This window comes from Hydrogenophaga pseudoflava, from assembly GCF_004353865.1.
GTDB classification, from domain to species: domain Bacteria; phylum Pseudomonadota; class Gammaproteobacteria; order Burkholderiales; family Burkholderiaceae_C; genus Hydrogenophaga; species Hydrogenophaga pseudoflava.
Genome location: NZ_CP037867.1, coordinates 1998899 through 2053951 on the forward strand (window position 1 = coordinate 1998899; position 55053 = coordinate 2053951).

General features: G+C 64.9%; 56 protein-coding genes (2 of these 56 only partly in view). 31 read left to right on the plus strand and 25 right to left on the minus strand.

The window, feature by feature from the left end:
- The 8 genes from HPF_RS09700 to HPF_RS09740 all read right to left on the minus strand — a co-directional run.
- Positions 1-187 carry the 5' end (the start) of a hypothetical protein gene (locus HPF_RS09700; protein WP_207959348.1) on the minus strand. The gene continues 542 nt to the left of window position 1, outside the view, so the window shows 187 of its 729 coding nt (coding positions 1-187); the start codon lies at positions 185-187; the stop codon falls past the left edge of the window.
- Positions 165-542 (minus strand): hypothetical protein, encoded by a 378-nt coding sequence (locus HPF_RS09705; RefSeq protein ID WP_133156483.1) that lies wholly within the window; start codon positions 540-542, stop codon positions 165-167. Before HPF_RS09705 ends, HPF_RS09700 begins: the two co-directional genes overlap by 23 nt.
- 419 nt (positions 543-961) lie before the next feature.
- Positions 962-1603 carry a helix-turn-helix domain-containing protein gene (locus tag HPF_RS09715; protein WP_133156485.1) on the minus strand — a complete coding sequence of 214 codons (642 nt, stop codon included), beginning with the start codon at positions 1601-1603 and terminating at the stop codon, positions 962-964.
- Positions 1604-1749: 146 nt separating this feature from the next.
- Positions 1750-2142: a hypothetical protein gene (locus tag HPF_RS09720; protein ID WP_133156486.1), complete on the minus strand. Its 393-nt coding sequence runs from the start codon at positions 2140-2142 to the stop codon at positions 1750-1752.
- Positions 2139-2429 (minus strand): hypothetical protein, encoded by a 291-nt coding sequence (locus HPF_RS09725; RefSeq protein ID WP_133156487.1) that lies wholly within the window; start codon positions 2427-2429, stop codon positions 2139-2141. The genes HPF_RS09720 and HPF_RS09725 overlap by 4 nt, the downstream gene beginning before the upstream one ends.
- Positions 2430-2534: 105 nt before the next feature.
- Entirely contained in the window at positions 2535-2762 is a 228-nt protein-coding gene (locus HPF_RS09730) for a hypothetical protein (RefSeq protein ID WP_133156488.1), read from the minus strand.
- Positions 2763-3045: 283 nt separating this feature from the next.
- Positions 3046-4494 (minus strand): tyrosine-type recombinase/integrase, encoded by a 1449-nt coding sequence (locus tag HPF_RS09735; RefSeq protein ID WP_133156489.1) that lies wholly within the window; start codon positions 4492-4494, stop codon positions 3046-3048.
- Between the two features lie 302 nt (positions 4495-4796).
- Positions 4797-5783, minus strand: a complete 987-nt coding sequence (locus HPF_RS09740; RefSeq protein ID WP_133156490.1) for an NADPH:quinone oxidoreductase family protein — start codon at positions 5781-5783, stop codon at positions 4797-4799.
- Positions 5784-5903: 120 nt separating this feature from the next.
- Here HPF_RS09740 and surE point away from each other — a divergent pair, with 120 nt between their 5' ends.
- The 5 genes from surE to rlmD all read left to right on the plus strand — a co-directional run bounded on the left by surE (position 5904) and on the right by rlmD (position 10744).
- Positions 5904-6689, plus strand: coding sequence for a 5'/3'-nucleotidase SurE (surE, locus tag HPF_RS09745; protein WP_133156491.1), 786 nt, complete (start codon positions 5904-5906; stop codon positions 6687-6689).
- 158 nt (positions 6690-6847) lie between these two features.
- Positions 6848-7522 (plus strand): protein-L-isoaspartate(D-aspartate) O-methyltransferase, encoded by a 675-nt coding sequence (locus HPF_RS09750; RefSeq protein WP_243721716.1) that lies wholly within the window; start codon positions 6848-6850, stop codon positions 7520-7522.
- A gap of 87 nt (positions 7523-7609) precedes the next feature.
- Positions 7610-8509 carry a peptidoglycan DD-metalloendopeptidase family protein gene (locus tag HPF_RS09755; protein ID WP_084397231.1) on the plus strand — a complete coding sequence of 300 codons (900 nt, stop codon included), beginning with the start codon at positions 7610-7612 and terminating at the stop codon, positions 8507-8509.
- A 12-nt stretch (positions 8510-8521) separates the two neighbouring features.
- Positions 8522-9307 (plus strand): 3'-5' exonuclease, encoded by a 786-nt coding sequence (locus HPF_RS09760; RefSeq protein ID WP_133156493.1) that lies wholly within the window; start codon positions 8522-8524, stop codon positions 9305-9307.
- A 12-nt stretch (positions 9308-9319) separates the two neighbouring features.
- Complete coding sequence (gene rlmD, locus HPF_RS09765) at positions 9320-10744, plus strand: 23S rRNA (uracil(1939)-C(5))-methyltransferase RlmD (RefSeq protein WP_207959350.1); 1425 nt, start codon at positions 9320-9322, stop codon at positions 10742-10744.
- Positions 10745-10776: 32 nt separating this feature from the next.
- On the opposite strand, the gene HPF_RS09770 is transcribed toward rlmD, so the two are convergent.
- Together HPF_RS09770 and HPF_RS09775 are read right to left on the minus strand one after the other, a co-directional pair.
- The gene (locus HPF_RS09770; RefSeq protein WP_133156494.1) at positions 10777-11199 is read right to left on the minus strand and encodes a hypothetical protein; all 423 of its coding nucleotides are present in this window, start codon (positions 11197-11199) and stop codon (positions 10777-10779) included.
- 117 nt (positions 11200-11316) lie between these two features.
- The gene (locus HPF_RS09775; protein ID WP_066154648.1) at positions 11317-12000 is read right to left on the minus strand and encodes a Bax inhibitor-1 family protein; all 684 of its coding nucleotides are present in this window, start codon (positions 11998-12000) and stop codon (positions 11317-11319) included.
- A gap of 173 nt (positions 12001-12173) precedes the next feature.
- On the opposite strand from HPF_RS09775, the gene HPF_RS09780 reads away from it, so the two are divergent.
- Positions 12174-12581 carry a GlcG/HbpS family heme-binding protein gene (locus tag HPF_RS09780; RefSeq protein ID WP_066154645.1) on the plus strand — a complete coding sequence of 136 codons (408 nt, stop codon included), beginning with the start codon at positions 12174-12176 and terminating at the stop codon, positions 12579-12581.
- A gap of 120 nt (positions 12582-12701) precedes the next feature.
- Here the strand turns inward: HPF_RS09780 and HPF_RS09785 are convergent, their stop codons facing one another.
- The 7 genes from HPF_RS09785 to HPF_RS09815 all read right to left on the minus strand — a co-directional run bounded on the left by HPF_RS09785 (position 12702) and on the right by HPF_RS09815 (position 19216).
- The gene (locus HPF_RS09785) at positions 12702-12899 is read right to left on the minus strand and encodes a hemin uptake protein HemP (RefSeq protein WP_066154642.1); all 198 of its coding nucleotides are present in this window, start codon (positions 12897-12899) and stop codon (positions 12702-12704) included.
- Positions 12896-13309, minus strand: a complete 414-nt coding sequence (locus HPF_RS09790) for an ExbD/TolR family protein (protein WP_066154639.1) — start codon at positions 13307-13309, stop codon at positions 12896-12898. Before HPF_RS09790 ends, HPF_RS09785 begins: the two co-directional genes overlap by 4 nt.
- A gap of 13 nt (positions 13310-13322) precedes the next feature.
- Positions 13323-14057, minus strand: a complete 735-nt coding sequence (locus tag HPF_RS09795; protein ID WP_066154636.1) for a MotA/TolQ/ExbB proton channel family protein — start codon at positions 14055-14057, stop codon at positions 13323-13325.
- A 34-nt stretch (positions 14058-14091) separates the two neighbouring features.
- Complete coding sequence (locus HPF_RS09800) at positions 14092-14745, minus strand: energy transducer TonB (RefSeq protein ID WP_079366085.1); 654 nt, start codon at positions 14743-14745, stop codon at positions 14092-14094.
- A gap of 291 nt (positions 14746-15036) precedes the next feature.
- Positions 15037-16113, minus strand: a complete 1077-nt coding sequence (locus tag HPF_RS09805; protein ID WP_133156495.1) for an alpha-hydroxy acid oxidase — start codon at positions 16111-16113, stop codon at positions 15037-15039.
- Positions 16110-16799 carry a Fe2+-dependent dioxygenase gene (locus HPF_RS09810; RefSeq protein WP_133156496.1) on the minus strand — a complete coding sequence of 230 codons (690 nt, stop codon included), beginning with the start codon at positions 16797-16799 and terminating at the stop codon, positions 16110-16112. The genes HPF_RS09805 and HPF_RS09810 overlap by 4 nt, the downstream gene beginning before the upstream one ends.
- A gap of 77 nt (positions 16800-16876) precedes the next feature.
- Positions 16877-19216: a TonB-dependent receptor gene (locus HPF_RS09815; protein ID WP_243721717.1), complete on the minus strand. Its 2340-nt coding sequence runs from the start codon at positions 19214-19216 to the stop codon at positions 16877-16879.
- Here HPF_RS09815 and HPF_RS09820 point away from each other — a divergent pair.
- The 3 genes from HPF_RS09820 to ahpF all read left to right on the plus strand — a co-directional run bounded on the left by HPF_RS09820 (position 19215) and on the right by ahpF (position 21810).
- Positions 19215-19469, plus strand: a complete 255-nt coding sequence (locus tag HPF_RS09820) for a hypothetical protein (protein ID WP_127806237.1) — start codon at positions 19215-19217, stop codon at positions 19467-19469. The genes HPF_RS09815 and HPF_RS09820 overlap by 2 nt on opposite strands.
- An 85-nt stretch (positions 19470-19554) precedes the next feature.
- On the plus strand, positions 19555-20130 hold the full coding sequence (ahpC, locus tag HPF_RS09825; RefSeq protein WP_066154756.1) for an alkyl hydroperoxide reductase subunit C: 576 nt from the start codon (positions 19555-19557) through the stop codon (positions 20128-20130).
- A 99-nt stretch (positions 20131-20229) separates the two neighbouring features.
- Positions 20230-21810, plus strand: coding sequence for an alkyl hydroperoxide reductase subunit F (ahpF, locus tag HPF_RS09830; protein WP_133156497.1), 1581 nt, complete (start codon positions 20230-20232; stop codon positions 21808-21810).
- 81 nt (positions 21811-21891) lie between these two features.
- Here ahpF and HPF_RS09835 read toward each other — a convergent pair whose 3' ends face one another.
- The 3 genes from HPF_RS09835 to HPF_RS09845 form a co-directional block, all read right to left on the minus strand.
- The gene (locus HPF_RS09835; protein WP_066154620.1) at positions 21892-23616 is read right to left on the minus strand and encodes a cation acetate symporter; all 1725 of its coding nucleotides are present in this window, start codon (positions 23614-23616) and stop codon (positions 21892-21894) included.
- On the minus strand, positions 23613-23921 hold the full coding sequence (locus tag HPF_RS09840) for a DUF485 domain-containing protein (protein ID WP_066154617.1): 309 nt from the start codon (positions 23919-23921) through the stop codon (positions 23613-23615). Before HPF_RS09840 ends, HPF_RS09835 begins: the two co-directional genes overlap by 4 nt.
- A gap of 424 nt (positions 23922-24345) precedes the next feature.
- Positions 24346-25794: an IS1182 family transposase gene (locus HPF_RS09845; protein ID WP_133156498.1), complete on the minus strand. Its 1449-nt coding sequence runs from the start codon at positions 25792-25794 to the stop codon at positions 24346-24348.
- Here HPF_RS09845 and HPF_RS09850 point away from each other — a divergent pair.
- From HPF_RS09850 to HPF_RS09860, 3 genes are all read left to right on the plus strand, one after another.
- Entirely contained in the window at positions 25759-26091 is a 333-nt protein-coding gene (locus HPF_RS09850; RefSeq protein ID WP_243721718.1) for a DUF4212 domain-containing protein, read from the plus strand. The two genes, HPF_RS09845 and HPF_RS09850, sit on opposite strands and share 36 nt — an antisense overlap.
- Before the next feature lie 18 nt (positions 26092-26109).
- Positions 26110-27963, plus strand: a complete 1854-nt coding sequence (locus HPF_RS09855) for a sodium:solute symporter family protein (RefSeq protein ID WP_066154609.1) — start codon at positions 26110-26112, stop codon at positions 27961-27963.
- Between the two features lie 131 nt (positions 27964-28094).
- The gene (locus HPF_RS09860) at positions 28095-28478 is read left to right on the plus strand and encodes a hypothetical protein (RefSeq protein ID WP_066154606.1); all 384 of its coding nucleotides are present in this window, start codon (positions 28095-28097) and stop codon (positions 28476-28478) included.
- A 43-nt stretch (positions 28479-28521) separates the two neighbouring features.
- Here the strand turns inward: HPF_RS09860 and ppsR are convergent, their stop codons facing one another.
- Positions 28522-29343, minus strand: a complete 822-nt coding sequence (gene ppsR / locus HPF_RS09865) for a posphoenolpyruvate synthetase regulatory kinase/phosphorylase PpsR (protein ID WP_066154603.1) — start codon at positions 29341-29343, stop codon at positions 28522-28524.
- 213 nt (positions 29344-29556) lie between these two features.
- On the opposite strand from ppsR, the gene ppsA reads away from it, so the two are divergent.
- From ppsA to HPF_RS09890, 5 genes are all read left to right on the plus strand, one after another.
- Entirely contained in the window at positions 29557-31956 is a 2400-nt protein-coding gene (ppsA, locus tag HPF_RS09870; protein ID WP_133156499.1) for a phosphoenolpyruvate synthase, read from the plus strand.
- Between the two features lie 143 nt (positions 31957-32099).
- Positions 32100-32321, plus strand: a complete 222-nt coding sequence (locus tag HPF_RS09875) for a hypothetical protein (protein WP_133156500.1) — start codon at positions 32100-32102, stop codon at positions 32319-32321.
- A gap of 3 nt (positions 32322-32324) precedes the next feature.
- Positions 32325-35087 (plus strand): ATP-binding protein, encoded by a 2763-nt coding sequence (locus tag HPF_RS09880; RefSeq protein ID WP_133156501.1) that lies wholly within the window; start codon positions 32325-32327, stop codon positions 35085-35087.
- A complete protein-coding gene (locus HPF_RS09885; protein ID WP_066154590.1) occupies positions 35084-35458 on the plus strand; it encodes a response regulator transcription factor in 375 nt (124 codons plus the stop codon). Before HPF_RS09880 ends, HPF_RS09885 begins: the two co-directional genes overlap by 4 nt.
- A complete protein-coding gene (locus HPF_RS09890) occupies positions 35455-37650 on the plus strand; it encodes a 3'-5' exonuclease (protein WP_079366092.1) in 2196 nt (731 codons plus the stop codon). The genes HPF_RS09885 and HPF_RS09890 overlap by 4 nt, the downstream gene beginning before the upstream one ends.
- A gap of 21 nt (positions 37651-37671) precedes the next feature.
- On the opposite strand, the gene HPF_RS09895 is transcribed toward HPF_RS09890, so the two are convergent.
- Complete coding sequence (locus HPF_RS09895; protein WP_207959352.1) at positions 37672-39537, minus strand: putative nucleotidyltransferase substrate binding domain-containing protein; 1866 nt, start codon at positions 39535-39537, stop codon at positions 37672-37674.
- Positions 39538-39701: 164 nt separating this feature from the next.
- On the opposite strand from HPF_RS09895, the gene HPF_RS09900 reads away from it, so the two are divergent.
- From HPF_RS09900 to dnaB, 9 genes are all read left to right on the plus strand, one after another.
- Positions 39702-39995: a hypothetical protein gene (locus tag HPF_RS09900; RefSeq protein ID WP_066154750.1), complete on the plus strand. Its 294-nt coding sequence runs from the start codon at positions 39702-39704 to the stop codon at positions 39993-39995.
- Positions 39995-40570, plus strand: a complete 576-nt coding sequence (locus tag HPF_RS09905; protein WP_066154584.1) for a tetratricopeptide repeat protein — start codon at positions 39995-39997, stop codon at positions 40568-40570. Before HPF_RS09900 ends, HPF_RS09905 begins: the two co-directional genes overlap by 1 nt.
- 152 nt (positions 40571-40722) lie before the next feature.
- The gene (locus tag HPF_RS09910; RefSeq protein ID WP_066154581.1) at positions 40723-40983 is read left to right on the plus strand and encodes a DUF4212 domain-containing protein; all 261 of its coding nucleotides are present in this window, start codon (positions 40723-40725) and stop codon (positions 40981-40983) included.
- A gap of 3 nt (positions 40984-40986) precedes the next feature.
- Positions 40987-43098, plus strand: a complete 2112-nt coding sequence (locus HPF_RS09915) for a sodium:solute symporter family protein (RefSeq protein WP_133156502.1) — start codon at positions 40987-40989, stop codon at positions 43096-43098.
- 152 nt (positions 43099-43250) lie between these two features.
- Entirely contained in the window at positions 43251-43640 is a 390-nt protein-coding gene (gene rpsF / locus HPF_RS09920) for a 30S ribosomal protein S6 (protein WP_066154575.1), read from the plus strand.
- Between the two features lie 9 nt (positions 43641-43649).
- Complete coding sequence (gene priB, locus HPF_RS09925) at positions 43650-43955, plus strand: primosomal replication protein N (protein WP_243721719.1); 306 nt, start codon at positions 43650-43652, stop codon at positions 43953-43955.
- A 12-nt stretch (positions 43956-43967) separates the two neighbouring features.
- Positions 43968-44249 (plus strand): 30S ribosomal protein S18, encoded by a 282-nt coding sequence (gene rpsR, locus HPF_RS09930; protein ID WP_066154570.1) that lies wholly within the window; start codon positions 43968-43970, stop codon positions 44247-44249.
- 13 nt (positions 44250-44262) lie between these two features.
- The gene (gene rplI / locus HPF_RS09935) at positions 44263-44715 is read left to right on the plus strand and encodes a 50S ribosomal protein L9 (RefSeq protein WP_066154565.1); all 453 of its coding nucleotides are present in this window, start codon (positions 44263-44265) and stop codon (positions 44713-44715) included.
- Positions 44716-44889: 174 nt separating this feature from the next.
- Complete coding sequence (gene dnaB / locus HPF_RS09940; RefSeq protein WP_207959354.1) at positions 44890-46332, plus strand: replicative DNA helicase; 1443 nt, start codon at positions 44890-44892, stop codon at positions 46330-46332.
- A 71-nt stretch (positions 46333-46403) separates the two neighbouring features.
- Here the strand turns inward: dnaB and HPF_RS09945 are convergent, their stop codons facing one another.
- The 3 genes from HPF_RS09945 to HPF_RS09955 all read right to left on the minus strand — a co-directional run bounded on the left by HPF_RS09945 (position 46404) and on the right by HPF_RS09955 (position 49401).
- Entirely contained in the window at positions 46404-48143 is a 1740-nt protein-coding gene (locus tag HPF_RS09945; protein ID WP_079366094.1) for a PhoH family protein, read from the minus strand.
- A gap of 159 nt (positions 48144-48302) precedes the next feature.
- A complete protein-coding gene (locus HPF_RS09950; protein WP_066154557.1) occupies positions 48303-48779 on the minus strand; it encodes a peroxiredoxin in 477 nt (158 codons plus the stop codon).
- A 130-nt stretch (positions 48780-48909) separates the two neighbouring features.
- Positions 48910-49401: an Mth938-like domain-containing protein gene (locus tag HPF_RS09955; RefSeq protein ID WP_307173601.1), complete on the minus strand. Its 492-nt coding sequence runs from the start codon at positions 49399-49401 to the stop codon at positions 48910-48912.
- A 27-nt stretch (positions 49402-49428) separates the two neighbouring features.
- Between HPF_RS09955 and HPF_RS09960 the strand changes: the two genes are divergently transcribed.
- The 5 genes from HPF_RS09960 to HPF_RS09980 form a co-directional block, all read left to right on the plus strand.
- Positions 49429-50661, plus strand: coding sequence for a pyridoxal phosphate-dependent aminotransferase (locus tag HPF_RS09960; protein ID WP_133156503.1), 1233 nt, complete (start codon positions 49429-49431; stop codon positions 50659-50661).
- Positions 50662-50762: 101 nt separating this feature from the next.
- The gene (locus HPF_RS09965) at positions 50763-52085 is read left to right on the plus strand and encodes a homoserine dehydrogenase (protein ID WP_066154551.1); all 1323 of its coding nucleotides are present in this window, start codon (positions 50763-50765) and stop codon (positions 52083-52085) included.
- Between the two features lies 1 nt (position 52086).
- Positions 52087-53517, plus strand: coding sequence for a threonine synthase (thrC, locus tag HPF_RS09970; protein WP_133156504.1), 1431 nt, complete (start codon positions 52087-52089; stop codon positions 53515-53517).
- Between the two features lie 20 nt (positions 53518-53537).
- Positions 53538-54071, plus strand: coding sequence for a molybdopterin-guanine dinucleotide biosynthesis protein B (gene mobB, locus HPF_RS09975; protein WP_133156505.1), 534 nt, complete (start codon positions 53538-53540; stop codon positions 54069-54071).
- 46 nt (positions 54072-54117) lie between these two features.
- Positions 54118-55053: the 5' portion of a molybdopterin molybdotransferase MoeA gene (locus HPF_RS09980; RefSeq protein WP_133156506.1), read on the plus strand. Its footprint extends 354 nt past the window's final position; only the first 936 of its 1290 coding nucleotides appear in the window; its start codon is at positions 54118-54120; its stop codon lies beyond the right edge, outside the window.

Sequence of the window (55053 nt, forward strand, 5' to 3'; positions counted from 1 at the left end):
GCAGAAGCTGGCCGTTGTTGTCCTTCACGTACTGCCGTGCAATCTCCAGCAGGAGCGAGCGGGCGGGGTGGCTCAGGCGGCGGTAAGCCGGTGAATCGAGGACGGCCCACGGCAAAGCCACGAAACCATCCCCGTCTCGCTTGGGATCGACCTTGCGGCCCTTGTTACGCCCGTTGGCCATCTGCATCGTCTCCCAGCAGCAGACCGGCCAGCACCGCAAGACGCCGGCCCTCGGTAGTCATTCGGTACCGGCCGAACTCGACCGCCTGGCCGTCCCGGTCCTGGCCCTTCACCATCTGCATTTCGATGCCGTCGCGGCCGGTGACTCGGCGGCGCAACTGGGCCACCACGTCCGGGCCGTTGGATGCCCCGGCGATGCGGTCCACGTCCTCGCGTCTGATCCAGCCACCGGGCGCCAGCGCTTCGGCAAGGCGGCGCTGCCGTGGCGTGAAGCGTGTAGACTTTCCGGCGCGATTCCCGGTTTCCTTTCCAAAGCCCTCAGCCTGGCCGCTGGGGGCTTTCTCGTTTGAGGGCTCGTTCATCGTGCGGCCCTCCATGCTCGGACCCTGAGCACCAGGTAGAACACGGCGGCCATCATTGCGCCACCCCGAGAACGCGCTTCAGGTCAGCGACCGGCCACGCGAGGCGGCCAGCTACGCGCAGTGGGCGGATTGGTCCGTCGCCCCTCATGGACCACAGACGCAAGGTCTGTTGCGCCCTGTTCAGGTGAAATGCCGCCTCGGGTGTGGGCAGCGTGGCGCGGGTCTCTTGCGCCAGTGAAACGGGTTGAATGGTCTTTGCGGCCATGTCTCTAACCTCTCGGTTGGTTGAACATGGCCGTTACCATCGATATGCACCCCGGAGTGCAGTCAACGTGCACCCCCGTGCAATTTGCGGGAAGCCTTATTTCATGCGGGTTCCGGCCGCATGGTGGCACCCCCTATGCACCCCCAGGTGCCGGCTATTTTTTGATGCCAGCGGCTCTCAGCGCTCGGTCAATGACGTTTCTGGAAACCCCGAATTCGATGGCCATAGACCTAACTGATTCTCCGCGTCCTCTGTCGTATCGGCGCACGACTTCGGCCTTCTGGTCATCGGATAGGGATGGCCGTGTGCCCATGCTTTGTGCCACAGCAGGTGCTGCGTCTTGGTGATGTTGGGGCTCGGTCGCGGCCGGCTGATCCTGCTGGGGCTTCTGCTGGTCTTGCTGCGCCATCAGCGCCTCTGGGGCATCCGCGAATCTCCACGCCATCTCTGCGTGGTTGGGCTCCAAGTAGCGAAGCAGGCCGCGCACGTGGCGGGCGCAGCGTTCGGCGCGCATCTCTGGTGGTGTGGTCGAGTAGGGATCGAGCCATGGCTGTCTGCGCACCTTGAACAACCTTTCAAGGCTCGCCAGCGCGAGCATGCCAACATGCTCCCTTTCGGTCAGCATGGGCACATCCTTGCCGGCCTCCTTCTCCATGGCCCTGGCCAGCGGATCATCTGAGTAGGCCAGCAGCCCGCCCGGGTCAGTCCTGAAAGCCGCCTCAAGCAGCGCGCATCGCTCGCCAACCACCCCGCGCGCCAACGCATATAGCTCTTCCTCGCCGAGTTCCTTGTCCATCGCCGCCCTTCATGGCGACCTTCAGAAGGGGAGCCCCAGCAGGCGGGTGAAGGTGTCCCGCTCTTCGGTTCGCGGGCCTAGCTGGGGCTCAATCTCGCATGGTGCCTTACCTGCCGGCACCTTCATTCATCGTCGGGGCGCTGCTCCTACCGGGCTGACCACTCCACCATCTCCCCAAGCACTCGAAAGGACTCTGGGAAACATCTGAGGTGGTTCTTGAAGATGCAGTCGCGGTGAAACGCTTTGTCGGCCAGCGACACCACGGAATACACCTGCCACCAGGACCGGAAGAATTCGTCTTCCGTCAGGTCCTCGATCCCCGAGAGTCGCGCCAGCTCCCTGCTGGCCAGCGCAATCGAAAAATCGGCGTCGCTGTCGTCGTCATCCCAATCGGTATCAGCAAGCCTCACCGCTTCCATGGTTTTCATCACCGAGGTGGTCATCTTCAAGGCCATGTTCACGGCCTGACGGAACGAGGGGAGGGCCTCTGCGCTGGTGGTGTCTGGCGTGACTCTCTGGACGGTTGCTTCGCCGCTCATGGTGCCACCTCGCCAGCGGCATCGAACGACGGCCCAAAAAGGGCACACTCGCGGCCCTCGATGAACTCGCCGGAAGCGTCATCCGTTATCGCGGCGGCATCCTTGGCCAGGTGGTACGCAGCGCCAAGCAGGGTCGCCAGAAGCTGCTTCTTGTCGAGCGATTCCTGTGCCGTCACGATGACGTCGGCCAGTGCGTAGCACCGGGACGCCACCGACCCGAGAATCATCCGGTATTGCTCAGCGGTGTACGTTGGTGGGACCCGCTGGGGTACAGTCTTGGTAGCCATCTTCAAAGCTTCCTTCTTTGGTGGTGGTCAGACGGGGGCAGGTGTCACTACCACCTGCCCCCGTCGTCTTTTGTGCCCTGGGGAAACCGCGCCAGGGCTTCGCGGTTATTCGTCGTCGGCCGCCGACTTAGGGCCGGGCGGGTGCAGGTAGGCCGCCTCCATGCGCTTGAGGTCCAGCAGCAGGGCCAGGTGCTGAGGCACCCACCGCGGGATCGGCACTCCCTGGGTGCGCCAGCCGCTGGGCGTGTTGCGGTGCAGGCCGGTCGCCCTGCAAAAGTCGGCTGTCTTCCAGCCCAAGGCCGTCAGCGCCGCGTCGAACTCTTCAATCGTCATGGGTTGCGCCCGTTGTCGTGTTGGTTGATGATATCCGGTTTTCCTTTTTATGTGCTGTTTTTGATAGATACGGCATATTTACTTTACATAACGCCCGATGTGGAATATGCGTGATTGAACAACTTTCGCACATCAAAGGGAATACTCTATGCAAATCAACAGCTTGCCGACTTGTCCACACTGCCCGCTTTTTGAGCAAATACGTGTGCCGTCGCATCGTTGAAGTTATCCACACCCACCGAGCGGCGCGCCGTGTCCGCTGTGGTCGGTGCATGGAAGTGGCTCATGCAACAGCCGCGAGCGGTGGCCGGCCGGCCTGGGGCGCCTGGGCGTCGAACTTCACACCGGCCTGCTCAAGAATCCACGCCTCGATGCGCTCATGGTGCAGGCGCAGCAGGTCCAGCGGCCGGCGCTTGTAGTGCTTCTCGGCGGTGGCACTGGGCTTGTGCCCCTGAATCTGCGCCACCACGCCGGCCGGGATTTCCAGCCACTCGGTCAGGCTGGCGTAGGACCGGCGCAGGCCGTGAAGCGTCAGCCCCTGAAGACCTGCAGCCGCACAGGCGCGCGCGTGGGGCGTGTTGGGCTCACTCAGGCGGCCGTCCGCGCTGCGGTTCTTCACTGCGGCGCCGTCGGCTGGGGCTTTGCCCTCGGCTGCAGCCTTCGCGGCGCGGCGCCTGATGTTCTCGGGGCTCATGTCCAGGGCGTAGGTGCTGGAAAACACCCACTCATTGCGGCGGGGCAGGGCGGCCAGCAGTGCCGACACGTAGGGGGTCAGCGGAATCTCCCGGATGCCCTCCACCTTGTCCCGAATGCTGATCCCCTTCCACTGGGTGTTCACGTCGTCCCAACGCATCGCCAGCACTTCGCCGGGGCGTGCGCCGGTCAACAGCAGCACCTGCAGGTATGCGGCCGTGCACGGGTTCGGGATCTGGCGCACCTGGGCAAACCACGCCGCCAACTGCTCGCGCGTCAGCACATCCGACTTGACCCCGGGTCGGCCCAGCGATTCCCGGGCCTTGCGGCTCTTGGCCGGGTTCTGCGCCGGCAGGATGGCGCGGTACTGGGGCTGTTCTGCGCACCACGTCAGAAACACGGCCAGCAGGCGCCATGCCAGGCGGGCGGACGATGGACGGGCCCTGCCTTCGGTTGCGGCCCATTGCTCGATGGTCGGCGTGTCCAGCGTGCTCAGGCGCAGCGGCATCAGGCTGGCCAGCGGTCCCGGCTGCGTCTTGCGGTCGGTCTGCCCCCGGCGCTTGGATGGCTCACCCCCGGGGGATGCCTTGATGATGTGGTCGCGGTAGTGCAGCTCGCCCCAGTGCGGCCGGCGCTCTGCAAGGTAGACCGCCCATGCTTCGCCCACCGTCACGGCTCGCGCTGATTCGTCCGCAGCAGTCGCCGCCTTCTGCTCCTGCTGCTGGCGCTCAAGCTCGCGCGGGTCCTGCCCGTTGTCCAGCACCACGGCCAGGCGCCGGGCTTCGGCGCGCGCCTGGGGGATGGTCCATGACCGCACATCGCCGATGGTGCGGCGGATGGTCTGGCGGTTCAGCTTGGCCTCGAACACGAACGACTTTGCCCCCGCGGCGGTCACGCGCACGCGAAGGCCCGGGGCTTCGGTGTCGCGCATGAACGCCTGCAGCTTGCCGGCCGGGCAGGTCAGGCGCTCGATGGCGCCCTCGGTCAGTGTCACCCGTTCGGAGAGGTCCGGCGCGTCGCTTTTCTTCGGTCTGGCCATGCTGGGCGCTCCTGTCTTGGTGGCCGGACCGGGGTCCATGTAGCCACCATGTAGCCAAATCAGCCCAGTTTTCCCGAATCTGAATCAACGAAAGAACTGTTTTTCTGTCCATGTTGACCGGTCTAAACTGTTGATTTGTATGGATTCTAGCAACGCGCCTCAACAATGCCAAATACGAATTTCACAGGATTGTGATTCCTGTTGTCGTGGGTTCGAGTCCCATCAGCCACCCCAAAAATATATGAACAAAGCCCGGTGTTTGCCGGGCTTTGTCGTTTCAGGCTCCTGGTGGACCCGCTGGGTCAGTTCACCAGCACCAGCTTTCCTTTGACCGAACGCGAACCCATGATGGCGTAGGCCTTGGGCAGGTCCTTCATCGGCAGCGTCTGGTCGATCACCGGCTTGATCTGGCCCTTCATGTACATCGTGGCCAGCGTCTGCATCATCTGGGCGTTGGCCTTGGGTTCGCGCTTGGCAAAGTCGCCCCAGAACACGCCCACAATGCTCGCGCCCTTGAGCAGCGACAGGTTCAGCGGCAGGCTCGGGATCGGGCCGCTGGCAAAGCCCACCACCAGATAGCGGCCGCGCCAAGCGATGGAGCGGAAGGCCGGCTCGGCGAAGTCGCCGCCGACGGGGTCGTAGATCACGTCGGGCCCTTTGCCTCCGGTCAGCCGCTTGATTTCGTCGCGCAGCGTGGTCTGCGGTGTGTGCACGCTGTAGTTGATGGTTTCGTCGGCCCCCAGCTGCCTGCACAGGGCGCACTTGTCGTCGCTCGACGCGGCGGCGATCACCCGTGCCCCGGCGGCTTTGGCGAGCTGGATTGCGGCCGTGCCGACGCCTCCCGCGGCACCCAGCACCAGCACCGTTTCTCCGGCCTTGAGCTGGGCGCGATCCACCAGCGCATGCTGCGAGGTGGCGTAGATCATGATGAAGGCAGCGGCATCCACCGGAGGGAAGCCCGGTGGCAGAGGCATGCACAGCCCCGCGGGCGCAAGCGTGTGGGTGCTAAAGCCGCCGGTGCCGCTCAGGCAGGCGACGTTCTGGCCCACTTGCAGGTGCGTCACGCCTTCGCCGACCGCGCGAACCACTCCGGCGTACTCCGAGCCAGGCACGAAGGGCAGCGGTGGCTTCATCTGGTACTTGTTCTGGACGATCAGCAGATCGGGAAAGTTCAGGCTCGCTGCCTGGATCTCGATCAGCACCTCGCCCGCTCCGGGTTCGGGGGTGGGCAGTTCTTTCCAGCTCAGGGCGTCCACGCCCACGGGGTTTTCGCAAAGCCAGGCTTGCATCGGTCGTCTCCGGTATTGTCAGGGTCGATGCATGATAGGCAGGGCCACGCACGATGGGCGTCACCTGTGCGGCCCCATGTCCCGGGCGTGACCCGGGGCGGGCCGCCTAAAATCCTGCCAATGAAAATTCTCATCTCCAACGACGATGGTTACCAGGCGCCCGGCATCGTGGCCCTGTACGAGGCGCTCAAGGGCCTGGCCGACGTGGAGGTGGTGGCGCCGGAGCACAACAACAGTGCCAAGTCCAACGCGCTGACCCTGCACTCGCCGCTGTACGTGCACCGCGCGTCCAACGGTTTCCGCTATGTGAACGGCACCCCTGCCGACTGCGTGCACATCGCGCTGACCGGGCTGCTGGGCTACCGGCCCGATCTGGTGGTGTCCGGCATCAACAACGGCGCTAACATGGGGGACGACACCATTTACTCTGGCACCGTCGGAGCGGCCATGGAGGGCTACCTGTTCGGCATCCCTGCCATCGCGTTCTCCCAGACGGAGCGCGGCTGGGCACATCTGGACGTGGCTGGACAGAAGGCCGCCGAGCTGGTCAGACACCTGCTGCCGACGCTGCCGTCCGGGGACGACGCGGGTCGGCGACAGGCTCCGTGGCTGCTGAACGTCAACATTCCTTGCCGCCCGGCCGAGCAGATCCGGGGCTTCAAGGTCGCCCGGCTCGGGCGCCGCCACGCGGCCGAGCAGGTGATCACGCAGACCAACCCCCGCGGTGAAACCATGTATTGGATCGGCAGCGCCGGTCCGGCCAAGGACGATGCCGAAGGCACCGACTTTCACGCCACGGCGCAGGGCTTCGCCAGCATCACGCCGCTGCAGGTGGACCTGACCGACCACGAGCGCCTCTCTTATTGGGTTCCGACGGCGGCCGCCTTGGGCGCTGGGACGCCATGAAACGGACAGTTCCAACTTCGCCGGCCACGAGCGCTTCCACTGTCCCCGCCTCCGGAAGGCCCCGGCCGGCATTTCCCGCTCGCCTGGACACAGGGCCGGTGGTATCGGTCAACAGGCCGGGCGTCCCGTCGGCGGTGCAGGGCCGCAGCCCGGCTCCCATGGCTGCGACCACGGCCCCCCGCGGTGTCGGCATGGATTCGTTGGCAGTTCGTCAGGCCATGGTGCGCAAACTGCAGGCCCAGGGCATCTCCCATCCGGGCGTGCTGGGGGCCATGCAGATCGTGGAGCGGCACCGTTTTGTGGACACCGCGCTGGCCAACCAGGCGTATGAAGACACCAGCCTGCCGATCGGCCTGGGGCAGACCATCTCCAAGCCCAGTGTGGTGGCGCGCATGCTGGAGTTGCTGTGCCAGGGCAGGGAGGGCCGCATTGGCCGGGTGCTGGACATCGGAACCGGGTGTGGCTACCAGGCTGCGGTGCTGAGCCATCTGGTGCAGGAGGTCTACAGCATCGAGCGGCTGCGGGCGCTGCACGAGAAGGCGCGCGACAACCTGCGGGCCTTCCGGCTGGCCAATGTCCACCTCCTGTTTGGCGATGGCATGGCGGGCTATGCGCAAGGCGCGCCATACGCCGGTATCGTGGCCGCCGCGGGTGGGAACGATGTGCCGCAGGCCTGGATCGAACAGCTCGCGGTGGGGGGGCGCCTGGTGGCACCGGCGGTGACCGACTCGGGCCAGCAGCACCTGATCGTCATTGAGCGCCATGCTCACGGATTCACACGTTCTGTATTGGAACCGGTGCTCTTCGTGCCCCTAAAATCAGGCGTTTCGTGAAACCTTTCGGCCGACACGTGGCTGGCGAGTGTTTCGTAGAGGCAGTGCCCGGGTGGAAACGGGCCTGACATCAGGCAGGAAACAGGAATGAACAAGCGGGATTTCGATAGACAGCCAGTGCGCACGCAGCGCATCTCGTGGCGCGGTGTGGCCCTGTGGACCCTGATGGGGGGACTGGTGCTGACGGCCGGATGCTCCACGCGGCGACTGAGCCAGCCCGCACCGGTCGAGGACCGTTCCGGCGCGGCGCGGCCGTCCGAAGGCAAGCCCTTGCCAGGTGCGGAGAACGCGGGCAAACCGGGTTACTACACCGTGCGTCCCGGCGACACGCTGTACCGGATTGCACTGGAGGCCGGCCAGGCACCGCGCGACGTGCAGGCATGGAACAACCTGACCAACCCCAACCTGATCGAAGTCGGTCAGGTGCTGCGGGTGGCCCCGCCCGTATCGGGCACCGCCCCCACAGCGACGGGTGTGACCGCTGCGCCGGTGGCCACGCCGGGCGTGGTGGCACGGCCCCTGAACACGCCCCCTGCATCGGGCACGCCGGGTGCAACACCCACGGCGCCGACCGCTGCCACACCCGCGCCGGCCACCGAGCCCGTTTCTGCCGGTGCCGACGACGTTGCATTTGTGTGGCCTGCCCAGGGCGCAGTGGTCGCTTCTTTCGATGAGGGCAAGAACAAGGGCGTGTCCATCAGCGGTCGTCTGGGCGATCCGGTGCTCGCCGCCGCCGACGGGCGCGTGGTGTATGCCGGCGCCGGTTTGCGCGGCTATGGCAACCTGATCATCCTCAAGCACAACAACACCTTCCTCACGGCCTACGCCCACAACCAGGCTCTGCTGGTGCGCGAGGACCAGACCGTGAAGCAGGGACAGCGCATCGCCGAGATGGGCAGCAGCGACGCCGACCGCGTCAAGCTGCACTTCGAGGTGCGCCGCAACGGCAAGCCTGTCGATCCGGTGGCCTACCTGCCCAAGCGCTGAGCTGGCCGGTGCATGGCCTGGCCGGTTCTCGTTTTTGACATCGAGTCGATTCCGGATGTCGACGGGTTGCGCGCGTTGCGGGGTGCGCCCGCCGATGCCACCGATGCCCAGGTCTACGAGGCCTGGCTGAACGAGCGCAAGGACAAGGGCCAGAGCGATTTCGCACCGCTGCACCTGCAGCGCGTGCTGGTCATCAGCGTGGTGTTCCGCAACGCCGAAGGCCTGCGCGTGCACTCCTTCGTCGACCGCGACGGCCAGAGCGAAGGCCGGGTCATCCAGACTTTCTTCAACAGCATCGAGAAGCACCAGCCGCAGCTTGTGAGCTGGAACGGCGGCGGCTTCGACCTGCCCGTGCTGCACTACCGCGGACTGCGCCACGGCGTCGAGGCCAGCAAGTACTGGGATATGGGCGAGGACGACCGCGAGTACAAGTGGAACAACTACATCAGCCGATACCACATGCGCCATCTGGACCTGATGGACCTGCTGGCGATGTACAGCCCCAAGAACAACGCGCCTCTGGACGCGCTGGCCAAGCTGTGCGGCTTTCCCGGCAAGCTGGGCATGGACGGCTCGCAGGTCTATCCGCAGTACCTTGACGGCCGGCTGGAGGACATCCGCCGCTACTGCGAAACGGACGTGATGAACACCTATCTGGTGTACTGCCGTTTCCAGAAGATGCGTGGCGGCCTCACGGAGGCCGAGTACGAGCAGGAAATCGCGTTCGTGAAAGAGACGCTGGGGCGGCTGGCGCCCGCTGAGAGCCACTGGCAGGAATACCTCGCCGCCTGGGCCTGAGACAATCGGGGCATGAGCCAAGACAGCCCCACACAACAAGATCCCCACACCCCCATGCCGCCCTCCGCCGGTCTGCCCGAAGGCCAGCTGTTTGTCGAGTCGCTCGACATCGAGGCGCAGGGCATCGCCCACCGGCCCGACGGCAAGGTCGTGTTCATCGACGGCGCGTTGCCGTTCGAGATCGTCAGCGCCAAGGTCCATCGCAAGAAGAACAACTGGGAAGCGGCGACGCTGACCGAGATCCATCGCGAGTCGCCCCAGCGCGTCACGCCCGGCTGTCCGCATTTCGGTCTGCACGAAGGCGCGTGCGGTGGCTGCAAGATGCAGCACCTGCATGCCAGCTCGCAGGTGGCCATCAAGCAGCGCGTGCTGGAGGACAACCTCTGGCATCTGGCCAAGGTCAAGGCCGAGACGTTGCTGCGCCCGATCGAAGGGCCGGCCTGGGGCTACCGCTACCGCGCGCGCCTGTCGGTGCGCTTCGTGCACAAGAAGGGGGTGGTGCTGATCGGCTTCCACGAGCGCAAGAGCCGCTACGTGGCCGACATGCAGGTCTGCCGTGTGCTGCCGCCCCACGTGAGCAACCTGCTCATGCCCATGCGCGAGCTGATCTACGGCATGGACGCGCGCGAGACCTGTCCGCAGATCGAACTGGCCTGCGGCGACGACGTGACCGCCCTGGTGCTCCGGCATCTGGAGCCCCTGAGCGACGACGATCTGGCCCGGCTGCGCGCCTTCGGTCAGCAGAACGGCGTGCAATGGTGGTTGCAGCCCAAAGGACCGGACACGGTCCGGCTGCTGGACGAGGGCGGACCGCAGCTGAGCTACCGCCTGCCCGAATTCGGCATCAACATGCCCTTCAAACCGACCGACTTCACCCAGGTCAATCCGCACATCAACCGGGTGCTGGTGGCGCGCGCGCTGCGCCTGCTGGATGCGCAGAAGAGCGAACGTGTGATCGACTGGTTCTGCGGTCTGGGCAACTTCACCCTGCCGATTGCCACGGGCGCCGGCGAGGTGCTGGGCATTGAGGGCAGCGAGGCGCTGGTGGCGCGCTCGCGCGAGAACCTCGCGTTCAACCAGCAGGGGCGCCCGTCACCGCTGGCGCCCACGACCTTCGTGGCTCGCAACCTGTTCGAGATGACGACCGAGATGCTGGTGGCCGATGGGGTGGCGGACAAGTGGCTGGTGGACCCGCCGCGGGAAGGCGCGTTTGCGCTGTCCAAGGCGCTGGCCGACCTGCACCAGCAGCCGGAGCTGCGTGGCAGCTGGACGCCGCCCCGGCGCATCGTCTACGTGAGCTGCAACCCGGCCACGCTGGCGCGCGACGCCGGCCTGCTGGTGCACCAGGCGGGCTACCGCTGTACGGCGGCAGGGGTGGTCAACATGTTCCCGCACACGGCGCACGTCGAAAGCATGGCGGTGTTCGAGCTGCCCTGAGGCTCAGCCGGTCTCGGTGTGGGCCCAGGGCGTCAGGACCTTTGGGTTTTGGCGTCGCCGGGCGACCTGGTGGCCGGGGTCTTGTCGGCCGCCTTTTTCCCGGAGGATGACTTCGCATCACCCGAAGCGTGTTCGTCCTGGGCCGAGATGTCTTCGTGTTCGACGACCTCTTCGCCAGTGGGCGACTCGATGGCGGACGGCATGCCGACGATCTGGTTGTCGCGCATGTACTGGTCCATTTCCTTCCAGCCCGCAAACACGGCGGCTTTGCCGGCCTTGGGGTTGGTCTTGAAGCAGTCCTCGATGCTGCGGATCGCGTGTCGGCAGGCGCTGCCGATGGCGTGGGCCTCGGCCTGCTTGCGCTCGGCCACCTGGGTGGCGCTTTCGATGCCCAGTGCGTCGCAGCCGGCCAGCAGGGCGGTGCAGAGGCAGAGGGGCAGGGCAAGGTGTCGCATGGTGCTTGAACGGGGGTTTGTCTTCGTTTTCGGCCGGGCGGACGGGAACTTGAGCGCGCGCAGGCATGAAAAAGGGGACCCGGAGGTCCCCTTGAGTCGAATGTGCAGTCCGACGGATCAGTCGTCACCGCCCATGATGCCGAACAGCGCCAGCAGGTTCTGGAACACCGCGAAGATGTCGATGAACAGCTGGGTGGCGGCCACGATGTAGTTGGTCTCGCCACCGTCGACGATGTTCTTCACGTCGTAGAGCATGTACAGGCTGAAGACCAGCGTGCTCAGGGCGGTCAGGGCCAGCATCATGGCCGAGCTGCCGATGAAGATGTTGACCACGGCCGCGATCAGGATGGCGATCATGCCGGCGAACAGCCAGCGGCCCATGCCGCTGAGGTCGCGCTTGATCACGGTGGCCAGCGTGGCCATGGTGAAGAAGACGCCGGCCGTGCTGGCAAAGGCGGCCATCACCAGCGTGGTGCCGTTGCCCATGCCCAGCACCACACCCAGCAGGCGCGAGAGCATCAGGCCCATGAAGAAGGTGAAGGCCATCAGGATGGCCACGCCCGCGCCGGAGTTGCGGAAACGGTAGATCGCGAACTGGAAGGCCATCATGCCGCCGATGAACAGCACCATGCCGACGATGCCGCCGAGGTTGCGGGTGATGCCGGTGCTCACGCCGATCCAGGCGCCCAGCACGGTCGGAAGCAGGCACAGGGCCAGCAACCAGTAGGTGTTGCGCAGCACCTTGTTGCGTTCGGCGCTGAGGGCGCCGGCAGTGCCTTGGTATTGGGTGAAGTCGGTCATGGTCTCTCCTGGTGGTTGGCGGAACGCCGCTTGCGGCGAATTGTAGGGCGGTGCTCGTTGGCGTGTGGAATGTGCTGCCAGGCCACCGCGTGGTGAGAACAGTTTTGATCGCCAGTTCTGCAATGAACGCGTTATCGTTCGCCCTTCATTCCATTTTCCGCAGGATTGCCTTCATGAAAACCAAAGCCGTGCTCGAACTCGCCGATGTCAAGGCCATTGCCGCCGCTGCCGAAGCCGAAGCCATGAAAAACCAGTGGGCCGTCACCATCGCCATCGTCGACGACGGCGGTCATCTGCTCTGGCTGCAGCGCCTGGACGGCGCGCCGGCGATGTCCTCACACATCGCGCCGGCCAAGGCCCACACGGCTGCGCTCAGCCGCAAGGAGAGCAAGGTCTATGAGGACGTCATCAACCAGGGCCGCACCTCGTTCCTGAGCGCGCCGACGATTCAGGGCTTGCTCGAAGGTGGGGTGCCGGTGATCAAGGATGGCCAGTGCATCGGCGCGGTGGGCGTCAGCGGTGTGAAGTCCAGCGAGGACGCGCAGATCGCCAAGGCAGGTATCGCTGCAATCGGCCTGTGATCTGAAAAAACGCCTGGCTAACGGGGCCTTCGGCCCCCTGGCTGGCGAAAAACGACGCTCGGGGAATTGCTCATACCCCGGGTCGCCCCACGATTGAAGAAAGCGGTCTGGTCGGGTCGCTCACTTGGTCAGGATGAGCTTGCCCTGACGGGTGGTCTGCAGGCGGTAGACCGCGCCGTTGTGTTCGATGGCCACCTGCGACCGGCCCTGCAGCACCGACTGGCTGCTGAGCACGGGCGCAGCGGTCGAGGCGGACGCCGGTGCTGGGGCCGTGACCGGGCTGGTCGCCACGGGAGTGGAGGCGGTCGGACGGTTCATGGCTGTGCGGGCTCCGTGATGAAACCGATCTTGCGCACGCCCGCGCGTTGGGCGCTGGCCATGGCCAGTGCCACGCGCTCGTAGCGCACGTCCTTGTCGCCGCGCATGTGCAGCTCGGGCTGCGGCTCCATGGCCGCGATCTGCGACAGGCGGGTGTTCAGCTCTGCGTCGGCGATGGGCGTTTCGTTCCAGTAGTAGGCGCCCGAGGCGTCGACCGACAGGCGCACGTTTTCCGGCTTGTCGACCAGCTTTTCATTGCTGGCGCGGGGCAGGTCGACCTTGACCGCGTGCTTGATGACCGGCACGGTGATGATGAAGATGATGAGCAGCACCAGCATGACGTCGATGAACGGGATCATGTTGATCTCCGCCATCATTTCGTCGCTGTCGTCCTGGGTTCCGATGGCCATGGGGACTCCTTGATCAGGCCTTCTTCATCGGCAGCACCTTGGCGTCGGCGCCGGAGCTGACGCGGGCACCGGTGACGAAGTAGGCGTGCAGGTCGTGGGCGAAGCGGTTGAGCTTGTGCAGGATGGCCTTGTTGCCGCGCACCAGGGCGTTGTAGCCCAGCACCGCGGGGATGGCGACCAGCAGGCCCAGGGCCGTCATGATCAGCGCCTCGCCGATCGGGCCGGCCACTTGGTCGATGCTGACCTGGCCCGCGGCGCCGATGCCCAGCAGGGCGTGGTAGATGCCCCAGACGGTGCCGAACAGGCCCACGAAGGGTGCGGTGGAGGCGATGGAGGCCAGCACCGTCAGGCCGCTCTGTGCCTTGGCGACGTGGTCGTCCAGCGTGCGGCGCAGGCAGCGCTCGATCCAGTCGCTCACGTCCAGGCTGTCGTGCAGCTGCGGGACCTGGCGGCCGTCCTTGTGCAGGATGTGGCGCTGTGCCTCACGGCCTTCGACCGCCAGGGCGCGGAAAGGGTTGTTGTCGGCGGCACCGAGCTTGTCCAGCCCCTCGGCGAAATCGGCGCTGTGCCAGAAGCCTTCGCTGGCCTTGGCCTGCTGGCGCTGGGCGCGCTGGTCCAGCACCTTCCAGAGAATGATGATCCATGTGGCCAGCGACATGACCAGCAGCACCAGGGCGACGGTGCGGGTGACGGCGTCGCCTTGCGACCAGACGTGGGCCAGGCCCGAGCTTGCGAGAGGAGTGTCCATGAAAGATTCTGAGAAGGCGGAGGGTTGGCGACGGTCAGTCTTCGAGACGGAAATCGATGGGAATCAGGTACGACATGGCTTCGGGAACGCCGGCCCGTTTGCCTGGCACATAGCGCCAACGCAGCACGGTCTGGACGGCGGTTTCGTCCAGGCGCGGAAAGCCGCTGGATTTCTGGACTTCGGCGCGGGTGGCGATGCCGTCGGTGCTGATGTGGACACGGACCACGACACGGCCCTGCTCCCGCAGCCGCTTGGACATCTGCGGGTAGGGCGGTGGCGGGTTGTTCAGGTAACTGGCGTCGCTGGAGGGCAGTTCCACCTTGGGCGGGGCTGGCGGCGCGACGGGAGCGGCCGCCACCGGTTCGGTGACCGCCGGCTGGGGTTCGGGTGGCGCGCTGACCACGCCCGTGGGCGCTTCGGGCACTGGAGCCGGGTCGGGAACGGCCAGCGGCATCGGGGCCTGTTTCACCACGCGCTGCACCGGCGCCACCGGCTTCGGGGCCGGCTGTGGCTTGGGCGGGGTGGGCTCCGGCGCGACCAGGGGCTGGGGCGGCTCGATCAGCTCGGCCATCACCGTCACGGGCACCACCAGTTCCACGGCGCGGCGCAGCAGACCGGCCTGCAGGGCCCACAGGCCCAGCACGTGAAAGCCGATGACGGCGGCCACGATGAACAGACGACGGTCCATGGGAGCTGGGTTGGAACGTGCCTCGCGTGCGTCGCCGGCAGACGGTGCCGGAGGGACGGGAAGGCCAAGAGCGGCGGAACTCATAGTGTAGGTGTCGTCGGAACGGAGCCGGTCCCTGTCAGGGGCGGAACACCCACCACAGGGCGCCCAGCAGCAGGGCAAGGCTGACGAAGAGGGTGGTCAGGGTTCCGGTCATGGTGAGCTCTCTGGTGAAGGCGTTGGGCCGAAAAACGATGTCGTGATTATAAATGAGAATGGTTCGTATTCTTTAAATGGGCAAAATTTTTCTGCTCACGAGCGCGGCTGCAGATGCGCGGGTCCCAGTTCTTCGAGCGTGCGGCAGCCGCACAGCGCCATGGCGATCTCCAGCTCGTCGCAGATCAGACGCAGCACCTGGGCGACACCGGCCGCGCCGGCGTTCGCCAGCCCGTGCAGCACCGGGCGGCCGACCAGCACCGCGCTGGCGCCCAGCGCCAGGGCTTTGAGCACGTCGGTGCCGCGGCGCACCCCACCATCGACCAGCACCGGCAGGCGACCCTCCACCGCGGCCACGACCTCGGGCAGCAGGGTGGCGGTGGCGGGCAGGGTGTCCAGGGTGCGGCCGCCGTGGTTGGAGACGATCACCCCCGCGGCGCCGTGCTCGACCGCCAGGCGGGCGTCGTCCGGATGGGTGATGCCTTTGAGCAGGATGGGCAGCCGCGTGACCGAGCGCAGCCAGGCCAGGTCTTCCCAGGTCGGGGCGTGCTCCGCCAGGCCGCCGCACAGGCCAGGGCCGCCGGCCGACATGGCGACGCCGTCGGGCAGGTTGACCGCCGCCACCCCGGGGGGCAGCTGGAAACCGGTGCGGCGCTCCTGGTCGCGGCTGCCCTGGACGGGGGCGTCCACCGTGAGCACCAGGGCCTCGTAGCCGGCGGCCTCGGCGCGCGCCACCAGCGACTGCGTCAGACCGCGGTCGGGCTGCAGGTAGAGCTGGAACCACAGCGGTCCGCGGGCGGCCTCGCCGTGGGCGAGGCGGGCGACTTCTTCCATGGGCACCGAGGCCTGCGTGCTCAGCACATAGCCCAGCCCCATCACCGCCGCCGCCAGTGTGCTGGCCCGTTCACCCTGTGGGTGTGCCACTCGCTGGTAGGCCATGGGGGCCACCAGCAGCGGGTGGGCCAGTTCCCGACCGAGCAGCGTGCGGCGCGTGTGGCCGCCGGCGAGCTGACACAGCACCCGGGGGCGCAACTGCAGGCGCTGCCAGGCGGCGCGGTTGTCCCGCAAGGTGATCTCGTCGGCGGCCCCACCGCAGAGGTAAGCCCAGATGTCTGGTGCCATGCGCTCTTTCGCAAGGCGTTCGTGGTCTTCCAGCGTGACGGGCTCGGTCATGTTTCTGCCCACATGCGCAGCAGGTTGTGGTACGTCCCGGTCAGGCCTGTGGTTTCGGTGGTCTCGCCATGGCGCTGGCGCAGCGCCAGCAGGTTCATGTCGAGCTCGTAGAGCAGGCGGCGCTGCTCGTCGCTGCGCACCATGCTCTGCACCCAGAGGAAGCAGGCCAGGCGTTCGCCGCGCGTGACCGGCGTGACCTGGTGCAGGCTGGTGCCGGGGTAGAGCACGGCGTGGCCGGCGGGCAGCTTGACGCCGCGCGTGCCGTAGGTGTCGCTGACGGTGAGCTCGCCGCCGTCGTACTCGCCGGGGTCGTTCAGGAACACGGTGCAGGAGACGTCGGTGCGCACGTACTCGGTGCCGGCGGTCGTGGCCTTGAGGCGCACGGCGTTGTCGATGTGGTTGCCGTAGGTGTTGTGCTCGCCACCGTAGCGGTTGATGCGCGGGGTGAAGATGCGCAGCGGCAGGGCGGCGCTGAAGAACAGGGCGGAGCGGTTCAGTCCGTCCAGCACCATCTGCCGGATGCGGGTCGCGGCTTCGCAGTCGTGCGGCAGCTGCTGGTTGTTCTTGACGGTGAGTGCCTGCGGGCCGGCGCTGTCGCGGCCATCGGCCCAGGGGGCGCTGCGCAGCAGGTCGCGCGCGGTGCGGATGTCGTCGGGCGACAGGATGTCGGGCAGGGTCAGCAGCATCGTGGGCTCTGTCGTGGTTTTTCAGCGGAAAAGCCGCCCGGCTTGCGCGGGGCGGCTGTAGGGGCCTGGGTTTGAAATCAGAACTTCAGGCTGGCGGTCACCTGCAGCGTGCGGCCAGCACCCGGGATGTAGTGCGCCGGGTAGAGCTGGTCGGCGTAGAGCTTGTCGGTGGCGTTGGCCAGGTAGGCCTTGATCGACAGGCGGTCGAAGTCGAACGTGTACTCCGCCATCAGGTCCACGGTGGTGTAGGACGGCACCTTGAAGGCCACGCGGGTCGGGCTTTGCGCGCTGCGGAAGTTCAGGCCGGCTCCCAGGCGCAGGCGGGGCGTGAACTGGTAGGTGCTCCACACCGTGCCGCTGTGCTCGGGCGTGAGGGACGGGCGGTCACCCGGGCGCTCGCCGATGGCCGACTGGGCGCAGGCGCCGGTGGCCGGGCAGGGCGCGGCCTGGTCGACGCGCGCCACCGGCAGCCACATGTAGGAGCCGTAGACCTCCCACTGCGGGGTCAGGCGGCCGGTGACGTCGGCCTCAAAGCCAGCCACATGGCGCTTGCCGCTGAGCACGGTGACCGGCAGGTCCGGGTCGGTGTTGCGCTCGTTGGTCTTGGTCGAGCGGAAGACGGCCAGCCGGGTGGAGAAGCGCTTGTCCGCCGAGTCGAGCTTGGCGCCGAGTTCGAGGTTGACGCTCTTTTCCGGATCGGTGTCGGCGTTGGAGGCGCTCAGCGAGTAGGCGTCGCCCGAGGTGTTGAACGACGAGCCGGCGGACACGTGGAAGGAGTGCAGCGGGGTCGGCTGGAACAGGGCACCGATGCGCGGGCTGAACTCGGAGACGTGCATGCGGTACTTGGTGGCCGTGACCGGGCCGGGGGCCGCATCCGGGATCGCGTTGATGTCGTAGTCGCCGTTGAGGTTGTCGTAGCGCACGCCGCCAACGACCTTCCAGGCAGGGGCCACCTGGATCACGTCCTGCACATAGGCGCCGACGCCGGTGGCCACATAGGCGTTGTTCACCCGCAGCACGCGGCTGGCTTCGTTCACCGAGGCGCCGTCTTCCGGGGTGCCGATGGTGGTGGTGGGTTTGGTGATGTTGACGCCACCCTGCGCGGCCGAGCGCGCGGCGTACACCGTGCGCTCCTCGCGGGAAACGTCGACGCCGGCGATCAGCTCGTGCTTGACGCCCAGCGCGTCGAACTTGGTGCTGAAGTCCGACTGCGCCTGGACCGAGTCGAGCTTCTGGATCTTCAGGTGGGTGCCGCGGGTGAGGACGGTGCCGGGGCCGAAGTTGTCCAGGCTGACCGAGGTCGGGCAGTTCGGGTTGGTGATGGCGCCGGTCTGCTGGTTCACGCCCTGCGTGCACAAGCGGATCGCACCCGAGCGCAGATCGCGGTCGAACTTGCCCACGCGCACCTGGGTCTTGAGTTCGCTGTCGCGGCTGAAGCGGTGGGTGTGGGCCAGGCCGGCGATGGTGGCACTGGAGTCGTTGTAGTCGCTGGCCAGGCCGTAGTTGGTGTCGGGGTCGACCGGCAGCAGCGTGCGGTCGCTGGAACCGCGGGCCGGGGCAATGAACGGCATGCCGTAGTTGACGCCGTTGTTGTTGTCCAGGTGGTAGAGGTTGGCGAGGAACTCGTCGCGCTCGCCGATGCCGGTGCGGTAGGCCACCGCCATGCCGCGCTTGTCCAGGCTGGCGCCGCTGCCGTTGTTGTCGGCCTTGGTGGCCATGGCGTTCAGGCGCAGCGCCGAGCTGTCGCCGGTCATGATGTTGAAGTCGCCCGTGGCGCGCACGTACTTGTGGTTGCCCAGGGTGAGGTCGACCTGGTGCTCGTCGATCAGCCGGGGCACCTTGGACACCTGGTTGACGGCGCCGCCGGTGGAGCCACGGCCGAACAGCATTGAGGCCGAGCCGCGCAGCACTTCCATGCGGTCCATGGCGAAGGTGTCGCGGTCGTAGATCGCGGGGTCGCGCATGCCGTCGATGAACAGGTCGCCGGTGGCCTGCAGGGCGAAGCCGCGCAGGCGGATATCTTCCTCGCCACCCTCGGCGGCCAAGAAGGTGATGCCGGCGGTGTTCTTGAGTGCTTCCTTGACGGTGTCGAGGTTGCGGTCGTCGATCAGGCGTTCGGTCACGACCGTGACCGACTGAGGGATGTCGCGCAGCTGCTGCTTGCCCTTGCCGATGGTGGTCTCGGTGGCCTGCAGCGCGTCCTTGCCTTCAGGGGCCAGGGCCTTTTCGCGCACGACCACGGTGGGTAGCTGTTTGTCTTCGCTGGCGGGCGCGGTCTGGGCCAGGGCGCCAAAGGAGCTGGCCAGCAGCATGGCGCCCAGGGGCAGCATCACGCCGGAGGCGGCGGGCAGGTTGGCGGATGGGGCGGGGAGGGGGCGGCCGGCACGGGCGCGCAGGTTCTTGCGACGTTGGGACATGGAAGCTCGGGTCGAACAGGTTGTCGGCTGGCTTCAACGCAAGGCGCTGTGGCTGGCTGGATCGCCGATGATATTGCAAACAAAAACGATTCTCAATAAAGTCTTTACCCGGCAGACATTTTTTGCGCTATTTGTAGCAAGCAGTCCACAGCATCCGAGCCTGTCGACGGGGTGGGTGATTGCTGCACAGCAGCAGAAACTATCGGCCTCATGTAAACTATCAATGCGGAAAATTGATAGATGTCGACTATGATTCACCCCGTCGCGATATCCATCGCTTCCCGTTTCCGATTCCCTTCAACCTCTTCACAGGAAAAACCATGTCCATGATCAACGCGCTGTCCATCATCAACACGCAAGTGCAGCCCTTCAAGACCACCGCCTTCGTCAACCGCACGGGCAAGGGCGAGTTCATCGAAGTGACCGAGAAGAGCCTGCAGGGCAAGTGGTCCGTGCTGATCTTCATGCCGGCCGCCTTCACCTTCAACTGCCCGACCGAGATCGAGGACGCCGCCGACAACTACGCCGAGTTCCAGAAAGCCGGCGCAGAGGTCTACATCGTCACCACCGACACCCACTTCTCGCACAAGGTGTGGCACGAGACCAGCCCCGCCGTGGGCAAGGCCAAATTCCCCCTGGTCGGTGACCCGACGCACCAGCTGACCCGCGCCTTTGGCGTGCACATCGAAGAAGAAGGCCTGGCCCTGCGCGGCACCTTCGTGATCAGCCCCGAAGGCGTGATCAAGACCATGGAAGTGCACTCCAACGAGATCGCCCGCGACGTGAAGGAAACCGTGCGCAAGCTCAAGGCCGCCCAGTACACCGCAGCCAACCCCGGCCAGGTGTGCCCCGCCAAGTGGAACGAAGGCGCCAAGACCCTGGCTCCTTCGCTGGACCTGGTCGGCAAGATCTGATCCCCGCTGAGTGTTGAGCGTCGGGCGTTCGGCGGCCATCCGCCGAGCGCCCTTCACCCAACGCTTCGCGCACAACGCACCACATTCAAGGAGTCCACCATGCTCGACGACACCCTCAAAGCCCAGTTGCAGCAGTACCTCGGCATGCTGCGCCAGCCCATCACGCTGATCGCGTCGCTGGACGAGAGCGACACCGGCGCCGAGATGCGCGAGCTGTTGCAGACCATTGCCAGCCTGTCGGACAAGGTCACGCTGGACACCGCGGGCAACGACGCCCGCAAGCCGTCCTTCGTGATCGCCCGTGCCGGCGAAACCACAGGCGTGCGCTTTGCCGGCCTGCCGCTGGGCCACGAGTTCACCTCGCTGGTGCTGGCGCTGCTGTGGACCGGTGGCCACCCGCCCAAGGTCGAGCAGGAGGTGATCGACTCGATCAAGTCGCTCGACGGCGAGTACAGCTTCGAGGTCTACATGTCCCTGACCTGCCACAACTGCCCGGACGTGGTGCAGGCGCTGTCGCTCATGGCCATCGTCAACCCGAAGATTCGCACCGTGGTGATCGAGGGTGGCGCCTTCCAGCAGGAAGTGACCGAGCGCGAGATCATGGCCGTGCCCATGGTGTTCATGAACGGCCAGGTGTTCGCCTCCGGCCGCATGAGCGTGGAAGAGATCGTGGCCAAGCTCGACACCAAATCCGGCGAACGCGAAGCCGCCAAGCTCAACGCCAAGGACGCCTACGACGTGCTGATCGTCGGCGGTGGCCCGGCCGGTGCTGCGGCGGCGGTGTACGCGGCCCGCAAGGGCATCCGTGTGGGCATCGCGGCCGAGCGCATGGGTGGTCAGGTCAACGACACCATGGCCATCGAGAACTACATCTCGGTGCTGGAAACCGACGGCCCGAAGTTCGCCGCCGCGCTGGAAGCCCAGGTGCGCCACTACGAGGTGGACGTGATGAACCTGCAGCGTGCCGACAAGCTGATCCCCGCCAGCGAGCCGGGCGGCCTGGTGCAGGTGCAGATGGCCAACGGTGGCGTGCTCAAGGCGCGCAGTGTGATCCTGTCCACCGGTGCGCGCTGGCGCAACGTCAATGTGCCGGGCGAGCAGGAATACAAGAACAAGGGCGTGGCCTACTGCCCGCACTGCGACGGCCCGCTGTTCAAAGGCAAGCGCACGGCGGTCATCGGCGGCGGCAACTCGGGCGTGGAGGCCGCCATCGACCTGGCCGGCATCGTCCAGCACGTCACGCTGATCGAGTTCGCCGACCAGCTCAAGGCCGACGCGGTGCTGGTGAGCAAGCTCAAGAGCCTGCCCAACGTGACCATCCACGTGAACGCGCAGACCACCGAGATCACCGGCGACGGCAGCAAGGTCAACGGCCTGAAGTTCAAGGACCGTGTGAGTGGTGAAGAACAGCTGGTGCCTCTGGAAGGCGTGTTCGTGCAGATCGGTCTGGTGCCCAACACCGAGTTCCTCAAGGGCACGGTCGAGCTCAGCCGTTTCGGCGAGATCGTGGTCGACGCCAAGGGCCACACCAACGTGGAAGGCGTGTTCGCAGCGGGCGACTGCACCACGGTGCCGTACAAGCAGATCGTGATCGCTGCAGGCGAGGGCGCCAAGGCCGCGCTCAGTGCGTTCGACCACCTGATCCGCACCCCCGTGCCGGCCGAGATGGTGCCGGCCTGAACGTCACAACCAGGGCGTCGTTGGGAAAAGAAAAGGGCCACCGCATGAGCGGTGGCCCTTTCTCATGGCAAGGTCAGAAACTCAGTGACCCGATGCGCCCGATGCACCGATGCCGGTCTCGGAGCGAACCTGCTGGGCCACGAAGCCCGCGCGGTCCTTCTTGGCACGCGCGCTGTTGTCCAGGATGGAGAACAGCCAGATGCCGACGAAGCCGATGGTCATGGAGAACAGCGCGGGCGAGGTGTAGGGGAACAGCGCCGAGCCCTTGGGGTTGCCCAGCGTGGCTTCCCACACCGAGGGCGACACGACGGTCAGCGCGACCGACGAGATCAGGCCCAGGAAGCCGCCGATCACCGCGCCCTTGGTGGTGCAGTCCTTCCACAGCACGCTCATGAAGAGCACCGGGAAGTTGGCCGAGGCGGCAATCGCGAAGGCCAGCGACACCATGAAGGCGATGTTCTGCTTCTCGAAGGCAATGCCCAGCACCACGGCGATGATGCCCAGTGCAATGGTGGTCATCCGGGACACGCGCAGCTCGTCGGCACTGTTGGCCTTGCCCTTCTTGATCACGGTGCCGTAGATGTCGTGCGACACGGCCGAGGCGCCCGAGAGCGTCAGGCCGGCCACCACGGCCAGGATGGTCGCGAAGGCCACGGCCGAGATGAAGCCCAGGAACACGTTGCCACCCACGGCGTTGGCCAGGTGCACCGCCGCCATGTTGTTGCCACCCAGCAGGCCGCCCTTGGCGTCGAGGAAGTCGGGGTTGGTCAGCACGAAGGTGATGGCGCCGAAGCCGATGATGAAGGTCAGCAGGTAGAAGTAGCCGATCCAGCCAGTGGCCCACATCACGCTCTTGCGCGCTTCCTTGGCCGAGGGCACGGTGAAGAAGCGCATCAGGATGTGGGGCAGGCCGGCAGTGCCGAACATCAGCGCCATGCCGAAGCTGATGGCAGAGATCGGGTCCTTCACGAAGTTGCCGGGGCCCATGATGGACTGGCCGGCCGCAGCGGCTTCTTCGGACGTCTTGCCCGCCGCGCTGGCCAGGCCCGCCTTGATCTCGACCGACTTGGCGAACATCGCCTCGGGGCTGAAGCCGAAGTGCCACAGCACCATGAAGGCCATGAACGAGGCGCCGCCCAGCAGCAGGCAGGCCTTGATGATCTGCACCCAGGTGGTGGCTGTCATGCCGCCGAACAACACGTAGACCATCATCAGCGCGCCGACGATGATCACCGCGATGTAGTACTCCAGGCCGAACAGCAGCTTGATCAGCTGGCCCGCGCCCACCATCTGGGCGATGAGGTAGAAAGCCACCACGACCAGCGTGCCCGAGGCCGCGAAGATGCGGATGGGCTTCTGCTCGAAGCGGAAGGCGGCCACGTCTGCGAAGGTGAACTTGCCCAGGTTGCGCAGGCGCTCGGCCATCAGGAAGGTGATGACCGGCCAGCCGACCAGGAAGCCGATGGAGTAGATCAGGCCGTCAAAACCCGAGGCCATCACGGCCGCCGAGATACCCAGGAAGGATGCGGCCGACATGTAGTCGCCTGCGATCGCCAGACCGTTCTGGAAACCGGTGATGCCGCCTCCGGCGGTGTAGAAATCGGCGGCGCTCTTGGTCTTGGCGGCGGCCCACTTGGTGATGAACAGCGTGGCCACCACGAACAGCGCGAACATGGTGATCGCGGTCCAGTTGGTGGCCTGTTTTTCGGCCTGGCCGAGATCGGCCCCCGCAGCCAGAGCGGCGGCAGAAACGGCGAACAGCGAGGCGAGGGTCAGGGCGGGGCGCAGCAAGGTGCGGGTGTTCATTTGTGCACCTCGGTGATGATGGCGTGGGAGAGGTCGTCGAACTCGCTGTTGGCGCGGCGAACGTAGATCGCGGTGATCACGATGGTGAACAGGATCACTCCGAAACCGACGGGGATGCCCACTGTCATGACGCCTTCACCCAGGCGCTGCGACAGCCACTCCTTGTTGAAGGCCACCAGCAGGATGAAGCCGTAGTAGACGATCATCATCGCGGCGGTCAGCCACCAGCCGAAGCTGGAACGCTTGCGCCGGAGTTGCTGGTATTTGGGGTTGTCCAGGATGCGCTGGACCATCTTGTCTTCCATGGAGTCCTCCTTTGGATGGAAACGCTCCGCAGGCTAAGTGGACCCTCTTACCTAGGACTTACCCTTGGATTACAGCAGCTGACGGGCCGCAGCAATTTAGCTGTAAGGAATCGCAACCAAAGTCCGCCGCGTAGTACCTGGGAAAGCCCTTTTTCGGGTACACACAGCGTGGCGGCGTCAGCCGTCGAAACTGCAAACGCATCACTTAGAGGAGACAACTTTCATGAGTAGTGAAAGCAACGCGAAGGCCTATTGGTCTGCAACGCTGGGAGGCCGTGTGACAACTCCCTGGCAGTTCGGGCGAGTCACGCTCAAACCGCAGATTTTTCGGCTTTAGCGAATTGACGTCGTCTGAGCGTCGGCAAGGCGACGCTGGAGCGTATTCGAGGCTTTACATCGGGCCTTCAGCGGCTGCAAAGGGCGCCTATCCGCCCAACAACCGCATCGCCTTCTTGGACTCCTCAAAGCCCAAGATGGCAAGGACGCGTTTGAAGTTGTACGCCAACACGTTCAGGCTCATCTCGGTTGCGACGTTCTGCATGCCTCGGGTCAGGAAGTGCGTCCAGCCCATCCAGTGCTTGAGGGTTCCGAAGACGTGTTCAACGGTGCTCTTGCGCACGGTCATGGCGTTGGACATCTGGTCTAGCCGTTGCTGGGCCCTGTCCATGACTTCCTCATGCTCCCATCTCCTGATGCGTCGGTAATTGCTCGTTGTGCATTGCGCCTTCATTGCACAGCCAGGGCAAGCACTGGACCAATAGATGCTGATCTGCAGTCCAGCCTCTTCTCGGCTGAAGCGGTGGATGGCTCGTTCGCCTGCTGGGCACTGGTATTCGTCGGCATCAGCGATGTAGATGAAGTCTGTCTTGTCAAACCGGCCCTCTGCTCTCGCATTGGATGTCATGGGCTTGGGTACAAGCGCTGCAATCCCGGCGTCGTCACAAGTCTTGAGCTCCATACCGTTGTAGTAACCGCGGTCGGCAATGGCCTTCAATCGGCGCTTTCCCATCACATCACGCGCGGCCATTGCGATTGCACTGAGCTGTGACCGGTCGCTGCCATTGTTGGTGACCTCATGGGCGACGATCAGATGATTCTTCGTGTCGACCGCTGTCTGCACGTTGTAGCCCACCATGGCCGTCCCCTTGGCGCTGTGGGTGGTCATTGCACGTGCGTCAGGGTCCGTCTGGGAGAGCTGCCGATCAGGCAGCGTCTCCAGTTGCGCCTTGACGACTTGAAGGTCTTGCAAGCGCTGGCGCATCTTTTGGATCTTGCCTTGCAGACGCTCGGTCTTTGCCTGCATCTCAATGGGCTGGGTTCGATCCGCAGTCTCAAGGGCATCAAGGTAGCGCTGGATGCTCTCCTCCAGCTCCCGTTCACGTCGCTCGATCTTGCCTGGCGTGAAGTTGCGCTCGCGGTTGTTGACAGCCTTGAACTTGCTGCCGTCGATGGCCACAACGGCGTCGGTGAACAGCTTCAACTCGCGGCACAACATCACGAAGCGACGGCAGACGTTGCGAATGCCTTTGCCGTTGTCGCGGCGGAAGTCTGCAATGGTCTTGAAGTCAGGGGCGAGCCGGCCGGTCAGCCACATCAGTTCCACGTTGCGCTGGCATTCGCGCTCCAGTCTGCGGCTGGACTGGATGCGGTTGAGATAGCCGTAGAGGTACAGCTTCAGCAGCACTGAGGGGTGGTACGAAGGCCGCCCGGTTGACGCCGGCTGCAAGCCCTGGAACTCCAGAGACGCAAGGTCCAACTCGTTGATGAAGGCATCCACGATTCGAACCGTGTTGTCCTCTGCGATGAAGTCATCCAAGCATTCCGGCAGCAATGTGACTTGCTGCCTGTCCTGACCTTCGATGAATCTGGACATATTGACCTCGCTGTTCAATATGTCTGCGGACTCTACCGGCTGGATAACAAAGCTGCGAGAGGGTTTTCACACGGCCTCCTGGGACTGCTGACCAAGGTGCTGGTCATCTGGTTCGTCGTGTCCTACCTGGCCGGCATCATTTTTGCCAGCGCGCTCAACAGCATCAAGCTGGGCGGCTACCCCCTGGGCTTCTGGTTCGCCCACCAGGGATCCATCTACATCTTCATCGCGCTGATCTTCTGGTACGCGAAGAAGATTGGTGACATCGATCGCAAGTTCGGCATGCAAGAAGACTGATCAAGAGGACATCACACCATGGATCTTCAAACCCTGACCTATGTGGTCGTGGGCGCAACCTTTGCGCTCTACCTCGGCATCGCCTTCTGGGCACGTGCCGGCAGCACCTCCGAGTTCTACGTGGCCGGTGGCGGCGTGCACCCCATCACCAACGGCATGGCCACGGCGGCCGACTGGATGTCGGCCGCATCGTTCATCTCGATGGCCGGCCTGATCTCCAACATGGGCTACGGCGGCGCCGTGTTCCTGATGGGCTGGACCGGTGGCTACGTGCTGCTGGCCTGCCTGCTGGCTCCGTACCTGCGCAAGTTCGGCAAGTTCACCGTGCCCCAGTTCATCGGTGACCGCTACTACTCGCAGACGGCACGCACCGTGGCCGTGGTCTGCCTGCTGGTGGCCTCCACCACCTACATCATCGGTCAGATGACCGGTGTGGGCGTGACCTTCTCGCGCTTCCTGGGCGTGTCCAGCGAAACCGGTATCTACATCGGTCAGGCCATCGTGTTCTTCTACGCGGTGTTCGGCGGCATGAAGGGCATCACCTACACCCAGGTGGCCCAGTACATCGTGCTGATCCTGGCCTACGTCATCCCGGCGATCTTCATCTCCCTGAACCTGACCGGCAACTTCCTGCCGCAGCTGGGTCTGGGCTCTGATCTGGCCGGTACCGACGTGTCCCTGCTGGCCAAGCTGGACCAGGTGGTGACCGATCTGGGCTTCAGCCAGTACACGACCGCTTCTGCCGGCTCCATGCTGAACATGTTCTGCTTCACGCTGTCGCTGATGATCGGTACCGCCGGTCTGCCGCACGTGATCGTCCGCTTCTTCACCGTGCCCAAGGTCTCTGACGCCCGCATGTCGGCTGGCTGGGCCCTGGTGTTCATCGCCCTGCTGTACACCACGGCCCCCGCCGTCGGTGCCATGGCCCGCCTGAACCTGATCGGCACCGCCAACACCGCCGTCGGTATCGGGGCCGGCCCGGATGGCCAGATGGTCGTGAAGGCTGATGTGGTCAAGGCCAACGCCGACCTGTTCGCCGCCGAAGCCAGCCTGAAGTACGAAGACCGCCCGGAGTGGATGAAGCGCTGGGAAAAGACCGGCCTGCTGAAGTTCGAAGACAAGAACGGTGACGGCCGCATCCAGTACTACAACGACGCCACCAAGAACGAAGCCGTCAAGGGCAAGGCCGAAGCCGCCGGCTGGAAGGGCAACGAGCTGACCGTGAACGCCGACATCATCGTGCTGGCCAACCCGGAAATCGCTCAGCTGCCCAACTGGGTGATCGCCCTGGTCGCCGCTGGTGGTCTGGCCGCCGCGCTGTCTACCGCCGCCGGTCTGCTGATGGCCATCTCCTCGGCCGTGTCGCACGACCTGATCAAGGGTTCCATCAACCCGAACATCAGCGAGAAGAACGAACTGCTGGCAGGCAAGATCTCCATGGCCGTGGCCATCGTGATCTCGGGCTGGCTGGGTCTGAACCCGCCGAGCTTTGCGGCCGGTACCGTGGCCCTGGCCTTCGGTATCGCTGCCTCGTCGATCTTCCCGGCCATCATGATGGGTATCTTCAGCAAGTCCATCAACGACAAGGGCGCCAGTGCCGGCATGCTGGCAGGTCTGTTCGTGACCCTGTTCTATGTGTTCGCACACAAGGGCCTGTTCTTCATCAAGGGCACCGAGTTCCTGAACCTGGTTGGCGGCAACAACGGCTTCTTCGGCATCTCGCCGGAAGGCATTGGCACTGTGGGCGCCCTGGTGAACTTCATCGTGGCTTACCTGGTGAGCAAGGCCACCAAGCCGGTGCCGGCCCACATCGCCGAGCTGGTCGAATCCGTTCGCGTGCCCAAGGGCGCCGGCGGTGCTGTGGCCCACTGATGGTGTGAGCGACACCTGCAGGGGATGAGCATCCCCTGACCGGAAGCCCCGTTGGGTGACCAACGGGGCTTTTTTTATTGAGAGAATCCCAACAAGGGTGCAGTCCGCACCCGGCCTATCGACTGGATGGCATGAGCATTTTCATTTTCAACTGGATCTTCCTGCTGGCCTTGTTTCCGGTGGCCTTCTTCTGGCTGCGCAGGGCTTGGCGCATCCTGGTCAAACGCGACTTTTCCGAGGTGGCCCTGAAAAAAGGCCTGCCACCGCCCAACCCCGAGAAATTCGCTCCCTACGAAATGGTCATCAACCTGGTCGGTGGCGTGGTGATGGTGGTGGTGCTGGTGGCGGTGCTGGGCTTTCAGGCGCTGGCCAGCGAGGACTGGGTGGCCATTGCCGGCTCCACCCTGTGGACGAAGCTGTTCCTGTCGTTCGCGCTGGGTCGCCACGCACACGGTGGCATGACGGAGCTGGCCAAGAAATCGGCCGAGGCGCGGGAGAAGAAGGCCAAGGGTTGAGCGGTGGCCGGCGGCGCAGGCTGCGCGATCCGGTACGCCGCTCTCAGTAAGCCAGCCGTTCCGGACGGATTTCCTGCAGGATCGTGGTGGCGATTTCTTCGATCGACTTGGTCGTGGTCGAAAGCCAGCGGATGCCCTCGCGCCGCATCATGGCCTCGGCCTCGCTCACCTCTGCCCGGCAGTTTTCCAGGCTGGCGTAGCGCGAATTCGGGCGGCGCTCGTTGCGGATCTCCGATAGCCGCTCGGGGGCGATGGTCAGGCCGAAGATCTTCTTGCGATGGGGCATCAGCGCCGGCGGCAGCTTGCGGCGTTCGAAGTCTTCCGGAATCAGCGGGTAGTTGGACGCCTTCAGGCCGTGCTGCATGGCCAGGTAGAGCGAGGTCGGCGTCTTGCCGCTGCGGCTGACACCCACCAGGATCACGTCCGAGCCCTCCAGGTCCCTGTGGCTCTGGCCGTCGTCGTGCATGAGCGCGAAGTTGATGGCCTCAATGCGGTCGTTGTACTCCTTGCTCTTGGAGGCGTCCGAGAAACGGCCGACCCGGTGGTTGGACTTGATGCCCAGCTCTTCCTCCAGCGGCTCGACGAAGGTGCCGAACATGTCCAGCATCATGCCGTGGCAGTGCTCCTTGACCACCGCCAGCACCTCCATGTTGACCACGGTGGCGAACACCAGGGGGCGCCGGCCTTCGACCTCGGCCGTGTGGTTGATCTGGCGCACGGCCTGGTGGGCCTTGTCCACACTGTCCAGGAACGGCAGCCGCACCCGGCGGACCGTGGCTTCGAATTGGGCCAGGATGGCGTTGCCAAAGGTTTCGGCGGTGATGCCGGTGCCATCGGAGATGAAAAAGACGGTGCGGTTGGGCATGGCAAGGCTCGCTCGGGTTCAAGAAATTTCAGGACCACCCCACGCTGATTTCACGGGGGTGGCCGGCCCGGGGTGGTCCGGGGCTGGCGGCACCATCCTACAATCATGGACGCCCAGAATGCTTGCCCCCTGCCCGGTGCACGACCCATAACAGAACCACAGGTCACCCGCTGGCGCATGGAGCCCCCGGTTTTTCAACCTTAGGAGTCTTCCATGTCCAACCTGTTCGAGCCGACCGCCCTGGTCGTGCCCTTCGAAAAACTGCGAATGAGCGATGTCGAGATCGTCGGCGGCAAGAATGCCAGCCTCGGCGAGATGATTTCGCAACTGCCCCACGGCGTGAAAGTACCCACGGGCTTTGCCACCACGGCCCACGCCTTCCGCGAGTTCCTCAAGGCCGACGGCCTGACCGACCGCATCAACGCGCGCCTGGACGCGCTGGACACCGAGGACGTGCGCGCGCTGGCCGAAGCCGGTGCCGAGATCCGCGCCATGGTCGAGAACCAGCCGTTCCCGGCCGATCTGGAAAAGGCCATCCGCGAGGAGTTCGCCCGCCTGAGCGAAGGCAACCCCGACGCCTCGTTCGCCGTGCGCTCTTCCGCCACGGCCGAAGACCTGCCCGACGCCTCGTTCGCCGGCCAGCAGGAAACCTTCCTGAACGTGCACGGCATCGAGGATGTGCTGCACAAGATGAAGGAGGTGTTCGCCTCCCTCTACAACGACCGCGCCATCAGCTACCGCGTGCACAAGGGCTTTGCCCACGCCGACGTGGCGCTGTCGGCCGGCGTGCAGCGCATGGTGCGTTCCGACCTCGGCGCCGCCGGCGTGATGTTCACCATCGACACCGAGTCCGGCTTTGAAGACGTGGTTTTCATCACCTCCAGCTACGGCCTGGGCGAAACGGTGGTGCAGGGCGCTGTGAACCCCGACGAGTTCTACGTGCACAAGCCCATGCTCAAGGCGGGCAAGCAGGCGGTGATCCGCCGCAACCTGGGCAGCAAGCTGATCGAGATGGTGTTCTCCACACCCGAGGAGAAGGCTGCGACGAAGAAGCTGGTGAAGACCGTGGACGTGCCGGTCGAGCTGCGCAACCGCTACAGCCTGACCAACGCCGAGGTCGAGCAGCTGGCGCACTACGCGCTGGTGATCGAGCAGCACTACGGCCGCCCGATGGACATCGAGTGGGGCAAGGACGGTACCGACGGTCAGCTCTACATCCTGCAGGCCCGCCCCGAGACGGTGAAGAGCCAGTCGGCCGGCAAGACCGAGGTGCGCTACAAGCTCAAGGGCAAGGGTGCCGTGCTGGCCAGTGGCCGCGCCATCGGCCAGAAGGTCGGCACCGGCCCGGTGCGACTGGTGCACAACATCAGCGAGATGGACAAGGTGCAGCCCGGCGACGTGCTGGTGACCGACATGACCGACCCGAACTGGGAGCCGGTGATGAAGCGCGCCAGCGCCATCGTGACCAACCGCGGCGGCCGCACCTGCCACGCTGCCATCATCGCGCGCGAGCTGGGCATCCCGGCCGTGGTGGGCTGCGGCAACGCCACCGACCACCTGAAGGACGGCACGCTGGTGACGGTCAGCTGCGCCGAGGGCGACACCGGTCACATCTACGACGGGTTGCTGGAGACCGAGGTGACCGAGGTGCAGCGCGGCACCATGCCCGAAGTCGACGTCAAGATCATGATGAACGTCGGCAACCCGCAGCTGGCCTTCGACTTCGCCCAGGTGCCCAATGGTGGCGTTGGCCTGGCGCGGCTGGAGTTCATCATCAACAACAACATCGGCGTGCACCCCAAGGCCATCCTGGACTATCCGGCCGTCGACGCCGATCTGAAGAAGGCGGTGGAGTCGGTGGCCCGCGGCCACGCCTCGCCGCGCGCCTTCTACGTCGACAAGGTGGCCGAAGGTGTGGCGACGATTGCTGCCGCGTTCTGGCCCAAGCCGGTCATCGTGCGCCTGTCGGACTTCAAGTCCAACGAGTACCGCAAGCTGGTGGGCGGCAGCCGCTACGAGCCCGACGAAGAGAACCCGATGCTGGGTTTCCGCGGCGCCGCACGCTACATCAGCGAGGACTTCGCCGAAGCCTTTGCCATGGAGTGCGAAGCCCTCAAGCGCGTGCGCGAGGACATGGGCCTGACCAACGTGCAGGTGATGGTGCCTTTCGTGCGCACGCTGGAGCAGGCGCGCAAGGTCACCGAGCTGCTGGCGGCCAAGGGTCTCAAGCGCGGCGAGCACGAGCTCAAGCTGATCATGATGTGCGAGATCCCGAGCAACGCGGTACTGGCCAAGGACTTCCTGCAGTACTTCGACGGCTTCTCGATCGGCTCCAACGACCTGACCCAGCTCACCCTGGGCCTGGACCGCGACTCCGGTCTGGAGCTGCTGGCGCACGACTTCGACGAGCGCGACCCGGCCGTCAAGGCGCTGCTCAAGCTGGCCATCGGCGCCTGCAGGGCCGAGGGCAAGTACGTGGGCATCTGCGGCCAGGGTCCCAGCGACCACCCGGACTTCGCCCAGTGGCTGCGCGACGAGGGCATCAGCTCGATCTCCCTGAACCCGGACTCGGTGGTCGACACCTGGCAGTTGCTGGCGTCTTCCGCCAAGTGACCGCCGGTCTTTGAATGCCGAAACGGCCGGGCTCTGCCCGGCCGTTTTTCTTTGTGCTCCAGCGTAAGGCCGGGGTCAGTGCCTGGCGCACAATCAGGCACAAAGGCGACCCCACGAGGTCGTCGCCGACAGAGGAGACGCGCATGTTTCGAGGACTGGACGCCCAACGCCTGGTGGCCCTGTTCGTGGCCGGTCTGTTGCTGTTCAACTTTCCGCTGCTCGCGCTCTGGGACCACGACATCCGCGTGCTGGGGCTGCCCCTGTTTCCGGCGGCGCTGTTCCTGATCTGGGCACTGCTCATCGGCGCGCTGGCCTGGATCGTCGAGCGTTCGCCGGACACGTCGCCCGGCGGCGATCGCCACTGAACCATGCTGTCCGCCCCGCTGGTCATCGGCGTCTCCTTTGCCTACTTGCTGCTGCTGTTCGCGGTGGCCTATTGGGGCGACCGCCGCGCGCAGGCGGGGCGCTCGGTCATCGGCAACGCCTGGGTCTATGCGCTGTCGATGGCGGTCTATTGCACGGCCTGGACCTACTTTGGCAGCGTCGGCCGCGCCGCCAGTTCGGGCGTGTGGTTCCTGCCGATCTACCTGGGGCCCATGCTGGCCATGGTGCTGGCCTGGATGGTGGTGCGCAAGATGATCCGCATCGCGCGCACCTACCGCATCACATCCATCGCCGATTTCATCGCCAGCCGATACGGCAAGAGCCCGCTGCTGGCCGGGCTGGTGACGCTGATCACGTTGGTGGGCATCGTTCCCTACATCGCGCTGCAGCTCAAGGCGATTGCCAGCGGTTATGCGGTGCTGACCTCCCCGCTGGGCGAGGCGGCGCCTCCGCCACAACAGTGGTGGCGCGACAGCACGCTCTATGTGGCGCTGGCGCTGGCCGGCTTCACCATGGTGTTCGGCGCACGGCACCTGGACAGCACCGAGCGCCACGAGGGCATGGTGGCGGCGATCGCCTTCGAGTCGGTGGTCAAGCTGGTGGCGTTTCTCGCGGTGGGCCTGTTCGTCGCCTACGGCCTGTACGACGGGCTGGGGAACTTGTTCGCGCAGGCGGCGGCGCAGGAGGCCATCAACCGGCTGCTGCAGTTCGACCAGGGCCAGCCCTTCGCCTACGCCCAGTGGACCGGACAGACCCTGCTGGCCATGCTGTCGGTGCTGTTCCTGCCGCGCCAGTTCCAGGTCATGGTGGTGGAAAACGTTCGCGAGCAGCACCTGCGCCGCGCGGTCTGGGTGTTTCCGCTGTACCTGTTGCTGATCAACCTGTTCGTGCTGCCGATCGCCATCGGCGGTCTGATGCATTTCGGCCCCGGTCGCATGGACCCGGAAACCTTCGTGCTGTCGCTGCCGCTGTCCGAGGGCCAGAGCGGTCTGGCGCTGCTGGCCTTCGTGGGCGGTCTGTCGGCCGCCACGGGCATGGTGATCGTCGAGGCCATCGCGGTATCCACCATGCTGTGCAACGACCTGGTGATGCCGATGCTGCTGCGCAGCCGCCGGGTCGGCATGCGCTCGGCCAGCGATCTGACCGGGCTGCTGCTGCAGATCCGGCGGCTGGCGATCCTTCTGATCCTGCTGCTGGGCTACCTGTATTTCCACCTGGCGGGCGAGGCTTACGCGCTGGTGAGCATCGGCCTGATCAGCTTTGCCGCGGTTGCACAGTTCGCCCCCGCGATGCTGGGCGGCATGTACTGGAAGGGCGGGACGCAGCGAGGCGCGCTCGCGGGGCTGGTGCTGGGCTTTGGCTTCTGGGCCTACACGCTGATGCTGCCTTCGCTGGCGAAGTCGGGCTGGCTGTCCGACGGATTCCTGGACCACGGCCTGTTCGGATGGACATGGCTCAGACCCGAGGCCTTTCTGGGCTTGAGCGGGCTCGACAACCTGACCCATTCGCTGTTCTGGAGCCTGCTGGCCAATGTGGGGGCCTATGTGGCGGTGTCGCTCTGGCGAGCCCCGTCGGCGGCGGAGACCAGCCAGGCCCTGTTGTTCGTCGACGTGTTCCACCGCACCGAGGGTGCCCGTCCGGTGTTCTGGCAGGGCAGGGCGCAGGTGCCCGACCTGCAGGCCCTGATGGTCCGGTTCCTGGGGCCCACCCGGGCAGGGCAGTTGCTGCAGGCCCATGCGCGGGACCGCGGGGTGGCACAGGTGGCCGACATCCCGGCCGACGCTCGGCTGGTGCAGTTTGTGGAAACCCAGCTGGCGGGTGCTATCGGCAGCGCCTCGGCCCGGGTGATGGTGGCCTCGGTGGCCGAGGAAGAACAGCTCGACCTCGACGACGTCATGCGCATCTTGGACGAGGCCTCGCAGCTGCGGGCCTACTCGATGGCGCTGGAGGAGAAATCGCAGTCCCTGGAGCGCGCCACCACCGAACTGCGGGAGGCGAACGAGAAGCTGAAAAGTCTGGACCGGCTCAAGGACGACTTCATGTCATCGGTGACGCACGAGCTGCGCACGCCCTTGACATCGATCAGGGCGCTGTCGGAACTCATGCGGGACGATGACGCCATGGAGTTGGCGCAGCGGCAGCAGTTCCTGGGCATCATCGTGACCGAAGCCGAGCGCCTGAGCCGCCTGGTCAACCAGGTGCTGGACATGGCCAAGATCGAGGCAGGGCATGCGGAGTGGACCGTGGCCGAGGTGGATCTGCGCGAGGTGGCCGAGCAGGCGGCCGACAGCATGGCCGAGATGTACCGGGAGCGTGGCGTGCTGCTGCAGCGGGTGCTGGCCGAGCATGTGCCCCTGGTGGAGGCCGATGCCGACCGCCTGACCCAGGTGGTGCTGAACCTTCTGTCGAATGCGCTGAAGTACGCGCCGCGCGAGAACGGACAGGTGGTGTTGCGCCTGGACTGCGATGGCGGCCGCGTGCGCATCGAGGTGCAGGACAACGGCCCCGGTATTCCGCCGGATCAGCAGGCCATGGTGTTCGAGAAGTTCCGGCAGGTGGCCGGCGACGCACACTACCGGCCTGGCGGCACCGGGCTGGGGCTGCCGATCAGCCGCCAGATCGTCGAGCATTTCGGCGGTTGCATGTGGCTGCGGTCAGAGGCGGGGCAGGGCGCCTGCTTCGGGTTCTCGCTGCCGGTGGTGGCCGGAGGTGAACAGACAGGCCCACAGAGGAGACAAGACACATGAGCACGAAGATCCTGATTGCCGACGATGAACCGAACATCCTGATTTCGCTGGAGTTCCTGATGAAGCGCGAGGGCTACGAGGTGGTGCTGGCGCGCGACGGCCAGGAAGCGATGGACGCCATCGTCCGTGAACGTCCCGCACTGGTGCTGCTGGACGTGATGATGCCAATCAAGACCGGTTTCGACGTCTGTTGCGAGGTGCGCGCCCACGAAGCCGTGCGAGACACGCTGATCGTCATGCTCACGGCCAAGGGCCGCGACACCGACGTGGCCAAGGGCCTCGCGCTGGGCGCCAATGCCTACATGACCAAGCCGTTTTCGACCAAGGAGCTGGTGCAGAAGGTGCGGGAGCTGCTGGGAGGCGGTGCATGAGTCTTCAGAAGAAGACCGACCCGCGCCTGTGGTGGTTGCTGGGCGCGGCCGCGGTGGCCTCTTTGCTGTGGCTGGGGGCGACCTTCGGCCTCATCGGCTCTGCCATGGATGCGCAGGAGCGCCAGGCGGTGCTGCAGACCGTGGGCGACCGGCTGGTGCTGATCGTGCTGACCTGGGCGGCGGGCATGGGGGTGATCGCCTGGGGACTCAAGCGCTGGTTCGACCTCTGGGTGACGCCCTCGGTGCAGCTGGCCGAGGAGGCCCAGGTGCTGCTCAAGACCGACGTGGTGCGCGCACTCACGCCCAAGGGCAATGCCGAAACCAAGGTGCTGGTGGGCCTGTTCAACCAGCTGGTGGCGCAGCGGGAAGACCTGCGCCGCGAGATGGACCACAAGGTGCACGAGGCGGCGCGCGGCATCGAGCAGGAGAAAAGCCGGTTGGCGGCGCTTATGTCGGAACTGACCCAGAGCGTGGTGGTCTGCAACCTGGACGGGCGCATCCTGCTCTACAACAACCGGGCGCGCATGCAGTTCCGCGCGCTGTCGCAGGCGCCGGGCGTGGCCGGGGGCGCCGAGCTGATCGGGCTGGGGCGTTCGGTCTACAGCGTGTTCGACCGCAAGCTGGTGGCGCACGCGCTGGAGAACATCCAGCAGCGCATGGCGCGCGGCGCCGCGCAACCCTCGGCCCAGTTCGTCACCACCACGCCGGCCGGGCAGCTGCTGCGGGTGCAGATGGCGCCGGTGCGTGCGCCGTCTGGCGGTGGCGCCGAGGACTCGAGCCCGGCATTGACAGGTTTCGTGCTCATGCTGGACAACATCACGCGCGAGTTCGAGGTCGAGGCGGCCAAGGACCAGGTGCTGCACACGCTGACCGAACGCAGTCGGGCGGCGCTGGCCAACATGCAGGCGGCGCTGGACATGCTGGACTACCCCGACCTGGATGCGGCCATGCGCGAGCGTTTCCTGGGTGTGATCCGGGACGAGACGACGGCCCTCAGCCGGCGCATTGGCGATCTGGAGGCCGGCTCGGCCGACAGCCTCAAGACCCGCTGGCCGCTGGAGGACATGCTGGGCGTCGACTTCGTGACGGCGGCTCTGAGGCGCATCGAGGTGGCAACCTCTGTGCCGGTGTCGGCCGCCGAGGTGGATGGCGGGCTGTGGTTGCGGATCGAGAGCTTCTCGCTGATCCAGGCTCTGGCGTACCTGGCGGGGCGCCTGTCCGACGAGTTCGACGTGCGCTTCGTGCAGCTGCGCCTGCAGCCGGCCGCCGGCTCGGCGGGCAAGGCCTGGCTGGACCTGATCTGGAGCGGCCAGGCCATGAGCACCGAAACCGTGATGAGCTGGGAGATGGATCCGATGAAGGTGGGGGACGAGACCCTGCGGCTGACGGTGCGCGACGTGGTCGAGCGGCACAACGGCGCCTTCTGGTTCGAGCGCGAGCGCATCCGCCACCAGGCCTTCTTCCGCTTCCTGCTGCCGCTGGCCAGCCCGCAGGAACAGGTGGATGCCGCCACCTTCGTACGCAGCGACAGCCGACCCGAGTACTACGACTTCGACCTGTTCAAGACCACCGAGCAGACGCGCTCGATGGACGACCGCCTGCTGACCGAGCTGACCTACACCGTGTTCGACACCGAGACCACGGGCCTGAACCCGTCGCAGGGGGACGAGATCATCCAGATCGGTGCCGCGCGCCTGGTGAACAACAAGCTGCTGCGGCAGGAGTGCTTCGAACAGCTGGTGGACCCGAAGCGGCCCATCCCGCCGGCCACCATTCCGATCCACGGCATCCAGCCCGAAATGGTGATCGGCCAGCCGACCATCGACCAGGTGCTGCCGGCCTTCCACGCCTTCGCGCAGGACACGGTGCTGGTGGCGCACAACGCAGCGTTCGACATGCGCTTCCTGCAGCTCAAGGAAGGACAGACCGGCGTGGTGTTCGACCAGCCGGTGCTGGACACGCTGCTGCTGTCGGCGGTCATCCACCCGAACCAGGACTCGCACCGCCTGGAAGCGATCGCGGAGCGTTTCAACGTCACCGTCATCGGCCGCCACACCGCGATGGGCGACGCCATGGTGACGGCCGAGGTGTTCCTCAAGCTGATTCCGCTGCTGGCCGAAAAGGGCATCCATACCCTGGGCCAGGCGCGCGAAGCCGCGCAGAAGACCTACTACGCCCGGATCAGGTACTGATGCCGGCGCGGTGCAGGGGCTTCACATCCTGTACCGCTGGGCCAGCACGCCCTGCAGCGAGGCCACTACGACGAACGCATCCTTGAGCTGGGCGCGCTCGAAATTGGAGATCTCGTCGGGGTTGAGGAAGTTGTCGGGGTTCTGGCCCGCGGCAATCTGGCGCGACTGGTGCTGGATGCGCAGAAAGGCCAGGAACTCCAGAGCGTCGCGCAGGTCGCGGGCGCTCTGCTCGCTGATGGCGCCACCCGCTGCCGCGCCGAGCAGGCGGTCGTGCGTGTTGACGGCGCTGTCGCCACCCGCGAGCGCATAGACGCGGGCCAGATCGACGATGGGAACGATGCCGCTGTGTTTGAGGTCTATGGTTCCCTTGTGTTCACCACTGCGGATGGTGGTGAGGCCCTTGAACATGCCCAGCGGCGGCTGGTGCTGGAGCGCGTTGCCGACCATGTAGGCCAGAAAGATGCTGTTGCCCTGGGTGCGCTGCAGAACGTCCTGCCGCAGCTTGTCGAGCATCTCCATGTTGCCGTGGATGGCGCGCAGGTCGAAGAACACACAGGTCAGCATCAGCGACTTTGGATCGGGCTGGCCGGTCCAGCGCGCGAAGTACTCCATCCACTTGCGCCGAGGCTGCCGCCACTCGTCCGTCATTGCCATCATCTCGCCCGGACAGTGGACGTAGCCGCAGGCGTCAAGCCCGTCGCAGACGAAGGTCGACAGGGCCTTGAAATAGACCCCGTGCCGCACCTCGTCGTAGGCATCGTCGAGCACCATGCAGTTGTCCTGGTCGGACTTGGCGGTCTGCTCGCTGCGGGCCTGCGAACCCGCCGCCACCCACACATAGTCGACCGGGGCCGGTCCGAGCTGCGCCTCGCCCAGCTGCAGCAGCCGGCAGGTGATCGCGTCGGTGATGGCGGTGACGATGTGGCCGGTGCTGTGGGCCGAGGCCTCGGCCGCGGCCAGGTTCTGCTGCAGGCGCCGGACCTTGCTGGCCACGGCCTGCAGGCCATCGAGCGTGGTCTGCTTGTAGATGTCGCCCGCCAGGTAGACCGCCGAGGTGCTGTGCTGCTCGGTCAGGTCGGTGGCGGTGATCATGCCCACGATGCGCTGGCCGTCGAGCACCGGCACGTGGTGGATGTTGTGGCGCGCCATCAGCAGCAGGGCGTCAAACGCCGGGCTGTGCACATCGATGCTCATGGGCGCGAGAGTGGCGATGTCGGCGATGGGGCGCGCGGTGTCGAGCCCGGCCGCGATCACGCGGTTGCGCAGGTCGCGGTCGGTGATGAGGCCGAACAGCAGGCCCTGCTCAGTGATCAGCACCGAGGACACGCGCTGGTCGCTCATCGCCTGGGCCGCTTCGCGGATGCTGGTCTGCGGTGACAGCGCGACCGGCTCGCGCTTGATCAGGGCTCGGACCGGCGTGGTCATGAGGTTGAGTGCGGGGTCGCTCGGCCCGCCACCACCAGCCCGGCCGCCGGGTACTGGCCTGGAGGCGCCGGGGAGGCTGCCAAGGAAATAGGTCAGACCAGGTGTTTCTCGGCACAGGGTCTGCACCGTGAGTGCGTCCAGCCGGGCGCAGGTGACGGCTGTTGTGGCCCTGGCACCGCAGATGCCCAGCGCATCGCCGAGGCCAAGGCCGAACAGGTCCCCAGCCTGCAGATCCAGCACCCCGTCGCCATCCGCATCGAGCAGTTGCGCCTGGCCTTCGATCAGCCAGTAGAGGTGCTCCCCGAACCGCTCGCCTCCGGTCAGCCGCTCGCCGGCCGACGCCTGAACCGGGATCAGGGCTTTTGAGAGGGAAGACCGCGTCGGTGGCGCCAGCATGCCCAAAACCCGGTGGTTCTCCAGCGCGCGGGCCAGCAAGCAGGAAGAGGAAGATGCGTGGTCCATGGCGCAACGATTGTGTGACGAGATGAATCGATCCTACATCCGGGCCGGGGTGGATCAGGGAAAACCCTCTCGGTGTTTGACCGGGGGGTGCTCTTGCAGGGCAGGTTTGTAAGGAGTTGGTAAGTTGCCAAATCAGAATGGGCTCACCGTTACACGATCCTTACATGTTGACGCTCATTCTCGCGATCAAACTGATTGCCGAAATTGCCCTCATGGCGTTGTTCGGGCAATGGGTGCTTGGGCTGCTTGCGGGGGAGCGCAAATCGACCAACCTGTTCTACCAGGTGCTCGAACAGATCGGGCGGCCCTTTGTGCTGCTAGCTCGCTTCATCACGCCACGTTTCGTGCTTGAACGCCACCACCCTCTGGTGGCGTTTCTGTTGTTGGGGCTGGTATGGGCGGGAGCGACCGTGGCCAAGATCTCCCATTGCGTGAAGATCGGGGTGCAATTGTGCTGATGAAGGGATCCTTCGAAGACGGGTATGTGCGATGGCAGGTCCGTCTGCTGTTGCTGGCTGGACAGAAAACGCAGGCCCTGACCCGCATCGAGCGCCATCTGGCTTCGCGTCCGGACAACGCCTATGCCCTGGCGACCCGAGCCCATCTGCAGGCCGAACTGGGGGACAAGTCCGGCGCCATTGACTCGATCGAACGGCTGGTCAGCGTGCAGCCGCGTCAGGCTTCGGCCTGGTTCAACCTGGGATTTCTGCGGGAAGAGGTGGGACGGCTGGAGCAGGCCGAAGAGGCCTTTCGTCGGGCCACCGACATCGACCCCCAACTGGATCGCGCCTGGTACGGCCTGGCGCTGTGCCTCATCCGCCTGCGCCGTTTCGACGACGCCGTGGTGGCTCTGCGCAAGAACACCGAATTGCAACCCATGAGTCCCTACGGCTGGTACCAACTGGCCAGGGTTCATGTTGACCGGCAAGAGCCCGAAGAGGCGGCGAAGATCATTCGCCATCTCAAAAAGTTCGAGCCGAAAGTGGCGGCACAGCTCGAACGCGAGACGGGTCTGGGCGTTGCCCCGACCTGAGTGCCTGCCGGCGACATGCCGGCAGTCATTTTCCTGGCGCAGGTGCAGTGACGCGAGTTTGCTCACGCACGGGTCGGTTGCAGGCCACCGGAAGGAGACGGGTGGCGCCCGTGATCTGCCCGAAAGGGTGTTCTTGAAAAGAGGTCGATGCCATGGAATTGACTGAGAACCACCGCCGATACTGGCGGAAAAACCTGAACATCACCGCCATATTGCTAGCAATCTGGTTCGTGGTGACCTTCGTTGTGAGCTACTTCGCCCGTGACCTGAACTTCAACTTCTTCGGTTGGCCGTTCAGCTTCTGGATGGGCGCGCAGGGTGCGCTGGTGGTGTACTGCCTGATCATCGGGTACTACGCTTGGTACATGAACCGCCTTGACATCGAGCACGGTGTCGAAGAATCCGAGGAGTGAACCATGGCAGGCATGTTTGAAACTGCAGGCGCTGCCGGAGGCTCCAACAAGGCCTTCAAGCAGCAGCTCAACAAGGTTTACAAGTGGTACACGGGGGGCTTTTTTGTCTTTGTGATCACGTTGGCCATCCTTGAGCAGATGGGACTGTCCCGCGAATGGATCGGCTTCATCTTCCTTCTCGCGACCATCGGTCTGTACGCCGGCATCGGCATCATGAGCCGGACGACGGACGCTGCCGAGTACTACGTGGCGGGGCGCCGGGTGCCCGCGGTCTACAACGGCATGGCGACTGGTGCCGACTGGATGTCGGCGGCGTCGTTCATCGGCATGGCCGGCACGCTGTACCTCACGGGCTACAGCGGATTGGCGTTCATCATGGGCTGGACGGGCGGCTACTGCCTGGTGGCGCTGTTTCTGGCGCCGTATCTGCGCAAGTTCGGGCAGTTCACCATTCCAGACTTCCTGGGTGAACGCTACGGCGGCAACCTGCCGCGTTTCCTGGGCATCTTCGCAGCCATCCTCTGCTCCTTCACCTACGTGGTGGCACAGATCTACGGCGTGGGCATCATCACCTCGCGCCTCACGGGTGTGGCCTTCGAACTCGGGGTCTTCCTGGGTCTCGGCGGCATTCTGGTGTGCTCGTTCCTGGGTGGCATGCGTGCGGTGACCTGGACCCAGGTGGCCCAGTACATCATCCTGATCATTGCGTACATGATCCCTGTCGTCTGGCTGTCGGTGAAACAGACCAGCGTGCCCGTGCCGCAGGCGATCTATGGCTTCCAGCTGGAGAAGGTCACGGCCAAGGAAAAGCTGCTGATCAACGATGCCAAGGAACTCGAGGTGCGCGAGATCTACAAGAAGCGCGCCGCCGATCTGGATGCCAAGCTCAAGGATCCCGCCAACGCGCTGGCCGCGGACAAGGCCGCTGCCGAGGCCAAGCTGGCCGAGCTGCGTGCTGCCAATGCCCCCGCCGCCGACATTGGTGCGGCCGAGAAGGCCCTGGCTGGGGTGCCCAAGGACGAAGCGGCTGCCAAGAAGGCCTGGACCGCCGCGAAGACGGCCGCTGAAAACAAGGCCAAACCGCTCAACGGTATGCCTGCCCACGCCGCACAGTTCTCGGGCGATCCGAACGGCGACGAGAAAGCCCAGAAGGCGTACGACGAGTCCCGACGCAACTTCCTGGCTCTGATCTTCTGCCTGATGATCGGTACGGCCGCCTTGCCCCACATCCTCATGCGGTACTACACGGTCCCCAGCGTGAAGGAGGCCCGCCAGTCGGTGACCTGGTCGCTGTTCTTCATCTTCCTGCTGTACTTCACGGCGCCGGCGCTCGCGGTGCTGGTCAAATACGAGGTGTTCCATGTGTTGGTGGGAACGCCATTCGACCAGTTGCCGCAGTGGGTGGCCGCGTGGAACAAGGTGGATCCATCCTTGTTGTCTGTTGCTGACGTCAATAAGGACAACATCCTGCAGCTCAACGAGATGAACATCGGCGGCGACATCGTGGTGCTGGCAACCCCCGAAATCGGTGGCCTGCCATACGTGATCTCGGGCCTGGTGGCGGCGGGTGGTCTGGCCGCTGCGCTGTCGACGGCTGATGGCCTGCTGCTGACGATCGCCAACGCGCTGTCGCACGACCTGTACTACAAGATGATCGACCCGAACGCTTCGACGGCCCGTCGGGTGACCATCTCGAAGATGCTGCTGCTGATCGTCGCGCTGGCGGCAGCCTACGTCGCGGCGCAGAAACCGGCGGACATCCTGTTCCTGGTGTCTGCGGCCTTTTCGTTCGCTGCCGCGGCGTTCTTCCCGGCCCTGGTACTCGGCATATTCTGGAAGCGCGCCACGGGCATTGCGGCCTCGCTGGGTATGGTGGCGGGTCTCGGTATCACTTTCTACTACATGATGACCACCCAGCCTTGGCTTCGCGGGATCTTCGGTGTGACCTCGCCGGTTGAGCTCTGGTATGGCATCCAGCCGATATCGGCTGGCGTCTTTGGGGTACCGGTAGGTTTCCTGGTGATCATTGTGGTCAGCCTGATCACGCCGGCGCCGAGTCGAAAGGTTCAGGAGCTGGTGGAGCACGTTCGCTATCCGAATCTGAAGCTCGGCTGATCGTTCTCACCCTCCCGCCGGCATGCCCGGCGCGAGGGGGCCAGGGCGGGTCGCACTTGCGGCCCGCCTTTTTTGTTAGAATCATAGGCTTCGCCTTGCCGCACCCCGTGTTGACGCCGGGGGCGGCTGTTTTTCATCCACAAGGAGAGTCCATGCGTCATTACGAAATCGTTTTGCTGATCCACCCGGATCAAAGCGAACAAGTTCCGGCCATGCTGGAGCGCTACAAGGGCATGATCACCACCGGTGGTGGCAAGATCCATCGCGTTGAAGACTGGGGTCGCCGCCAACTGGCCTACCAGATCAACAAGCTGTCCAAGGCACACTACCTGTGCGTCAACATCGAGGCTGACCAGGCCGTGATGAGCGAGCTGGAACATGCGTTCAAGTTCAACGACGCCGTGCTGCGCCACCTGACCGTGCAGAAGAAGAAGGCCGAAACTGGTCCTTCCAGCATGATGAAGGCGGTCGAGCGCGAGGAAGCCCGCAAGCTGGCCGCGCCCGAGCAGCGCGAAGGCCGCGAACAGCGCGCCGAGGCCTGATTCCGGAGCGTGACGTCGCCAACGGACATCAACCGGTTTGAACTGTCGGCCACCGTGGTGCAGGTCCAGAGCCTGCGCTACACACCAGCTGGCATACCCGCCATCAATCTCGTGCTGGAGCATGAGTCCACGGTCACCGAATTGGATGTCCCGCGAAGCGTGAAGCTGCAACTCAAGGCTGTCGCATTCGGTGCGTTGGCCGAGACGCTCTCAAGGCAAAGCCTTGAGATGGTAGGCAGGTTTCAGGGCTTCATGGCCAACTCGCGCAACGGCAAAGGCGTTGTGTTCCATATCCAAGATTTCAGCAAGACATAGGAAAGGCCCATCATGGCTGCACCGAAACGTTTCAACAAAGACAAGCGCCCCAAGCGCAACACCCAATCGCTGCTGTTCAAGCGCAAGCGCTTCTGCCGCTTCACCGTCGCCGGTGTGGAAGAAGTCGACTACAAGGACGTGGACGTCCTGCGCGACTTCATCTCTGAAAACGGCAAGATCATTCCCGCCCGCCTGACCGGCACCCGCGCGATCTACCAGCGCCAGGTGACCACCGCCATCAAGCGCGCCCGCTTCCTGGCCATGCTGCCGTACAGCGACCAGCATCGCGTCTGATAGGGAGATTCACATGCAAATCATTCTGCTCGACAAAGTTGTCAACCTCGGCGCCCTGGGCGATGTGGTCAAGGTCAAGGACGGCTATGCCCGCAACTTCCTGATCCCCGCCGGTCGTGCACGCCGCGCCACGCAAGCCGCCGTGGCCGAGTTCGAGGCCCGCCGCGCCGATCTGGAGAAGGCCGCCGCCGCCAAGCTCGCCGAAGCCCAGGCCCTGGGTGAGAAGATCGCCGGCGTGAACCTGAAGCTGAGCCAGAAGGCCGGCGTGGACGGCCGCCTGTTCGGTTCCGTCACCAACCACGACGTGTCCGAAGAACTGAACAAGCAGGGCTTTGCCGTGGCGAAGTCCCAGGTGCGCATGCCCAATGGTCCGCTCAAGACCGTGGGCGAGTACACCGTCAGCGTGAACCTCCACACCGACGTCACGGTCGACGTGGCCGTCACGGTGCTGGGCGAAACCGCCTGATCTTCCGGACGGCTGCCGCCGTCCCGCAAAGGCCGCTGCCTTCGGGTCAGCGGCCTTTTTTTCTTGCGCGGGGTTTTCCTGCGCCATCCCCAGACTTTGCACGCTTTGTCCACAGACTTGTCCCATGACAGCGTGGTGGGTCGGGCGTACCATTTCAAGATTCACAGGATCGCCATGGCAGACGTCTTTTCCACTCCGTTTTCTTCTTTTGACGCTGGACTGGACGAAGTGGGTTTTGCCCCAGACCAGCAACTGGCCCAGCTGCGGGTGCCCCCGCACTCTATCGAGGCGGAGTCCAGTGTTCTGGGTGGGCTTCTGCTGGACAACGGCGCCTGGGACCGCGTGGCCGACCTGATCAACGACTCGGACTTCTACCGCTACGAGCATCGCCTGACGTTTTCGGCCATTGCGGCACTGGTCAACGCCAGCAAGCCCGCCGACGTGGTGACGGTGTACGAGCACCTGCAGAACCTGGGCAAGGCCGACGAGGCGGGTGGTCTGGCTTACCTCAATTCGCTCGCGCAGTACGTGCCCAGCGCGGCCAACATCCGGCGCTACGCCGAGATCGTTCGCGAGCGCGCCATCCTGCGCAAACTGGTTGCAGCCAGCGACGAGATTGCCACCAACGCGTTCAACCCGCAGGGCCGGCCGGTCGCCAAGATCCTGGACGAGGCGGAGCAGAAGATCTTCAAGATCGGCGAGGAAGGCTCGCGGATGAAGGAGGGCTTCCAGGGCATGGACACCCTGGTGGTGGACCTGCTGGACCGTGTGCAGGAGATGGCCGACAACCCCAACGACATCACAGGCGTACCCACCGGCTTCATCGACCTGGACCGCATGACCTCGGGTTTGCAGGCCGGCGATCTGGTGGTGCTGGCGGCACGGCCATCCATGGGCAAGACCGCATTCGCCATCAATATCGCCGAGCACGTGGCGCTCAATGAAGGACTGCCGGTGGCGGTGTTCTCCATGGAAATGGGCGCATCCCAGCTGGCGGTTCGTATCGTTGGTTCCATAGGCCGCATCAACCAGGGGCATCTGCGCACAGGCAAGCTGACCGACGACGAGTGGCCGCGTCTGACCGAGGCGATCGAGAAGCTGCGCAATGTGTCGCTGCACATCGACGAAACCCCGGGCCTCACGCCCAGCGAGTTGCGCGCCAACGCAAGACGTCTGGCACGCCAATGCGGCAAGCTCGGGTTGATAGTGGTCGACTACCTTCAGCTGATGAGCGGCTCCAGTACCTCGGGCGGTGACAACCGGGCAACCGAACTCGGTGAAATCTCGCGGGGCCTGAAGATGCTGGCCAAGGAGCTGCAGTGTCCCGTGATTGCGTTGTCGCAGCTCAACCGCTCGGTGGAGCAGCGAACCGACAAACGTCCCATGATGTCCGACCTGCGCGAATCCGGGGCCATCGAACAGGATGCGGACATCATCATGTTCATCTACCGTGATGAGTACTACAACCGCGAAACCTGCAAGGAGCCGGGCGTGGCCGAGATCATCATCGGCAAGCAGCGCAATGGCCCGACGGGGACGGTGAAGCTCGCCTTCCTGAACATGCTCACCCGCTTCGAGACGCTGGCGGGAAGTGGCATGGGAGGGGACGACTACTGATAGCGAATGCCCACGCATTCATGAAACAAGCCCGACAGAGTCGGGCTTTTTTCATGTGTGTGCCGGCCTCCTTACAAGACCTCGGAGGCGAAGTCGGCCAGTCGCGAGCGCTCGCCGCGCGCCAGGGTGATGTGCCCCCCGTGCGGCCAACCCTTGAAGCGGTCCACCGCGTAGGTCAGGCCCGACGAACCTTCGGTCAGGTAGGGCGTGTCGATCTGGGCCAGATTGCCCATGCAGATGATTTTGGTGCCCGGGCCGGCGCGGGTGATCAGGGTCTTCATCTGCTTGGGCGTCAGGTTCTGCGCCTCGTCGATGATGACGTACTTGTTCATGAAGGTGCGGCCGCGCATGAAGTTCATGCTCTTGACCTTGATGCGGCTGCGGATCAGTTCGTTGGTGGCGGCTCGTCCCCATTCGCCAGCGCCACCGGCATCGCCCTTGGCCAGAAATTCGAGGTTGTCGTCCAGTGCCCCCATCCAGGGGCCCATCTTCTCTTCCTCGGTCCCAGGCAGAAAACCGATGTCCTCACCCACGCTGACGGTGGCACGGGTCATGATGATCTCGGTGTAGCGGCGATCGTCCAGTACCTGGGTGAGACCGCTGGCTAGGGCCATCAGCGTCTTGCCTGTCCCGGCGGTGCCGGCAAGGGTGACGAAGTCGATCTCCGGGTCCATCAGCAGGTTGAGTGCGAAGTTCTGCTCGCGGTTTCGGCTGGTGACGCCCCAGACCGCATTCTTGAGGTGCGTGTAGTCCTTGAGGGTCTTGAGAACGGCTGTCTTGTCGCGGATCTCGGTCACTCGCGCGTAGAGGGATGGCTCGCCCGGCGCTTCAAAATAGACAAACTGGTTGATGTGGAACTGTGTGACCGCCGGCCCGCTCACGCGGTAGAAGGTATGGCTACCACTCTGCCAGCTTTCGATGGTCTTGCTCTGGCGGGTCCAAAAGTCCTGCGGCAGTGCCAGAGCGCCCGAGTACAGCAGCTCGCCATCGTCCAGCGTCTTGTCGTTCTGGTAGTCGTCCGCGGCGAGACCGAGGGCGCGGGCCTTGACCCGCATGTTGATGTCTTTGGACACCAGAATGACTTCGCGCTGCGGGTGCTTGTCGCGCAGCGCCTGCACCACACCCAGAATCTGGTTGTCTGCCTTGCCCTGGGGCAGGCTGGTCGGCAGTTGTGTGTCCAGAGGTTCCGTCTGGAAGAAGAGCAGGCCACGAGCGGAGGCATTGCCGGTGGCCGAGAGCTTCAGGCCTTTGGTCATGTCGCCGCCGGTCTGGGCTGCGAGTGCGTCGAGCGTGCGGCTGGTCTGGCGGCCATTGCGCGCGACTTCGGTCATGCCTTTCTTGTGACCATCGAGCTCTTCGAGCACGATCATCGGCAGGAAGATGTCGTGTTCCTCAAACCGGAACAGGCTCATCGGGTCATGCAACAGAACGTTGGTGTCTAGCACAAACAGCCGGGCCGGGCCGCTGGACGCCGTTGTTTTGGCCGCACGGCGGCGCACCGGTTCGGCCGAGACTTCTGCCGCCGTCGGCTGTCTGTCTGTACTCAGTGTCGACGGTGTAGCTGCGACCACCTTCTCAACAATGGAGGGCACAGATGCTGTGCGAGTGCTGGGCGCCGCGGCTTTCGGCTTCTTTTTTGCGTCTGCTGGGGCAGAGGGGGGCGAAGCCTTGGCCTGGCGAGACTCCTGATGTGGAGGCACGGCAGGCGCAGAGGCTGGGAATTCGTCGAAGCTGTCCTCGCCGGCTTTCAGGTTGTAGGCCTCAGGAGCAAGCAAGGCGGCACGTTTGGATGGAGCGGGGGGCAGTGGCATGTGGGCGAGGGTTCAGCGCGGACCGGAAAACGAAAAAGCCGCCAGGAAAACCGGGCGGCTTTGCGTGACGCAAGGCAATCGAAGAGGCGTATGTTCAATCGGTCTGACCTGGGTCATGAACCCATTATGCACGACTGAAATGACGCTCCCGAATCGCGTTCAGGCGGCCTTCTTGAGGGTCTTAACAGCCTTCAGCACTTCTTCCACATGGCCCGGAACCTTCAGGCCACGCCATTCCTGCTTGAGTACGCCATCGGCGCCGATCAGGAAGGTGCTGCGCTCAATGCCCTTGACCTTCTTGCCGTACATGATCTTGTTCTTGACCACGCCGAACATGTGGCACATCTTTTCTTCCGTGTCGGCAATCAGCTCGAACGGAAGTTCCAGTTTGGCCTTGAAGTCGTCGTGCGACTTCATGTTGTCTCGGGAAACGCCAAACACCTGCGCACCCGCCTTGACGAAATCCTTGTACTTGTCGCGGAACTGCATGGCCTCGGTGGTACAACCAGGCGTGTTGTCCTTGGGGTAAAAATACAGAACCACCGTCTGGCCCACATGCGACTGGTTGCTGACCTTGATGCCGCCGGTGGCCATGGCTTCAAATTCGGGAATGGGTTTGTTGACAACGACTGCCATGCTGCGTGGACCCCTGACGTAGGTTGGTGGAGATGCGTTGGTCTTCCCGTCGCCCTCCCTGGGCGACAGCCGCTCTCTGGCAGCGGTGGGAAAACAATCCGCTATTTTACCCCGAACGCGGGTTCGAGCGTCAGGCTTCGATCAGCAGGGCCGCCACCACGCGCCTGCCTTCGCCTGCGAGGATGTTGAAGGTTCGGCAGGCGGCAGGGGTGTCCATGGTTTCCACGCCAATGCGTTGTTCGATGAGCGGCCGCAGCAGGGCGGGAGCCACAAAACGAAGTCTGGTGCCGGACCCGAGCAGCACCAATTCAGGAGGAGGGCCATCGCCCCCTATGAGTTCCGAAAAATGCTCGGCAGTGAGTTCATCAAGGCGTGCCACGCCCCAGGGGCGAACGGTTCCCGAAGCCAGCAGCACCACGCTGGAGCTGTACCGCTCGCCATTGACCGCGATCCATCCGTCGCCATGGGCGGTGACTGACAACTGGTCAGGCTTGTCTGCATGAAGTTTCATCGGGTCGGTGGCGTCTGTCGGGGACGAGGTGCGCAGGAGAACTGTGGTCAAATTATGGGTTTTCCCCGAAGAGGTCGCGATCTTAGCGTGCGCCTGCCCGTAACCGTCCACACCTTTCCTCATCTGTCCGGAGGGACTTTGAAACCGATTCAGAAATCCGCCAAGCTGGCCAATGTGCTCTACGACGTTCGGGGCCCGATCGTCGACGCGGCCAAGCAGATGGAGGACGAGGGCCAGAAAATCATCAAGCTGAACATCGGCAACCTGGCGCCGTTCGGTTTTGACGCCCCCGAGGAAATCCAGCAGGACATGATCCGAAATCTGCCGAACTCGGCGGGTTACTCGGACAGCAAGGGCATTTTTGCAGCGCGCAAGGCGGTGATGCACTACACCCAGCAGCAGGGTGTGCAGGGCGTGACGCTGGAAGACATCTACCTTGGGAATGGTGCCAGCGAACTGATTGTGATGGCGGCCAATGCGCTGCTGGACAACGGCGATGAACTGCTGGTGCCGTCGCCCGACTACCCCCTGTGGACGGCAGCAACCAGCCTCTCCGGAGGCACACCGGTGCACTACCGCTGCGACGAAAGCAACGGCTGGCAGCCGGACCTGGCGGACATGCGTGCCAAGATCACGCCGCGTACGAAGGGCATCGTGGTCATCAACCCGAACAACCCCACCGGTGTGCTCTACAGCGACGAGCTGCTCAAGGGCATCGTGGCGCTGGCCCGTGAGTTCGGTCTGGTGCTGCTGGCCGACGAGGTGTACGACAAGGTGCTGTACGAAGGTGTGAAGCACACCGCGATGGCGAGTCTGTCCACTGATGTGCTGACCCTGACGTTCAATTCGCTGTCCAAGGCCTACAGGTCCTGCGGATATCGCGCCGGCTGGATGGTGTTGTCGGGTCCGAAGGAGATCGCCAAGGACTTCATCGAAGGACTGAACATGCTGGCTAACCTCAAGCTCGGCTCCAACGTGCCGGGGCAGTGGGCGATCCAGACGGCTCTCGGTGGATATCAGAGCATCAACGACCTGGTCAAGGAAGGCGGGCGCCTGCGTCGCCAGCGCGATCTGGCCTACGAACTGATCACCGCGATCCCGGGCGTGACATGCGTCAAGCCGCAGGCGGCGCTTTACATGTTTCCCCGGCTCGATCCCAAGGTCTATCCGATCGAGGACGACCGGCAGTTTTTCATGGAAGTGCTGCGGGCGACCCGCGTGATGCTGGTGCAGGGGTCGGGCTTCAACTACCCGGACAACCAGCATTTCCGCATCGTGTTCCTGCCGCACGAAGACGATTTGCGCGAGGCCATCGACCGCCTGGCCAAGTTCCTGGAACAGTGGCGCCATCGCCACGGCACAGACGACTGATCATCAATGGTGCCGGGCGATGTCATCAATGCCCGAGTGACCGGCTGTCACTATCGGACAGGGCGGACAGCGCCCGAGTTTTTGTTGGAAATGAGTCAAGCATGAAACCCATCCAAGTAGGCCTGCTGGGCATCGGCACCGTGGGCAGCGGCACGTTCAATGTGCTTCAGCGCAACCAGGAAGAGATTCAGCGCCGTGCCGGTCGCGGCATTGAGATCACCATGGTGGCGGACCTGGACGTGGCGCGTGCACAGTCCATCGTGGGTCCGGACGTCAAGGTGGTGAACGACGCCCGCGCCGTGATCGCCAACCCCGACATCGACATCGTGATCGAGCTGATTGGCGGCTACGGCATTGCCCGCGCGCTGGTGCTCGAAGCGATTGCCGCTGGCAAGCACGTGGTCACCGCCAACAAGGCGCTGCTGGCCGTGCATGGCACCGAGATCTTTGCGGCTGCGTCGGCCAAGGGCGTGATGGTGGCCTTCGAGGCGGCCGTGGCAGGTGGCATCCCCATCATCAAGGCGCTGCGCGAAGGCCTGACAGCCAACCGCATCCAGTGGATCGCTGGCATCATCAACGGCACGACGAACTTCATCCTGTCCGAGATGCGTGACAAGGGCCTGGACTTCGACGTGGTGCTGAAAGAAGCCCAGCGCCTGGGCTATGCCGAAGCCGACCCGACCTTCGACATCGAAGGGGTCGACGCCGCCCACAAGGCGACGCTGATGAGCGCCATCGCCTTCGGTATTCCGGTCCAGTTCGACAAGGCCTACGTGGAAGGCATCACCAAGCTGGGTGCGGCCGACATCCGTTATGCCGAGCAGCTGGGCTACCGCATCAAGCTGCTGGGCATCACCAAGCGCACCGACAAGGGCGTGGAACTGCGCGTGCACCCCAGTCTGGTGCCGGCGAAACGGCTGATTGCCAACGTGGAGGGTGCGATGAACGCGGTGGTGGTGAACGGCGATGCCGTGGGTACCACTCTGTACTACGGCAAGGGTGCCGGCAGCGAACCGACCGCCTCGGCCGTGATCGCCGACCTGGTGGACATCACCCGCCTGCACACGGCCGATCCGCTCAATCGCGTGCCGCACCTGGCCTTCCAGCCCGATGCCATGAGTGATGCCGTCGTGCTGCCCATGAGCGAGGTCGTGACCAGTTACTACCTGCGTCTGCGCGTGGCCGATCAGGCCGGCGTGCTGGCTCAGGTGACCGGCTTGCTGGCCGGCGCCGGTGTGAGCATCGACGCGGTGCTGCAGCGCGAGGCCGACGAAGTGGGTGGAGAGGGGGCGACCTCGACCGACCTGATCATCCTGACGCACGACACGCGCGAAGGCACCATGAACGATGTGATCGCGCAAATGCAGGGCCTGCCCAGCGTGCTGGCGCCCATCACCCGCATCCGCAAGGAAGAGCTGAACTGAGATGCTGTACCTGTCGACCCGCGGCCACCCGGACCGCAAGCGCTTCTGCGAAATCCTGCTCGAAGGCCTGGCGCCCGACGGTGGCCTCTACCTGCCCGAGGCCTACCCGCAGGTCGACGCCGCCACACTGACCCGCTGGCGCGCCGTGCTGGCCGAGCAAGGCTATGCCGCTCTGGCCTTCGAGGTGCTGTCGCTCTACATCGACGACATTCCCGCCGCCGACCTGAAGGCGCTGTGCGAGAAGACCTACACGGCTGAGGTGTTCGGCACCGAGGAGATCGTGCCGCTGACAACGCTGGAAGACGGTCTGCAGCTCGAAGCCCTGTCCAATGGCCCCACGCTGGCCTTCAAGGACATGGCCATGCAGCTGCTGGGCAACCTGTTCGAGTACGAACTGGCGCGCCGCGGCGAGCAGCTCAACATCCTGGGCGCGACCTCGGGCGACACCGGCAGCGCGGCCGAGTACGCGATGCGCGGCAAACAGGGCGTGCGCGTGTTCATGCTCAGCCCGCACGGCCGCATGAGCGCGTTCCAGCAGGCACAGATGTTCAGCCTGATGGACCCGAACATCCACAACATCGCGGTGGAAGGCGTGTTCGACGACTGCCAGGACATCGTCAAAGCCGTGTCCAACGACCTGGACTTCAAGCGCAAGTACAAGATCGGCACGGTCAACTCGATCAACTGGGCGCGGTTGCTGGCCCAGGTGGTCTACTACTTTGCCGGCTACTTCTACGCGACGAGGTCCAACGAACAAAAGGTGAGCTTTGCCGTGCCCTCTGGCAACTTCGGCAACGTCTGCGCCGGCCATGTCGCGCGCCAGATGGGCCTGCCGATCGGTCGCCTGATCGTCGCGACCAATGAGAACGACGTGCTTGACGAGTTCTTCCGCACCGGCACCTACCGCGTGCGCGGCAGCGCCGACACCTACGAAACGTCCAGCCCGTCCATGGACATTTCCAAGGCCAGCAACTTCGAGCGTTTCGTGTTTGACCTGCTGGGGCGTGACGCCGCGCGCACCAAGCAGCTGTTCGACGACGAGCTGCGCCTGCATGGCCGCTTCGACCTGGGCCGCGACCCGCTGTTCGCCCAGGCGGCCAGCCGCTACGGCTTTGCCAGCGGCAAGAGCACGCACGCCAACCGCCTGGCCACCATCAAGGCCACCTTCGAGCAGCACGGTGTGATGATCGATACCCACACCGCCGACGGCGTGAAGGTGGCGCGCGAATTGCGCCAGGCGGGCGAGAACGTGGTGGTGCTGGAGACCGCGCTGCCGATCAAGTTCGCCGAGACCATCCGTGAGGCCTTGGGCCGCGACCCCGAGCGGCCGGCGAAGTTCGACGGCATCGAAGCCCTGCCCAAGCGCGTGCAGGTGATGGGTGCGGATGCTGTGGCGGTCAAGCGCTACATCACCGACCACTGCCCGGTCTGACGGACCGTCCGGAAGACCCCATGAAGGTCGTCGGTTTCGCCGGAACGTCGGGTGCAGGCAAGACCACGCTGATCGAACGCCTGATCCCGGCCCTCAAGGCGCGGGGTCTGCGCGTGTCGGTCATGAAGCACGCGCACTGCGGGCTGGAAACCGACCAGCCCGGCAAGGACACCTGGCGCCACCGGGAGGCCGGCGCCTACGAGGTGCTGGCTGCATCGCCCGAGCGGCTGGTGCTGCAGCGCAGCTTCGAACGGCCCCAGGAGCGCTCGGTACACGACCTGATCCCGGCGCTGCACCCCGGGGTGGACTGGGTGCTGGTCGAGGGCTGGCGCGACAGCAACCTGCTCAAGATCGAGGTCTGGCGCGAAGCCACCGCCCAACCGGTCCGGTACCCGGACGACCCCTTCGTGGCGGCCATCGCCCTGCCATTGGCCGATGCTTTGCCCGAGGACACCCTGCGTCCGCGGCTGGATCTGGACGACCCCGATGCGGTGGCGGCCTGGCTGGTCGACAATGGGGACCGTTTCGACTACGACCCCGAAGCCTACGTTTGATTGCCACTGCGTTGGCCCTATCGGCCGGGGCGGTGCCTCCAAGACCATGAACGCTCCCCAACCTGCCCGCAAACCCCTGATGGCGCTGGACGCCGCGCTGGCCGACCTGCTTTCGCGCGCGGCACCGCTCGCGGCCACCGAAACCCTGGCCACTGTGCTGTCCGACCGGCGTGTGCTGGCGGATGACCTGGTGTCGGCGCTGCACGTGCCGCCGCAGGACAACTCGTCCATGGACGGCTACGCCGTGCGCGTGGCCGACATCACCGAAAAAGGTGTTGTGCTGCCGGTCAGCCAGCGCATCCCCGCCGGCCACGCGGCGCAGCCGCTGGAACCCGGCACCTGCGCCCGCATCTTCACGGGTGCGCCGGTGCCCCCTGGCGCGGACGCCATCGTGATGCAGGAAGACACGCGCGAGGTCGGTGGCGATTTCCGCGCTGTGCACATCGACGCCGTGCCCGGGCCTGGCCAATGGATCCGCTGTGCGGGCGAAGACGTGACCCGTGGCGCCGTCGTGCTGTCGCGCGGCACGCGCCTGTCGGCAGCAAGCCTGGGCCTGGCCGCCGGCATCGGTGCGGCGCAGCTGCGGGTGACCGCCAAGCCGCGGGTGGCGCTGTTTTCGACCGGTGATGAACTGGTCATGCCCGGCGAGGTGCCGCCCGAACAGATGAAGCCGGGCGCCATCTACAACAGCAACCGCTTCTTCCTGCGCGTGCTGCTGGAGCGCCTGGGGTGCGAGGTCAGCGACCTGGGCATCGTGCCCGACAGGCGCGAGGCCACGCTGGCCGCCCTCAAGACCGCTGCCGATCACCACGACCTCATCCTCACCAGCGGCGGGGTGTCGGTGGGCGAAGAAGACCACATCAAGCCCGCCGTGCAACAACTGGGCAGCCTGGACCTGTGGCAGATCGCCATGAAGCCGGGCAAACCCTTTGCCTATGGCACGGTGCGGCGCGATGCGGGGGCCGGTGCAGACGCTCAAGGG

Bases quoted from the DNA above. Each gene is read 5' to 3' on its own strand.
- HPF_RS09715 (WP_133156485.1), bottom strand. From the start codon at position 1,603: ATGGACAAGGAACTCGGCGAGGAAGAGCTATATGCGTTGGCGCGCGGG.
- HPF_RS09880 (WP_133156501.1), top strand. From the start codon at position 32,325: ATGCTGTCCGCCCCGCTGGTCATCGGCGTCTCCTTTGCCTACTTGCTG.
- HPF_RS09885 (WP_066154590.1), top strand. From the start codon at position 35,084: ATGAGCACGAAGATCCTGATTGCCGACGATGAACCGAACATCCTGATT.
- HPF_RS09895 (WP_207959352.1), bottom strand. From the start codon at position 39,537: ATGGACCACGCATCTTCCTCTTCCTGCTTGCTGGCCCGCGCGCTGGAG.
- HPF_RS09760 (WP_133156493.1), top strand. From the start codon at position 8,522: ATGGCCTGGCCGGTTCTCGTTTTTGACATCGAGTCGATTCCGGATGTC.
- HPF_RS09875 (WP_133156500.1), top strand. From the start codon at position 32,100: ATGTTTCGAGGACTGGACGCCCAACGCCTGGTGGCCCTGTTCGTGGCC.
- HPF_RS09815 (WP_243721717.1), bottom strand. From the start codon at position 19,216: ATGTCCCAACGTCGCAAGAACCTGCGCGCCCGTGCCGGCCGCCCCCTC.
- dnaB (WP_207959354.1), top strand. From the start codon at position 44,890: ATGGCAGACGTCTTTTCCACTCCGTTTTCTTCTTTTGACGCTGGACTG.
- HPF_RS09740 (WP_133156490.1), bottom strand. From the start codon at position 5,783: ATGCAAGCCTGGCTTTGCGAAAACCCCGTGGGCGTGGACGCCCTGAGC.
- rlmD (WP_207959350.1), top strand. From the start codon at position 9,320: ATGAGCCAAGACAGCCCCACACAACAAGATCCCCACACCCCCATGCCG.
- HPF_RS09790 (WP_066154639.1), bottom strand. From the start codon at position 13,309: ATGGCCATCGGAACCCAGGACGACAGCGACGAAATGATGGCGGAGATC.
- HPF_RS09855 (WP_066154609.1), top strand. From the start codon at position 26,110: ATGGATCTTCAAACCCTGACCTATGTGGTCGTGGGCGCAACCTTTGCG.
- HPF_RS09910 (WP_066154581.1), top strand. From the start codon at position 40,723: ATGGAATTGACTGAGAACCACCGCCGATACTGGCGGAAAAACCTGAAC.
- HPF_RS09805 (WP_133156495.1), bottom strand. From the start codon at position 16,113: ATGACCGAGCCCGTCACGCTGGAAGACCACGAACGCCTTGCGAAAGAG.
- HPF_RS09900 (WP_066154750.1), top strand. From the start codon at position 39,702: ATGTTGACGCTCATTCTCGCGATCAAACTGATTGCCGAAATTGCCCTC.
- HPF_RS09750 (WP_243721716.1), top strand. From the start codon at position 6,848: ATGGCTGCGACCACGGCCCCCCGCGGTGTCGGCATGGATTCGTTGGCA.
- HPF_RS09835 (WP_066154620.1), bottom strand. From the start codon at position 23,616: ATGAACACCCGCACCTTGCTGCGCCCCGCCCTGACCCTCGCCTCGCTG.
- HPF_RS09950 (WP_066154557.1), bottom strand. From the start codon at position 48,779: ATGGCAGTCGTTGTCAACAAACCCATTCCCGAATTTGAAGCCATGGCC.
- HPF_RS09840 (WP_066154617.1), bottom strand. From the start codon at position 23,921: ATGGAAGACAAGATGGTCCAGCGCATCCTGGACAACCCCAAATACCAG.
- HPF_RS09755 (WP_084397231.1), top strand. From the start codon at position 7,610: ATGAACAAGCGGGATTTCGATAGACAGCCAGTGCGCACGCAGCGCATC.
- HPF_RS09810 (WP_133156496.1), bottom strand. From the start codon at position 16,799: ATGCTGCTGACCCTGCCCGACATCCTGTCGCCCGACGACATCCGCACC.
- HPF_RS09800 (WP_079366085.1), bottom strand. From the start codon at position 14,745: ATGGACCGTCGTCTGTTCATCGTGGCCGCCGTCATCGGCTTTCACGTG.
- HPF_RS09775 (WP_066154648.1), bottom strand. From the start codon at position 12,000: ATGACCGACTTCACCCAATACCAAGGCACTGCCGGCGCCCTCAGCGCC.
- rplI (WP_066154565.1), top strand. From the start codon at position 44,263: ATGCAAATCATTCTGCTCGACAAAGTTGTCAACCTCGGCGCCCTGGGC.
- HPF_RS09780 (WP_066154645.1), top strand. From the start codon at position 12,174: ATGAAAACCAAAGCCGTGCTCGAACTCGCCGATGTCAAGGCCATTGCC.
- mobB (WP_133156505.1), top strand. From the start codon at position 53,538: ATGAAGGTCGTCGGTTTCGCCGGAACGTCGGGTGCAGGCAAGACCACG.
- HPF_RS09845 (WP_133156498.1), bottom strand. From the start codon at position 25,794: ATGTCCAGATTCATCGAAGGTCAGGACAGGCAGCAAGTCACATTGCTG.
- HPF_RS09965 (WP_066154551.1), top strand. From the start codon at position 50,763: ATGAAACCCATCCAAGTAGGCCTGCTGGGCATCGGCACCGTGGGCAGC.
- HPF_RS09945 (WP_079366094.1), bottom strand. From the start codon at position 48,143: ATGCCACTGCCCCCCGCTCCATCCAAACGTGCCGCCTTGCTTGCTCCT.
- rpsR (WP_066154570.1), top strand. From the start codon at position 43,968: ATGGCTGCACCGAAACGTTTCAACAAAGACAAGCGCCCCAAGCGCAAC.
- ppsR (WP_066154603.1), bottom strand. From the start codon at position 29,343: ATGCCCAACCGCACCGTCTTTTTCATCTCCGATGGCACCGGCATCACC.
- HPF_RS09915 (WP_133156502.1), top strand. From the start codon at position 40,987: ATGGCAGGCATGTTTGAAACTGCAGGCGCTGCCGGAGGCTCCAACAAG.
- thrC (WP_133156504.1), top strand. From the start codon at position 52,087: ATGCTGTACCTGTCGACCCGCGGCCACCCGGACCGCAAGCGCTTCTGC.
- HPF_RS09860 (WP_066154606.1), top strand. From the start codon at position 28,095: ATGAGCATTTTCATTTTCAACTGGATCTTCCTGCTGGCCTTGTTTCCG.
- HPF_RS09725 (WP_133156487.1), bottom strand. From the start codon at position 2,429: ATGGCTACCAAGACTGTACCCCAGCGGGTCCCACCAACGTACACCGCT.
- HPF_RS09795 (WP_066154636.1), bottom strand. From the start codon at position 14,057: ATGGACACTCCTCTCGCAAGCTCGGGCCTGGCCCACGTCTGGTCGCAA.
- rpsF (WP_066154575.1), top strand. From the start codon at position 43,251: ATGCGTCATTACGAAATCGTTTTGCTGATCCACCCGGATCAAAGCGAA.
- surE (WP_133156491.1), top strand. From the start codon at position 5,904: ATGAAAATTCTCATCTCCAACGACGATGGTTACCAGGCGCCCGGCATC.
- HPF_RS09890 (WP_079366092.1), top strand. From the start codon at position 35,455: ATGAGTCTTCAGAAGAAGACCGACCCGCGCCTGTGGTGGTTGCTGGGC.
- HPF_RS09905 (WP_066154584.1), top strand. From the start codon at position 39,995: ATGAAGGGATCCTTCGAAGACGGGTATGTGCGATGGCAGGTCCGTCTG.
- HPF_RS09820 (WP_127806237.1), top strand. From the start codon at position 19,215: ATGGAAGCTCGGGTCGAACAGGTTGTCGGCTGGCTTCAACGCAAGGCG.
- HPF_RS09770 (WP_133156494.1), bottom strand. From the start codon at position 11,199: ATGCGACACCTTGCCCTGCCCCTCTGCCTCTGCACCGCCCTGCTGGCC.
- ahpF (WP_133156497.1), top strand. From the start codon at position 20,230: ATGCTCGACGACACCCTCAAAGCCCAGTTGCAGCAGTACCTCGGCATG.
- HPF_RS09735 (WP_133156489.1), bottom strand. From the start codon at position 4,494: ATGGCCAGACCGAAGAAAAGCGACGCGCCGGACCTCTCCGAACGGGTG.
- HPF_RS09720 (WP_133156486.1), bottom strand. From the start codon at position 2,142: ATGAGCGGCGAAGCAACCGTCCAGAGAGTCACGCCAGACACCACCAGC.
- HPF_RS09730 (WP_133156488.1), bottom strand. From the start codon at position 2,762: ATGACGATTGAAGAGTTCGACGCGGCGCTGACGGCCTTGGGCTGGAAG.
- HPF_RS09785 (WP_066154642.1), bottom strand. From the start codon at position 12,899: ATGAACCGTCCGACCGCCTCCACTCCCGTGGCGACCAGCCCGGTCACG.
- HPF_RS09705 (WP_133156483.1), bottom strand. From the start codon at position 542: ATGAACGAGCCCTCAAACGAGAAAGCCCCCAGCGGCCAGGCTGAGGGC.
- ppsA (WP_133156499.1), top strand. From the start codon at position 29,557: ATGTCCAACCTGTTCGAGCCGACCGCCCTGGTCGTGCCCTTCGAAAAA.